This is a genomic window from Nocardiopsis sp. NPDC101807 (assembly GCF_044766605.1).
In the GTDB taxonomy this organism is placed as follows: domain Bacteria; phylum Actinomycetota; class Actinomycetes; order Streptosporangiales; family Streptosporangiaceae; genus Nocardiopsis; species Nocardiopsis tropica.
In genome coordinates, this window is record NZ_JBIWMK010000002.1 from 1 (window position 1) to 57,671 (window position 57,671).

At 74.3% G+C, this 57,671-nt stretch carries 42 protein-coding genes, 1 pseudogene and 1 CRISPR repeat array (1 of these 44 running past the window's edge); of the genes and pseudogenes, 17 read left to right on the forward strand and 26 right to left on the reverse strand.

What is annotated here, in order from left to right; genetic code table 11:
• Window positions 1-47 precede the first annotated feature (47 nt).
• Window positions 48-695 (forward strand): AMP-binding protein, encoded by a 648-nt coding sequence (locus tag ACIRPH_RS05220; protein ID WP_402909557.1) that lies wholly within the window; start codon window positions 48-50, stop codon window positions 693-695.
• A 188-nt stretch (window positions 696-883) separates the two neighbouring features.
• On the opposite strand, the gene ACIRPH_RS05225 is transcribed toward ACIRPH_RS05220, so the two are convergent.
• Window positions 884-1,078, reverse strand: coding sequence for a hypothetical protein (locus tag ACIRPH_RS05225; protein WP_402909559.1), 195 nt, complete (start codon window positions 1,076-1,078; stop codon window positions 884-886).
• 45 nt (window positions 1,079-1,123) lie between these two features.
• Here ACIRPH_RS05225 and ACIRPH_RS05230 point away from each other — a divergent pair, with 45 nt between their 5' ends.
• The 4 genes from ACIRPH_RS05230 to ACIRPH_RS05245 all read left to right on the forward strand — a co-directional run bounded on the left by ACIRPH_RS05230 (window position 1,124) and on the right by ACIRPH_RS05245 (window position 3,272).
• Window positions 1,124-1,735 (forward strand): hypothetical protein, encoded by a 612-nt coding sequence (locus tag ACIRPH_RS05230; RefSeq protein WP_402909561.1) that lies wholly within the window; start codon window positions 1,124-1,126, stop codon window positions 1,733-1,735.
• Between the two features lie 179 nt (window positions 1,736-1,914).
• Window positions 1,915-2,307: a hypothetical protein gene (locus ACIRPH_RS05235; RefSeq protein WP_402909564.1), complete on the forward strand. Its 393-nt coding sequence runs from the start codon at window positions 1,915-1,917 to the stop codon at window positions 2,305-2,307.
• Between the two features lie 129 nt (window positions 2,308-2,436).
• Entirely contained in the window at window positions 2,437-2,724 is a 288-nt protein-coding gene (locus ACIRPH_RS05240) for a hypothetical protein (RefSeq protein WP_402909567.1), read from the forward strand.
• A gap of 17 nt (window positions 2,725-2,741) precedes the next feature.
• Window positions 2,742-3,272, forward strand: coding sequence for a hypothetical protein (locus ACIRPH_RS05245; protein WP_402909570.1), 531 nt, complete (start codon window positions 2,742-2,744; stop codon window positions 3,270-3,272).
• Window positions 3,273-3,332: 60 nt separating this feature from the next.
• Here ACIRPH_RS05245 and ACIRPH_RS05250 read toward each other — a convergent pair whose 3' ends face one another.
• Entirely contained in the window at window positions 3,333-3,491 is a 159-nt protein-coding gene (locus tag ACIRPH_RS05250) for a hypothetical protein (RefSeq protein ID WP_402909573.1), read from the reverse strand.
• A gap of 120 nt (window positions 3,492-3,611) precedes the next feature.
• On the opposite strand from ACIRPH_RS05250, the gene ACIRPH_RS05255 reads away from it, so the two are divergent.
• The gene (locus tag ACIRPH_RS05255) at window positions 3,612-4,106 is read left to right on the forward strand and encodes a hypothetical protein (RefSeq protein WP_402909576.1); all 495 of its coding nucleotides are present in this window, start codon (window positions 3,612-3,614) and stop codon (window positions 4,104-4,106) included.
• A gap of 215 nt (window positions 4,107-4,321) precedes the next feature.
• Here ACIRPH_RS05255 and ACIRPH_RS05260 read toward each other — a convergent pair whose 3' ends face one another.
• Window positions 4,322-4,489: a hypothetical protein gene (locus ACIRPH_RS05260; RefSeq protein WP_402909579.1), complete on the reverse strand. Its 168-nt coding sequence runs from the start codon at window positions 4,487-4,489 to the stop codon at window positions 4,322-4,324.
• A gap of 350 nt (window positions 4,490-4,839) precedes the next feature.
• Here ACIRPH_RS05260 and ACIRPH_RS05265 point away from each other — a divergent pair, with 350 nt between their 5' ends.
• Both ACIRPH_RS05265 and ACIRPH_RS05270 read left to right on the forward strand, forming a co-directional pair.
• Window positions 4,840-5,145 carry a hypothetical protein gene (locus ACIRPH_RS05265; protein ID WP_402909582.1) on the forward strand — a complete coding sequence of 102 codons (306 nt, stop codon included), beginning with the start codon at window positions 4,840-4,842 and terminating at the stop codon, window positions 5,143-5,145.
• Between the two features lie 76 nt (window positions 5,146-5,221).
• The gene (locus ACIRPH_RS05270) at window positions 5,222-5,443 is read left to right on the forward strand and encodes a DUF397 domain-containing protein (protein ID WP_402909585.1); all 222 of its coding nucleotides are present in this window, start codon (window positions 5,222-5,224) and stop codon (window positions 5,441-5,443) included.
• A gap of 45 nt (window positions 5,444-5,488) precedes the next feature.
• Here the strand turns inward: ACIRPH_RS05270 and ACIRPH_RS05275 are convergent, their stop codons facing one another.
• Window positions 5,489-5,842, reverse strand: coding sequence for a hypothetical protein (locus ACIRPH_RS05275; protein ID WP_402909588.1), 354 nt, complete (start codon window positions 5,840-5,842; stop codon window positions 5,489-5,491).
• A 309-nt stretch (window positions 5,843-6,151) separates the two neighbouring features.
• Window positions 6,152-6,274 carry a hypothetical protein gene (locus tag ACIRPH_RS05280; protein ID WP_402909590.1) on the reverse strand — a complete coding sequence of 41 codons (123 nt, stop codon included), beginning with the start codon at window positions 6,272-6,274 and terminating at the stop codon, window positions 6,152-6,154.
• Window positions 6,275-6,571: 297 nt separating this feature from the next.
• Here ACIRPH_RS05280 and ACIRPH_RS05285 point away from each other — a divergent pair.
• Window positions 6,572-6,736 (forward strand): annotated as a pseudogene (locus tag ACIRPH_RS05285) (acyl-CoA synthetase); the annotation flags it as partial.
• Window positions 6,737-6,886: 150 nt separating this feature from the next.
• Here ACIRPH_RS05285 and ACIRPH_RS05290 read toward each other — a convergent pair.
• From ACIRPH_RS05290 to ACIRPH_RS05300, 3 genes are all read right to left on the reverse strand, one after another.
• On the reverse strand, window positions 6,887-8,119 hold the full coding sequence (locus ACIRPH_RS05290; protein ID WP_402909593.1) for a methyltransferase domain-containing protein: 1,233 nt from the start codon (window positions 8,117-8,119) through the stop codon (window positions 6,887-6,889).
• A gap of 309 nt (window positions 8,120-8,428) precedes the next feature.
• Window positions 8,429-9,280 (reverse strand): phosphotransferase, encoded by an 852-nt coding sequence (locus tag ACIRPH_RS05295; protein ID WP_402909596.1) that lies wholly within the window; start codon window positions 9,278-9,280, stop codon window positions 8,429-8,431.
• Between the two features lie 350 nt (window positions 9,281-9,630).
• Window positions 9,631-19,083: an amino acid adenylation domain-containing protein gene (locus ACIRPH_RS05300; RefSeq protein WP_402909599.1), complete on the reverse strand. Its 9,453-nt coding sequence runs from the start codon at window positions 19,081-19,083 to the stop codon at window positions 9,631-9,633.
• Window positions 19,084-20,248: 1,165 nt separating this feature from the next.
• Between ACIRPH_RS05300 and ACIRPH_RS05305 the strand changes: the two genes are divergently transcribed.
• From ACIRPH_RS05305 to ACIRPH_RS05315, 3 genes are read left to right on the forward strand one after another with little or no spacing between them, the layout of a single operon-like run.
• Window positions 20,249-21,598: a serine hydrolase domain-containing protein gene (locus tag ACIRPH_RS05305; protein ID WP_402909601.1), complete on the forward strand. Its 1,350-nt coding sequence runs from the start codon at window positions 20,249-20,251 to the stop codon at window positions 21,596-21,598.
• 39 nt (window positions 21,599-21,637) lie between these two features.
• On the forward strand, window positions 21,638-29,365 hold the full coding sequence (locus ACIRPH_RS05310; RefSeq protein ID WP_402909604.1) for an amino acid adenylation domain-containing protein: 7,728 nt from the start codon (window positions 21,638-21,640) through the stop codon (window positions 29,363-29,365).
• Between the two features lie 54 nt (window positions 29,366-29,419).
• Window positions 29,420-29,629, forward strand: coding sequence for an MbtH family protein (locus ACIRPH_RS05315; RefSeq protein ID WP_267949778.1), 210 nt, complete (start codon window positions 29,420-29,422; stop codon window positions 29,627-29,629).
• Window positions 29,630-30,060: 431 nt separating this feature from the next.
• A CRISPR array of direct repeats spans window positions 30,061-31,006; the repeat unit is 29 nt; unit sequence GTGAGCCCCACGCACGTGGGGATGGACCG.
• 207 nt (window positions 31,007-31,213) lie between these two features.
• Here the strand turns inward: ACIRPH_RS05315 and ACIRPH_RS05320 are convergent.
• The 12 genes from ACIRPH_RS05320 to ACIRPH_RS05375 form a co-directional block, all read right to left on the reverse strand.
• Entirely contained in the window at window positions 31,214-31,372 is a 159-nt protein-coding gene (locus ACIRPH_RS05320; protein WP_402909606.1) for a hypothetical protein, read from the reverse strand.
• Between the two features lie 122 nt (window positions 31,373-31,494).
• Window positions 31,495-32,898, reverse strand: coding sequence for a nucleotide pyrophosphatase/phosphodiesterase family protein (locus ACIRPH_RS05325; RefSeq protein WP_402909608.1), 1,404 nt, complete (start codon window positions 32,896-32,898; stop codon window positions 31,495-31,497).
• Between the two features lie 26 nt (window positions 32,899-32,924).
• Window positions 32,925-34,091 carry a metabolite traffic protein EboE gene (eboE, locus tag ACIRPH_RS05330; RefSeq protein WP_402909610.1) on the reverse strand — a complete coding sequence of 389 codons (1,167 nt, stop codon included), beginning with the start codon at window positions 34,089-34,091 and terminating at the stop codon, window positions 32,925-32,927.
• Window positions 34,088-34,963: a TatD family hydrolase gene (locus ACIRPH_RS05335; protein WP_402909612.1), complete on the reverse strand. Its 876-nt coding sequence runs from the start codon at window positions 34,961-34,963 to the stop codon at window positions 34,088-34,090. Before ACIRPH_RS05335 ends, eboE begins: the two co-directional genes overlap by 4 nt.
• The gene (locus ACIRPH_RS05340; protein ID WP_402909614.1) at window positions 34,963-35,631 is read right to left on the reverse strand and encodes an EboA domain-containing protein; all 669 of its coding nucleotides are present in this window, start codon (window positions 35,629-35,631) and stop codon (window positions 34,963-34,965) included. The genes ACIRPH_RS05335 and ACIRPH_RS05340 overlap by 1 nt, the downstream gene beginning before the upstream one ends.
• Window positions 35,628-36,482, reverse strand: coding sequence for a sugar phosphate isomerase/epimerase family protein (locus ACIRPH_RS05345; RefSeq protein WP_402909616.1), 855 nt, complete (start codon window positions 36,480-36,482; stop codon window positions 35,628-35,630). Before ACIRPH_RS05345 ends, ACIRPH_RS05340 begins: the two co-directional genes overlap by 4 nt.
• Window positions 36,479-37,357 carry an SCO3242 family prenyltransferase gene (locus ACIRPH_RS05350; RefSeq protein WP_402909619.1) on the reverse strand — a complete coding sequence of 293 codons (879 nt, stop codon included), beginning with the start codon at window positions 37,355-37,357 and terminating at the stop codon, window positions 36,479-36,481. Before ACIRPH_RS05350 ends, ACIRPH_RS05345 begins: the two co-directional genes overlap by 4 nt.
• A complete protein-coding gene (locus ACIRPH_RS05355) occupies window positions 37,354-38,511 on the reverse strand; it encodes an inositol-3-phosphate synthase (protein WP_402909621.1) in 1,158 nt (385 codons plus the stop codon). Before ACIRPH_RS05355 ends, ACIRPH_RS05350 begins: the two co-directional genes overlap by 4 nt.
• A 46-nt stretch (window positions 38,512-38,557) precedes the next feature.
• Window positions 38,558-39,298, reverse strand: coding sequence for a hypothetical protein (locus ACIRPH_RS05360; RefSeq protein ID WP_402909624.1), 741 nt, complete (start codon window positions 39,296-39,298; stop codon window positions 38,558-38,560).
• Between the two features lie 173 nt (window positions 39,299-39,471).
• Window positions 39,472-43,812 (reverse strand): ThuA domain-containing protein, encoded by a 4,341-nt coding sequence (locus ACIRPH_RS05365; protein WP_402909627.1) that lies wholly within the window; start codon window positions 43,810-43,812, stop codon window positions 39,472-39,474.
• A gap of 988 nt (window positions 43,813-44,800) precedes the next feature.
• Window positions 44,801-45,604: an alpha/beta fold hydrolase gene (locus ACIRPH_RS05370; RefSeq protein WP_402909629.1), complete on the reverse strand. Its 804-nt coding sequence runs from the start codon at window positions 45,602-45,604 to the stop codon at window positions 44,801-44,803.
• A gap of 225 nt (window positions 45,605-45,829) precedes the next feature.
• Window positions 45,830-46,207 carry a MerR family transcriptional regulator gene (locus ACIRPH_RS05375; protein ID WP_402911578.1) on the reverse strand — a complete coding sequence of 126 codons (378 nt, stop codon included), beginning with the start codon at window positions 46,205-46,207 and terminating at the stop codon, window positions 45,830-45,832.
• Window positions 46,208-46,317: 110 nt separating this feature from the next.
• On the opposite strand from ACIRPH_RS05375, the gene ACIRPH_RS05380 reads away from it, so the two are divergent.
• Window positions 46,318-47,391: an alkene reductase gene (locus ACIRPH_RS05380; protein ID WP_402909632.1), complete on the forward strand. Its 1,074-nt coding sequence runs from the start codon at window positions 46,318-46,320 to the stop codon at window positions 47,389-47,391.
• Between the two features lie 141 nt (window positions 47,392-47,532).
• Here the strand turns inward: ACIRPH_RS05380 and ACIRPH_RS05385 are convergent, their stop codons facing one another.
• Window positions 47,533-48,195, reverse strand: coding sequence for a dioxygenase (locus ACIRPH_RS05385; RefSeq protein ID WP_402909635.1), 663 nt, complete (start codon window positions 48,193-48,195; stop codon window positions 47,533-47,535).
• 63 nt (window positions 48,196-48,258) lie between these two features.
• Window positions 48,259-49,167 carry a helix-turn-helix domain-containing protein gene (locus ACIRPH_RS05390; RefSeq protein ID WP_402909638.1) on the reverse strand — a complete coding sequence of 303 codons (909 nt, stop codon included), beginning with the start codon at window positions 49,165-49,167 and terminating at the stop codon, window positions 48,259-48,261.
• 133 nt (window positions 49,168-49,300) lie between these two features.
• On the opposite strand from ACIRPH_RS05390, the gene ACIRPH_RS05395 reads away from it, so the two are divergent.
• A complete protein-coding gene (locus ACIRPH_RS05395; protein WP_402909640.1) occupies window positions 49,301-49,816 on the forward strand; it encodes a SixA phosphatase family protein in 516 nt (171 codons plus the stop codon).
• 91 nt (window positions 49,817-49,907) lie between these two features.
• Here the strand turns inward: ACIRPH_RS05395 and ACIRPH_RS05400 are convergent, their stop codons facing one another.
• Window positions 49,908-51,863, reverse strand: coding sequence for a type II CAAX prenyl endopeptidase Rce1 family protein (locus ACIRPH_RS05400; protein ID WP_402909642.1), 1,956 nt, complete (start codon window positions 51,861-51,863; stop codon window positions 49,908-49,910).
• Between the two features lie 77 nt (window positions 51,864-51,940).
• Between ACIRPH_RS05400 and ACIRPH_RS05405 the strand changes: the two genes are divergently transcribed.
• Entirely contained in the window at window positions 51,941-52,672 is a 732-nt protein-coding gene (locus ACIRPH_RS05405; protein WP_402909644.1) for a TetR/AcrR family transcriptional regulator, read from the forward strand.
• Here the strand turns inward: ACIRPH_RS05405 and ACIRPH_RS05410 are convergent.
• The 3 genes from ACIRPH_RS05410 to ACIRPH_RS05420 form a co-directional block, all read right to left on the reverse strand.
• On the reverse strand, window positions 52,650-53,840 hold the full coding sequence (locus tag ACIRPH_RS05410; protein ID WP_402909646.1) for an ARPP-2 domain-containing protein: 1,191 nt from the start codon (window positions 53,838-53,840) through the stop codon (window positions 52,650-52,652). The two genes, ACIRPH_RS05405 and ACIRPH_RS05410, sit on opposite strands and share 23 nt — an antisense overlap.
• Window positions 53,837-55,264, reverse strand: a complete 1,428-nt coding sequence (locus tag ACIRPH_RS05415) for a hypothetical protein (protein WP_402909648.1) — start codon at window positions 55,262-55,264, stop codon at window positions 53,837-53,839. The genes ACIRPH_RS05410 and ACIRPH_RS05415 overlap by 4 nt, the downstream gene beginning before the upstream one ends.
• A gap of 175 nt (window positions 55,265-55,439) precedes the next feature.
• Window positions 55,440-56,447: an alpha/beta fold hydrolase gene (locus ACIRPH_RS05420; protein ID WP_402909650.1), complete on the reverse strand. Its 1,008-nt coding sequence runs from the start codon at window positions 56,445-56,447 to the stop codon at window positions 55,440-55,442.
• Window positions 56,448-56,538: 91 nt separating this feature from the next.
• On the opposite strand from ACIRPH_RS05420, the gene ACIRPH_RS05425 reads away from it, so the two are divergent.
• Complete coding sequence (locus ACIRPH_RS05425; protein ID WP_402909652.1) at window positions 56,539-57,105, forward strand: TetR/AcrR family transcriptional regulator; 567 nt, start codon at window positions 56,539-56,541, stop codon at window positions 57,103-57,105.
• 429 nt (window positions 57,106-57,534) lie between these two features.
• Window positions 57,535-57,671: the beginning of a hypothetical protein gene (locus tag ACIRPH_RS05430; protein WP_402909654.1), read on the forward strand. 145 nt of this gene lie beyond the right edge of the window; only the first 137 of its 282 coding nucleotides appear in the window; it begins with the start codon at window positions 57,535-57,537; the stop codon falls past the right edge of the window.

Sequence of the window (57,671 nt, forward strand, 5' to 3'; positions counted from 1 at the left end):
TTCTACTGCCAGCTGCTGACCGCTACCGATAGCTCTGAACTGGGGTTTTGCAGATCAACCAGGTCGCCGAGGTCGTTCGTGACTGTTTCGGGCAGAGCGAGATCGGCCCGCTGGCCACGGTGCTGCGCCCGGAGGAGCACGCCGGGCGGCCCGCGTCGGCGGGGCGGGCGGCGCTGTTCGTGGAGCTGAGGGTGGTGGACGAGCGGGGCCGGGACGTGGCGCCGGGGGAGCTGGGCGAGGTGGTGTACCGGTCGCCCCAGCTGTGCCAGGGGTACTGGGACAAGCCGGAGGAGACGGCGGAGGCGTTCCGGGACGGGTGGTTCCACTCCGGCGACCTGGTCCGCGCGGACGCCGGGGGCTACATCGAGGTCGTGGACCGGATCAAGGACGTGATCAACACGGGCGGCGTGCTGGTGGCCTCCCGGGAGATCGAGGACGTGCTGTTCGCGCACCCGGGGGTGGCCGAGGCCGCGGTGGTGGGGGTGGCCGACGACAAGTGGATCGAGGCGGTGACGGCCTACGTGGTCCCCGCGCCGGGGGCGGACGCGGACGCGCTGCCGGGTCTGCTGGCGGAGCACGTGCGGGAGCGCCTGGCGCCGTTCAAGGCGCCCAAGGCGGTGCGGCTGGTGGAGGAGCTGCCGCGCAACGCCTCGGGCAAGATCCTCAAGCGCGAGCTCCGCGACCGCCCCGTCTGAGCGGGGCCGCGTACGTGGGGATGGAGCGCGGTGCGGGGTTGCTGGGAACCCCCGCCCACTTGGATCAGTGGGTGGGGGCCGGGCCCGCTCAGTCTCTTCCCCGCGGGCCCTCCCCGGGGAGCCACCCCGGGGTCTCCGCGCACTATGCCACATGGAGTCCGCGGGAGGTCTCAGCGGGCCTTCGGCCCTCATCGGACGCCGTCCATGGCGTCGGGAACCTTGTGGCCGGCCGCGCGGAGGGAGTCCTCCCAGCGCAGCTCCATGGCGATCAGCTCCTCCTGTTCCGCGACGAGGACGGCTACGGACCACAGGGCCCGCAGTGCATCGCCGCCAGCGACGGCCAGAAGCGGCGATGCAGGTACACAGTTCAGACCGGAGAGCACTACGGCGGCTGGCAGAGCCCCTACGTCCCCGAGTACGGCGGTCAGGTGTCCGCCCTCGACCCCGGAACGGCACCGGATCGCGTCTTGATCGAGCAGCGTTGCCGCAAGCATCTCGGCAGTGACAAACCAGACGTGATCGCCCCCACCTGGGAGCTCTTCGATCCCGAGGCGCACCGGGGACTCGTGGACATCCACCCCATCTATGTCAGGACAGCCCAGGGCGTGAGCATGCGCCTTCTCGGACTACCCGAAGAGGATTCTCCGAAAGACGCGGCATCCGTCAAAGGGAGCGCGACTCGCGAGCTCCTGGAGGTCGCCCTTGCCGAGCGGGTGGACCCGTCAGCAATCACCAAGTTGTACACCGCGCACGACAGAGACGGACGCCTGCTCTACCTCGGTATCAGCGACAAGATGAGCGACCGTCTTCAGAGCCACATCGAAAGGTCCTCATGGATGGAGTTCGCGGCGAACATCAGCATTGACGAGTTCCCCACTCGCCGTGCCGCAGGACAAGCAGAGCGCGAGCGGGTGAAAGCGGGCAAGCCGCTGTTCAACGTCATCTTCAACGACCACCCCAGCCGAGACATGGACCTGATCCAGTACCTCATCGAGAAGGGGCGGACGGACCTGCTCGCCCTGAACGTCTCGCGCGGCTGACCTCGCGGGGCGCTCTCGTTGTGGAGCGCCGCATCGGCTCACTCCGCTCCCAATCTCGGACGACGAGTTCTGGAAGAACGCCCCCGACGATCAAGAGAGTCTGCGCAAAATGCTGTTTAGCTGAACCGACACGGGCTCCGGCAGTTCGTGTCGGCGCCCCGTTCCGGAGGAGATGACCCATGGTCGACAGCCCTATCCACCAGCACATCCGCGCTGTCCTCCAGTACGAGGAGGACTACAAGAAGCGCGAGGAAGCCCTCCTCGCCGACTACGAAGCGAAGGGTCACACCGTCATCGATGGGAGCCTGGTCCTCGACGGCGACTGGGAGGTCACGGACTACCGCACGGGCGACATCATCGCCGCTGGAGGTGACGGAGTGGCCGGGTACGCCGAAGTCGCGGATGACCACGGTGAGATGTGGGTGCACATCGACCTGATCACGGACCAGCTGACGGAGATACCGCTCCCGATCACGCCGGGCGTGCCGGAGGCTCTATGCGAGGTGTTGACAGAGTGGGCGCGCACCAGCGCTTCCGACGAGGACATCGCGCTGGTTCTAGGCGAGGACTGATTCTGCTTCGGGGTGTTCTCGCCGTGGGAGCGCCCCGCACAGCCGTGGGCGGCTCTGCTGATTCACGCCGCATTCGTGCGCCACCCGCGCAACAATGCGGGAGTACGACCCCCAAGAGGAAGGCTCCCCATGCAGTTCGTTCCCGGCGCCCCCATGAACATCTCCGCCGCCCCTCCCGGATGGCAGGTCACCTTCACCACAGGAACCAAGGCCTGGACCGAACCCATCATCGGGTGGGCTGTCGTTGCAACCGCGACCGACGGTGGCGCCATCGACAGCGACCTGGCCCCAGTCGTTCTCGACAGCGAGGGCGGGTACATCGAGCCGCTCAGCAGCTACCTCGACAGTAAGCGCGCAAGCGTGTCCCAGCCGGTCAACATCAAGTACTCAATCGAGTACCGCAACCCCAACGCCTGAACAGGACAGGACCCCCCATGAAACTCGCCGACCCCGACTGTCAGGCGTGCAAGCACCGCGGCCTCTACTTCCCCGGCCACTTCCGTGCCTGCTGGAAGCACACCATCCCGGAGTGGCACGAACGACTCAACGACGTCGAGGAGCGCTCCAAGAAGTTCCTCCCCAACGGTCGCTGGCCATACGGACCCGACGGTGCAGCACAGGCCCGCACCGATCTCACCGAGTGGGTGGAACCCCTCGGGCTGAAACTGTCCACGACCCGATGCAACAGCCTGCACTGGCTCCGCAAGGGCATGTGCTCGAACCCGCCGTACTGCACCCCGCATGGGTGGATGGACCACACCACCCAGTGGCACCTGAACGGCGCGCCCGCCCTGGTGCTCACTCAGCCGTACAGGACCGCTGAGGAGCAGCGGGAAGCCATGGGTGACCTCGTGGATGACCCAGAACTCCGGGTGGAGATCAAGCCGGGTTGGTATGGGCATGGCACGATCGGCGCGTTCGTGTGGCGCGCGGACGTGCACGAGAAGCTGTTCATTCAGTTCTGACGTGGAGCGCCCGTCCCGCTCGGGCGCCCCTCAGATTTCCCTGTACCCCGTGGCAGAACATCACGGACCTGCGTTTTTGAGCCGGTCGTTAACCACCTCGTATACCTTCGGCGCCAAACGCTCGCTGGAAACAAGGCCGTGCTCGGCCCGAAACGCCTCTTCGTGGCTTTCGTTCATGTAGATGTCGATCTCAATCCGGATCCGCTTGCGTGAGTTCACCTGTGGCTCCTCGGTGGTGGTTGCGGAGACAGCGTAGGGATGGCTCTGGGGCGCCTCGCGCACTTGGCCGGAAGCGGCCACTCACCTTCACCGCTACCCCTATAGCCCTACGCTCCCCGCGTGGACCTCACCCTCACCGAAGCCTGGACCCTCTGGTGGTCCGGGCAGCAACTCACCGAACACAGCATCCACGGCATGTCCGTGCTCTGGGCAGCGCGCGTCGGGAAGTTCATGGCGTTCCTCGCGGGAACCACGATCGTGCTTGACCTCATCGGTGGAGAACGATTGATCGAGTGGGGAAGGCAGATCAGGGGGCCGAAGCACGCGGCGCTATCCGGAAGGACGGCCTATCTATTCGCCGGGCTAGTGGGAGCCCCTCTGGTGTACGTGGCGCACACCGCAGAGCAACCCAATGACCCGTTCTTCATAGTTGGATTTCGACTGTTGTCCATACTATTAATCATCGGTGCCTTTATCGCCACTGTGTGGGCAGGGCCACGCCTTGTCACCCTCGTGGGGAATGCTTTTTCCAACCAGAAATTAGAAAGACTGATCCGCGGCATCGCCGTCCCGCTGTTCTTCCTCGGATTCGCCCTGGACTACCTGGCGTCGTGATGTGCAAACAGAACGGAGAAACTTTTGTCGCCCAAGTCATGGCCTGAGGTACGTGCCGCCGCTGCACGAACCCTGAGAGCCGGGCGCATCGCTCGCGACTCCATGTCGCCACGTGACGCAGCCACCGCCGCGTACTCGCCGGGAGGCCCCTCAGTTGAGGAGCTTGAGGCTACGATCATCCGCCACCGGGAAGAGGCGCGGGCTGCCCTTGAGGCTCAGCTGAAGGACTGAGCCCACCGCCCCATCGCGGGCCCCTCCTCGCCAGGGTCGTTGACCGCCTCGAACCCGGCCTGCTCGAAGAACCGGACACGTCCCTCCACGCCCTCACCCTCGTCCGGGAACCGGAACACCCACGACCGGCCCGTGTCCCGAGCCTCGTTCACGAACGCGTCCAGCAACCCTGTACCGACACCCTGCCGCCTCCATCCGGCGGTCCAGCACCAGGGGGCAGGACGTACCCGTGCGGAGGTGGCATCGCGGTGCCAGGGCCCATGTACGCACCATCGAGGACACCCCCGATCCAGCCCACGAGCACGCCGGCGTCAACGGCGACCAGGGCGACTTCCTCGGAGTACCCCTTCGCGCCGAAGCTCGGAGCCGCGGCGGCGACCAAGCGGGCGATGTCCGGGCCGTCCTCAGGCAGAGCGCGAAGGAACAGCATGACGGCACCGTACCCAGCAGCCGAACTCGGATACTGCCCCCGCCCCGACCAGCGGCCTGCTAGCGTCCCCGCATGGAACAGCCCTCCACCCTCACGGCCTGCGCTGCAGGCCACTCCGTCCACTACCCCGCCGCACTCGACACCCTTGCCCAGGCCGGAACCGACCTGGCTTTCTGTGTCGCCTGCGAATGCCAGCAGGTCCACGTGATCACCATCTTCGCCGGCGACCTGCCGCTCGTCGTCGCAAGCGGAGGCCCCGACCTGTTCGACCGGTTCAAGAGCCAGGGATGGCCCGAGCACGTCCACGTGGATGAAGCGGGCAAGTTTTCCTACCGGGTGATGGAGCCCTTGGACTTGGCCGGGTTCCTCGTGGAGTAGGCGGAGTCGAATCACGGCAGCAAAGCCTGACCGCATCCGGCCAGCTGTCCCGTGCCCCAGCGGGTACATCACAGGGGTGAACGAACTCGGTTTCTTCAAGTCCTCCTACAGCAGCGGCAGCGGCAACTGTGTCGAGGTCGCGTTCCGCAAGAGCAGTTACAGCGCCTTTTCCCACGAATGCGTCGAGGTCGCCGACCTGCCCGCCGGCACCGCCATCCGCGACTCCAAGCACCCCCACGAAGGGCACTTGGACATCCCGCGCGGCGAGTGGGCGGCGTTCCTGCGCACCGCCACCTGACATGAGAAAGGCCGCACTCGCAGGTGGGGCCTTCCGCGGCTGGGACTACTCCTCGCGCAGTATCTCCTGCGCATTCCCAGTGAGCGCCTGGACGAAGTCCAACATTCCAGCCACAGACTCCCATTCAGGTCGCGTGGCAGGGTCGAACCCGTTCGCCTTGCCCTGCTCCCAGTACGTGAGCACGTGCTTCCACAACAGCGCCCGCGCGTCTGCCTGCTCCTGGAGTTCCTCCTCGGACAGCTTCGACAGGGCGATCTTGTCGTGCTGGAGGAACTCCTCGCCGATGTGCACGAAGTCCATCTGGACGTCTAGGGCGGAGTGGTTCACGTGCAGCTCGATCTTCGGAGGGGTCGCGCCGGGCTCGGGTTCGCACGGGAGGTTGCCGTAAACGCTGATCATCGGGGGCCTTTCCTCTGGAGGCATGGGCGCAGCTAGCCTACGCAGGGAAGTGTTCCCTTGTGGGGAGATTGAGGGACCCACCCAACGAAGAAGGCCCCCGCTAAAACAGGGGCCGAGGTGTGCGGTCACACGTGGAATTCGGGGAGCGGATCCGGGCCCACGTACTGCTGGCACCGGCAATCCCGAGGCGGGGTGTCCGGCGTCTCGATCTCAGCGGCGCACGCGCCGCCCCCGCCTCAGCAGGCGAGTGGTAGGCGCGGCCGTGCCCGCACTGACAGACCGCCGGGGGGTTGAGCTGTCGCGCTTCTTCTACTCCAGCGCGGTACGGCGGTCCATCTGTGAGGTGATGAATTCCCTGATCTGGGTCCAGCTGAGCAGGGTCGCCAGAACGAGGAGTCCAAAGGTTCCCGTGATGGCGGTGAGGGCGTCCATACATCAATGGTAGACGCGAAACCCGCTTTTCATAGGGCTCTCAGGCCACGGGAACTGAAGGAAGTCCGAGAAGAAGCGCGAGGCCCGATACGTCCAGAGACCCCCACATAATGACCAATTCCATTGGGGGCTTGTCGGTATGGAATGGCATAGGTGTTTTGAACATCCACCACCGTTTACCGCGAACGAGGAACGGCCACGCGAGCGGCGCCCCGGAGCGGGTGAGCCAGTATCCGAGGATGTGCGTCAGCGACTCAACGGCGACTGTGGCGCCGATCAGCCACGAGGCGCCGCCGTCTGCACACGGGCGGCGTGCTGGTGTCCTCCCAGGAGATTGAGGACGTCCTGTTCGCGCATCCGGGGGTGGCCGAGGCTGCGGTGGTGGGGGTGGCCGACGAGAAGTGGATCGAGGCGGTGACGGCCTACGTGGTCCCCGCGCCGGGGGCGGACCCGGACGGGCTGTGCGGACCGCACACCACCCGTGCCGCACGGCACCCCCGGGTCGCGGTCGTGGACGGTGCCCCGCCCTCCCACCGGAGCGTGTCCCGGGCCGGTACTCTCCCCTTGGACACCGCAGCGGTGGCCGGCTCCCCAGGGGCGCTCCGGGTTCCGTCAAGACCAGCACGTGACATGAGGACGCGCACCGCCTGTTCCCGGACCACCCGGCACGCCCGGGAGCAGGTTGCCCGGCTCCTCGACCCACAACCGCCGCTCGCCGGTGGCGGTCACCGAGATCCCCAGGTGCTCGCGGGCTGGAGACCCCGCCGCTTCCCACGCGCGGCGGGCGTGGTCGATCTCCGCGCACAGGTCGCGGGGGCCGAACCGGTGCGCCTCGAGGTCCGCGTCCCCGGGGACGTATTCCACCAGGGCCCACGATCCCCGCCGGTCGAACAGGTAGACGGTCGCCTCACCACTGTCATCCGCAGCACGGTAGAGGGCCGTGTTCAGGTGCGGCACCAACGCCCCCACCGTCAAGGCCAGACCGCCGGAGGGGTCGGCGTCGCACACCGGCATCGGGTCGACGGTGGTGCGGTACCCGACCGCGCCGGGGGCCTGTTCGTCGACGAAGTCCCTCCACTGTCCGGAGGGCACCCGCTGGTCGCGCAGCCACATGAACGGTGCGTCGCCGACCACGCGTCCGTGCGCCACACCCCCCTCCGCCACGACCAGCCGGAGCAGGGCCGTGGTGGCGAACCCGGTCGCCCACGGGGTCACGACGACCCCGCCGGGTCGGGTCTGGGAGATCCACGCCCCGGGGATGTCGCGTGCCGCGACCGTGGCGAGCACCCGGTCGAACGGCGCCCGGCCGGGAACTCCCTCGGTGCCGTCCCCGACCACCAACCACGGCTCGTACCCGGCGGCGGCCAGGTTGGATTGCGCCTGGCGGGCCAGGGTCGGGTCGATCTCGACGGAGGTGACGTGCTCCGGTCCCAGGCGTTCGCACAGCAGTGCGCAGTTGTACCCGGTCGCGGTACCGATCTCCAGGACGTCCATTCCGTCGGTGGCGTCCAGGGCCTGGAGCATGGCCACGACCAGGGAGGGCTGGGACGCCGAGGACGTGGCCCGCTCTCCACGCCCGTCCGGGAGTGCGGGGGCGCCGTCGTCGACCTGGGTGATGACCGAGACGTCGTCGTAGGCCCACTGGGACCGGTCCGGATGGGAGCGGGGGACAGGGGCGAGCGTGCCGTCCCCGGCGTCGACGTCCAGGCTCCAGACGGTGTCGGGCAGGAACGCGTGCCGGGGCACCGACTCCACGACCCGGCGCCAGGCCGGATCGGTCAGAACGCCCCGGTCCGCCAACCGGGCGGCCAGGGCGACCCTGCGTTCACTGTGCGGGACGATCACTTGCCCTGCTTCTCCCCGCCGCCGCCGTGCGGGCTGGGGTACTGGGAGTCGTTGTCCTTGGGGTCGCCGCGCTGGTCCTGCGGCTTGTCGGGGTTCGAGTGCTTGCCCATGGCCCGGCCTTCCCTCGGGGATTCCACTGCGAGGCGACTGTAACTGTGCGTACAGAGCCTGTCATGGCAGTGGCCGGATGTGGACGGGATACGCCAGAGACGATTCGTCGATCGAGCGGCGGGAACCGGTTTCGTTCGAGTGGGACCCATCCCTGTGCAACCGGGACGGACCTCCACCTGCCAGGTCACGAAGGCCGGGTCAATCCGCCAACAGGCTCAGGGCGAAGCGGCGCGCGTACGGGGCCAGTCTTCGGTGGAGCGGGTCCCGTTCACCGGCCTGGACGATCTCGGCGCAGATGATCAGGTGCGCCAGCCGCCCCTCCTCGGTGTCCAGCACGTCGGCGAAGACCTCACGAACCACGGCGGCCGCGCCGGGTTCGGCCAGGGCGTAGGCGTGCAGGACCGCGGCGTCGTACCCCGCCGGGGCCGCAGCCCACCCCTCCCAGTCCATGAGCACCAGCGGGTGGTGGGTGAGGTTGGCCCAGTGCAGGTCCGCGTGCGAGGTCACCCACGTCCCCACATCCAGGCCCACCCCGGCCTCTCCCACCTCGGGCAGGTGGGTGGGGATGCGTTCGAGGAAGCCCGGGGTGTGGCTCCGGCGCCCTTCGGGTACGGGCACCTGGCCGAGCCGGTGAAGCGTCGTGCGCAACTCCTCCCACCAGCCGGCGTCGACACTGGGGGAGAGCGGTGCGCGCAGGTCGGCTGTGGCGGACACCGGGGACGCCTCGACGAAGGAGAACAGCAGGGCCTGGAACACCGGGCCCTGACCCCAGGTGTGTTCGGCCAACAGCCGGGGCCGGGGGATGTACGGGGGCAGAAGCCTCTCGGCCGACGGGTTGCCCTCCCACAACCGGCCCCCCGGTGCCGGCGCGGACATGACACGCAGCCACGCCCGGCCTTCATCGGGGTGGACGACGGGGCCGCTCACGGTTCGCCCGCCCACACCATGACGAAGGTCGTCCTCGCCCTGGACGTCGAGGCCCAGGGCGGTGGCCGCCTCGTACCACGCCTCGATCATGTGTGGCCTGGCCTCGGTCGGTGGAGTCGCCACAGCGTCCTTCCGGTGTTCTGGTCCGCCGTCACACGGGAAGAGGCAGGCACAACCACCGGGCTGAGGTAGGTGGCCTGCTCACCCATGCGCGGGACTTCCGTATGTTCTGAGGGCTCGGCGTGGCAGCGTCGGCACTCAGTGATCGGGTGGCTGACACCCGTAGAGTTCGAGAAGAGACAGTCGAGCACCGTGGCCTGGGAATCCGCAAACACGGCTCCACGAGACCCGGTACATGCCAGGGCAGAGCTGTTTCCCCTGATCGACCCCGACGACTGCCCCGGGACGAGCTGAACCGGGCGCCGACCGTGGGCGGGCGCCGCCGGGAAGGGCCCGGCGGCGCCCGCGCCGTGTCACATCTGTTCCAGCAGCACGTCCTCCACCGCCTCGGCGTAGGCGCGCACCGTCTGGTGGTCGAACAGCAGGCGGGTGGGCACCGTGACGGCCAGCAGGCTCTCGACCTCGCGCACCACCTGGAGGCTGCGCACTGAGTCCCCGCCGATCTCGAAGAAGTTGTCGTCGCGTCCGATGCGCTCCAGGCCCAGGGTGCGGGCCCACACCTGGGCCACGGCCTCCTCGGTGGGGGTCTGCGGCTCGACGTGGACGGGTGCGGCGGCGCGCGTCCAGGCGGGTTCGGGCAGCAGGGCCCGGTCCACCTTGCCGTTGCTGTTGAGCGGCAGGGACTCCAGCACGGTGACGGCCGCGGGCACCGTGTAGGCGGGCAGTTCGCGGGTCAGCCGCTCCCGCGTCGCCTCGGGGTCCACGCCGTGCCCGGTGACGTAGGCGACGAGCCTGCGCCCCCCGGTGGGGGCCTCGGCCACCAGCACCACGGCCTGGGCGACGTCCGGTCCGCGCAGCAGGGCGGCCTCCACCTCCCCGGTCTCGACGCGGAACCCGTTGAGCTTGACCTGGCCGTCGACGCGGCCGACGAACACCAGGCGTCCGTCGGCGGCCCGGCGCACCAGGTCGCCCGTGCGGTAGAGCCTGCCCCCGTCGCCGAAGGGGTCGGCCACGAAGCGCTCGGCGGTCAGGCCGGGGCGACCGTCGTAACCGCGCGCGGTCCCGGGCCCGGACAGGTACAGCTCCCCCACCGCCCCCGGCGGCGTCGGCCGCAGGGCGCCGTCCAGCACGTGGGCGCCGGTGGCGTCCATGGGGCGGCCGATGGGGCAGTGCCCGGCACGGGCCTCCTCCTCGTCCACCGCGGCGCACGTGGCGAACGTGGTGGTCTCGGTGGGCCCGTACACGTGGACCAGGGAGGTGTCGGGGCAGGCGCGGCGCACCCGCGCCAGGGAGGCGGGGTCGGCGGCCTCCCCGCCGGTCCACAGTTCGCGCAGTCCCGCGAAGCACTCCGGGTCCTGCTGGGCGAAGAGGTTGAACAGGGCGGTGGTGAGGAAGACCGCGCTCACCCCGTGCCGGTCGGTGTGCTGGCGCAGGGCGTCGGCGGAGAGCGGACCGTCCGCCACCACGACGGTGCCGCCGTTGAGCAGCGGGACCCAGATCTCGTAGGTGGCGGCGTCGAAGGCGTGCGAGGAGTGGAAGAGCACCCTGTCGTGGCCGTGGTTCCAGCGGTGGTCGGCGCTGAGGGCGACCACGGCCCGGTGGTCGATCACCACGCCCTTGGGGACGCCGGTGGAGCCCGAGGTGAACATGACGTAGGCGGCGGTGTGCTCGTGCGCCGGACCCCGCCCGGCCGGGTCCCCGGCGCCCCCGCCCCCGGTCCCCTCTCCCTCGGCGCCGGTCAGGGCGCCGTCGGCGGCGTAGCCGACGACGGCCTCCAGGTCCGCGCAGCGCCCGGCCATGGCGGGATCGGCGACGGCCACGCGCGCGCCCAGGGCCCCGGCCAGGGACCGGACCCGCGCGGTCGGCACGGTCTCGTGCACCGGGACGTAGGCGGCCCCGGTGCGCAGGACGCCGAGCGCGGCCGCGACCACGCGCGGCGACCGGGGCATGAGCAGCAGCACCCGGGACTCCGCGCCCACGCCGAGGGAGCGCAGGCGGTCGGCGACCCGCTCGGCCTCGGCGTCCAGGTCGGCGTAGGTCCACGCGCCGTCGGCCCCGATCAGGGCGGTGGCCCCGGGGTGGCGGGCGGCGCGTTCGGCGAACAGGGCGGTGACGGTGGTGCGGGGCGGCTGTTTCCCGCCGCCCTCGGCCAGGGCCAGGGAGCGGGCCGGGTCGGCGCCGGCCACGCGGCCCAGGGGGCGTTCGGGGTCCTCGGTGAGCGAGACCAGGATGCGCTCCAGGTCGGCTAGGAGGCGCTCGGCGGTCGCGGTGTCGAAGCAGGCGGGGTCGTGGCCCAGGACCAGGCGCAGCCCCTCGGAGGCGTAGGCGCTCAGGGCCAGCGGGTAGTTGGTGGCCTCCAGCGCGGTGACGATCTCGGCGCGCGGGCCGTCCCCGGGCGGCGCCCCGACCACCGGGTAGTTCTCGAACACCACGGCGCTGTCGAAGAGCGGGGTGTCGCCGGGCAGGCCCGCCTCCGCCTGCACCCGGGCCAGGGACACGTGGTCCCGGGTGCGCGAGAGCGCCTGGTCCTCCTGGAGCCGGCGCAGCCACCGGACCACGGGCACGGCGGGGTCCACGGCGACGCGTACCGGCAGGGTGTTGATGAACAGCCCCACCGCGGCCTCCACGCCGGGCATGTCGTCGGGACGGCCGGAGGTGGTGGCGCCGAAGACCACGTCGGTGTGGCCCGAGTACGCGGACAGCAGCAGGGCCCAGGCCCCCTGCACCAGGGCGTTGACGGTCAGCCCGTGGGCGCGCGCGAAGGCGTGCACGGCCTCGGCCCGCGCGGGGGCCGGACAGGCCTGGACGCGGGCGGAGGAGCGCGCGGTGCGCAGCGCGGCCGGGGGCCGGTCGTAGGGCAGCGGGGTGGGTTCGGCCACCCCCTCCAGCGCCTTCCGCCAGAAGGCGTGCGCCTCCTCGGCGTCCCGCCCGGCCAGGCGGCGCAGGTGTTCGCGGAAGTCGGGGCGCTTTGCCGGGGCGTGGCCCCGGTGGGCGGTGAGGAGGTCCTCCAGGACCAGGGGCAGGCTCCACCCGTCGAGGACGATGTGGTGGAAGGTCCACACCATGCGCACGGAGGTGTCGCCGGTGCGCAGCAGGGCCACGCGCAGGAGCGGGTCGCGGGCGGGGTCCACGCCCCGGGAGGCGTCCCGGGCCAGGTGGTCGGCCAGGGCCCGTTCGCGCTCCTGCGCCCCCGCACCGCGCAGGTCGCGGTGGACCACCTCGACGGGGACGCCGCGGTGCACCAGCAGGACCGGTTCGCCGAGCCCCTCCCAGGCCACCCGGGCGCGCAGGACGGGGGTGGCCGCGACCACCTCACGCCAGGCGCGCTCCAGGGAGCCGGGGTCCCCGACCCCGGTCAGGTCGACGACGACCTGCTCCAGGTAGGAGCCGGAGTCGGGTTCCAGGACGGAGTGGAAGAACATGCCCTGCTGCATGGGGGTGAGCGGCCACACGTCCTGGACGTCGCGGCCGTCGCCGACGAGGCGGTCCACCTGGGCCTGGTCCAGGCGCACCAGGGGGAAGTCGGAGGGGGTGGCCCCTCCCTGGGAGGGGTCGAGGCAGAAGCCGACCAGGTCGGCGAGTTCGGCGGCCAGGCGGTCGGCGAGGCGGCGCACGGTGGCCGTGTCGTGGACGGTGGTGGCGTGGTACCAGTCGAAGACCAGGCGTTCGCCCTCGAAACGGCCCACCACCTCGACCAGGTGGGCGCGTTCCTCGTCCGGGGAGTGCTCGCCGCCGGGGTTGAGCCGCAGGCCGGTGTGCAGGGCGTCCCGGCCCGGCGCGGTGTCGAAGCGGCCCAGGTAGTTGAAGCTCACGCCGGGCGCGGGCTCCCGTTCCAGGCGGGCGCGTTGCCGGGGCGTGCCCAGGTGGCGCAGGGCCCCGTAGCCCAGGCCGTTGCCGGGGACCGCGCGCAGCGTCTCCTTGGCGGTGCGGATCTGGTCGGCCCAGCGGGGGGCCGAGGTGAGCACGACGGGGAAGACGGTGGTGAACCAGCCCACGGTGCGGGAGGTGTCCACGTCCTCGAACAGGTCCTCGCGGCCGTGGCCCTCCAGGTCCACGGGGACGCTCCGGGCCCCGGTCCAGTCGCACAGCACGCGGCCCAGGGCGGCCAGCAGCAGGTCGTTGACCCGGGTGCGGAAGGCCGAGGGGGCCTCGCGCAGCAGGCGGCGGGTGTCCTCCTCGGTCAGCCCGGCGGTGACCACCCGCTGGTCCCCCACCAGGCCGTTGCCCCGGCCGGGGCGGTCGCGGGGCAGTTCGACGCGGGTGGCGGCGACGGCGGCCCAGGTGTCGAGTTCGGCGTCGAAGGCCCCCTCCGCGGTGTGCCGGGCCAGGCGGTCCGCCCACACGGGGAAGGGCGTGGTGCGCGGCCCCGGGTCCACCGGCTCCCCCCGGAGCGCCTGGTGGTAGGCGGTGGCCAGGTCCTCCAGCAGCACGCGCCAGGACACCCCGTCCACGACGAGGTGGTGGGCGGTCAGCAGCAGCCGGGAGCCTGCGGCGCCGGAGTCGAGCAGGACGGCGGCGAAGACCGGCCCGTGGGCCAGGTCGAGGCCGGCGTGGGCGGCGCGGACGCTCTCCGAGGCCAGGTCGTGCGCCCTCTCGGGCGGGTGCCCGGTCAGGTCGACCACGTCCAGGGGCGGGGCCGCGGAGCCGGGTTCGGCCACACGCGGGCCGTCGCCGTCGCGGCGCAGGCGGAGCATGTCGTGGTGGTCGGCCAGCGCCGCCAGGGCGGTGCGCAGGGCGCGCGGTCGCAGGGGCCGGGCCAGGTCCAGGAGCACGGACATGGCGAAGTGGTCGGGCGCCACCGGGTGCGTGCGGTCGAACCAGCCCATGACGGGTGTGGGGGTGACCGGGCCGCTCACCGGTCCCGTCCCGGCCGGCCCGGCCGTCCGCACGCGCGCCACCTCGGCCAGGGCGGCGACGCTGGGGCGGGAGAAGACGTCGCGGCTGGTCAGCTCCACCCCGGCCGCGCGGGCGCGGGAGACCGCCTGGATGCTGAGGATGGAGTCGCCGCCCAGGGCGAAGAAGTCGTCGTGGACCCCCACCCGCTCCACGGCCAGGACGGAGGCGAACACCTCGGCCAGGAGGCGTTCGGCCTCGGTCCGGGGGGCGGCGTGTTCCCGGTCGTTCCCGGGTTCGGGCAGGGCGCGGTGGTCGAGCTTGCCGTTGGCGGTCAGGGGCAGCGCCTCGACGACCACGACGGCGGAGGGGACCATGTAGCCGGGCAGGCGGGCGGCCAGGGCGCGGCGCCACCCCTCGGCCTCCTCCTGCCCCGTGCCCGGCTCGGAGGCGACGACGTAGGCGAGGAGCCGTCGCCCGCCGCCGGGGGCGGCCCGGACCAGGGCGACGGCCTCGGCGACCCCCTCCTGGGCGAGGAGGGCGGCCTCGACCTCCCCGGGTTCGATCCGAAAGCCCCGGATCTTGACCTGGGAGTCGGCGCGGCCGGTGTACTCCAGCTCCCCGGAGTTGTTCCAGCGGACCAGGTCGCCGGTGCGGTAGAGCCGTCCGCCCTCGCGGAGGGGGTCGGCCACGAAGCGCTCGGCGGTCAGGGCCGGGCGCCCGTGGTAGCCGCGCGCGACCCCGGCGCCGCCGATGTAGAGCTCTCCCACCGCGCCCGGGGGGACGGGGCGCAGGAGGCTGTCGAGCACCCGCAGGCGCATGCCGTCCAGGGGCGTGCCGATGGGGACGGCGCGCACCGGTTCGCGGGTGCGCGCGGCGGGGTGGTGGGTGGCGAAGGTGGTGGTCTCGGTGGGCCCGTACCCGTTGGCCACGACCGTGTCGGGGCAGGCCTGCAGGACACGGTGGACGCTCGTGGGGTTGGCGGCCTCGCCCCCGGTGATCACCTCGCGCAGCGGGGCGAAGCAGGAGGGGTCCTGGGCCGCGTAGAGGTTGAAGAGGGCGGCGGTGACGAAGGTGGAGGTGACCCCGTGCCGGCGCGCCAGCGCGCCGAACTCCTCCGCGTCCGTGCGCCCGGGGGGCGCGACGACCACGGCCCCGCCGCGCAGCAGCGGCACCCAGACCTCGTAGGTGGCGGCGTCGAAGGCGTGGGAGGAGTGGAAGAGCACGCGGCGGTCGCGGCCTCCGCCCCAGCGGGAGTCCCGGGCCAGGGCCACCACGTCGGCGTGGGTCACTGCCACCCCCTTGGGGACGCCCGTCGACCCGGAGGTGTGCATGACGTAGGCGACCGCGCGCGCGTCGACCACGGGCAGGGGGCCCTCGACACGGCCGGGCGGGTGCGGGTCGGTCCCGTCCAGGACCAGCACGTGGGCGCCGACGCCCTCGGGCAGGCGGGGGCGTGAGGCGGTGTCGGTGACGACGACGCGGGCCCCGGTGTGTTCGACCGTCCAGGCCACGCGTTCGGCGGGGTCGTCGGGGTGCACGGGGACGTAGGCGCCGCCGGCGCGCAGCACGGCGAGCATCGCGGTGACCACGTGCGGGCCCCGCTCCAGCAGCAGCGGGACCGCCTCCTCGGCGCCCACCCCCCGGGCGCGCAGGAGGCGGGCCAGCTCGGCGGAACGGGCGTCGAGCTCGGCGTAGGACACCTCGGGGAAGTCGCCGAGCAGGGCCGGGGCGTCGGGGGTGCGCGCCGCCTGCGCGGCGAACGCCGCGGTCACGGAGACGGGCCCGGCCTGGGCGCGGCCCCGTTCCCAGGTCTCCAGGAGGGCACGTTCGGACGCGGGGCGCAGGTCCAGGGCGCTCAGGTCCAGACCGGGGTCGGCGACGACGGCCTCGGCCAGGCGGGACAGGGCGTCGGCCAGGGCCTCCACGCGCCCCGCGTCGTACAGGTCGGTGTTGTACTCGACGGCCAGGCGCAGGACGCCCTCGCGCTCGGCGTACTCGAAGACCAGGTCGGCCAGGGCGGCGGTGCGCGGCAGGTCGATCTCCTCGGTGCGCAGCCCCTCCAGCTCCAGCCCGCCGGTGTGGGCGTTCTGCAGGACCATCAGCGCCTGGAACAGGGGGCCGCGGGAGGGGTCGCGTTCGGTGACCAGGGCGTCGACGACGCGGTCGAAGGGCATCTCGTGGGCGAGGGCGGCGTCGGTCTCGGCGCGCACCTGCTCGACGAACGCGGCCGCGGTGGTGCCCGGGCGCAGGCGTGAGCGGAGCACGACCGGGTTGACGAAGAAGCCGACCACGTCCTCCAGCCCGGGGTGGCCGCGCCCGGCGGAGGCGGCCCCCAGGGCGACGTCGGCGGAGCCGGAGGCCGCGGAGAGCACCGCCTGGGTCAGGGCCGCCAGGGTCGCGAAGAGCGTGGCGCCGCGTTCTGCGCCCAGGGCCCGCAGCCCCCGGAGCAGGCCGGCGTCCAGGGTGGTGCGGTGCACGGCCCCGGCCGTGGTGCGCCGGGCGGGCCGGGGCCGGTCGGTGGGCACGGCCAGCGGGGGGACGTCCTCCAGGGTGCGCGCCCAGTACTCCAGGCGGCGCCGGGCCTCGGGGCCCTCCCAGCGGCCCTGCTCCCAGACGGCGAAGTCGGCGTAGTCGAGTTCCGCGCCGGTGTCGGCGTCCTCCCCGCGCACGACGGCCCGGTGGAAGGCGGCGAGGTCGCGGTGCAGGAGGTCGACCGACCAGCCGTCGCAGGCGATGTGGTGGGTGCTCAGGACCAGGACGTGGTCCTCGGCGCCCAGGCGTAGCAGCAGGGCACGGGTGGGCGGCCCCGTGACCAGGTCGAAGGGGGTGTCGACCTCGCGCCGCAGGTGTGCGTGCAGCTCCTCCCGGAGGTCGGTCCGGTCCCCGGCGGCGACCTCGCGCACCGTGAGCGGGGCGCGTCCGGGGGAGCCCACGTACTGGACGGGCTCGCCGTCGACGGTGTCGTAGGTGGTGCGCAGGGACTCGTGGCGCTCCTGGAGCAGTTCCAGGGCGCGGCCGAGCGCGGACACGTCGAGCGTGCCGCGCAGGCGGAAGGCGCTGCCGGTGTGGTACTCGGCGCTGTCCCCGTCGAGCTGGTGCAGGAACCACAGGCGGCGCTGGGCCGCCGACAGCGGCAGCGGGCGCCCGCGTCGCACGCGGGCGATGGGCTCCTCGCGGGGTCCGGCGCCGCCCGCGGCGGCGATGCCCTCCGGGGTGGGGTGGCGGAACAGGGCGCGTGGGTCGAGGGCGGTCCCCAGGCGTTCGCCCAGGCGCCAGGCCACGCGGGCGGCGAGGATGGAGTCGCCGCCCAGGGCGAAGAAGTCGTCGCGCGCGCCCACGCGTTCCAGCCCCAGGGCCGCGGCGAACTCCTCGGCGGCGGCGTGTTCGGCGCCCCCGCGCGGCCGGACGTAGTCGACGGTGCGGGTGGGCGGCGCGGGCAGGGCGCGGTGGTCGAGCTTGCCGTTGGCGGTCAGGGGCAGCGCCTCCAGGACCACGACGGCGGAGGGGACCATGTAGCCGGGCAGGCGGGCGGAGAGCCGGTCGCGCAGGACCGCGGTGTCCGGGACCGGGCCGACCACGTAGCCCACCAGGGTGCGCGCGCCCGGCGCGTCCTCGCGGACGGTGACCAGGGCCTGGGCGACCCCCTCCTGGGCGAGGAGGGCGGCCTCGACCTCCCCGGGTTCGATCCGAAAGCCCCGGATCTTGACCTGGGAGTCGGCGCGGCCCACGTACTCCAGCATCCCGTCGGCGTCCTCGCGCACGAGGTCGCCGGTGCGGTAGAGCCGTGCGCCGTCGCCGAGGGGGTCGGCCACGAAGCGCTCGGCGGTCAGGGCCGGGCGCCCGTGGTAGCCGCGCGCGACCCCGGCGCCGCCGATGTAGAGCTCTCCCACCGCGCCCCGGGGCACGGGGCGCAGTCGGGCGTCGAGCACCCGCAGGCGCATGCCGTCCAGGGGCGTGCCGACGGGGACCGACAGGTGCGGGGGCCGGGCCCGGTCCACGGCGAAGTGGGTGGCGAAGGTGGTGGTCTCGGTGGGCCCGTACCCGTTGGCCACGACCGTGTCGGGGCAGGCCTCCAGCACGGCGCGGACCGCTGCCGGCGGGACGGCCTCGCCCCCGGAGATCACCTCGCGCAGCGGGGCGAAGCAGGAGGGGTCCTGGGCGGCGAACAGGTCGAAGAGGGCGGCGGTGACGAAGGTGGAGGTGACCCCGTGCCGGCGCGCCAGCGCGCCGAAGCCGGGGGCGGTGAGCCGTTCGGGGGGCGCGACGACCACGGCCCCGCCGCGCAGCAGCGGCACCCAGACCTCGTAGGTGGCGGCGTCGAAGGCGTGCGAGGAGTGGAAGAGCACGCGGCGGTCGCGGCCTCCGCCCCAGCGGGAGTCCCGGGCCAGGGCCACCACGTCGGCGTGGGTCACCGTCACCCCCTTGGCGACCCCTGTCGACCCGGAGGTGTGCATGACGTAGGCCGCCGCACGCGCGTCGACCACGGGCGGTGCCGTGTCCGCGCCCCGGCCCGCCACGGGGGCGTCCGTCCCGTCCAGGTCGACGACCCGGGCGGTTTCCGTCAGGCGTTCGGGCAGGCGGTGGCCGAACGAGCGGTCGGTGAGGACCAGGCGGGCGCCGGTGCGCTCAGCGACGGCCAGCACCCGTTCGGCGGGGTCGTCGGGGTGCACGGGGACGTAGGCGCCCCCGGCGCGCAGCACGGCGAGCATCGCGGTGACCACGTGCGGGCCCCGCTCCAGGGCGAGCAGCACGGCGCCCTCACGGGGCAGCCCCCGGGCGCGCAGGAGGCGGGCCAGCTCGGCGGAACGGGCGTCGAGCTCGGCGTAGGACACCTCGGGGAAGTCGCCGAGCAGGGCCGGGGCGCCGGGGGTGCGCGCCGCCTGCGCGGCGAAGACCTCCGGTACCGAGGCGTGCGGGACCGCGTCCACGGGGACGGGCTCGGGGCGGTTCGACTCCTGGGAGGACAGCACGTGGTGGCTCCTGGTGCGCGTTCGGGAGGGAGGACGGCGGACGGGCGGACGGGTGCGGGGCGGCCGTGATCCGTCGCCGCGACGGTGTGGCCGTCCGGCGGCGGGGCGGGCGGACGCCGATCGATCCGCTATTCCCCCATGGCCGCCGTACGACAACAGAGCGTGCCACATCGCCTTATCCAACCGGGCACATTACCAAAATCATCTTCGTCCTGAAATTCCCTCCACGGGCAGAAAATCACACTCGGAACAACTTGTGTCACATGCAATACTTAACGCAACAAACCAGACAAAACAACGCAAAATATATTATAATCCATAAAGGCCAAGAACAAAGACCTTCCATGTGCACAAAGGGCGTGCGCGGCCATGGGTTGCAAGTACCCTACGGAGTCGTTCAAGTACCCAGAGTAATGAGAATTCAACGTTTGACCGGATGCGGCTACGAGGGCTCCCTCGCGCTCCCCGCGCCCCTTCCGCGGGGCGGGGGTCGCCACGCGCCCCACCTGGGGGCGTCCCCTTCCGTGCCGCGACCCACCGCCGCCGGCCCTCCCTCCCGGGGTGGTGCGATCCCGGCATAACCCGTGGTCAGGGCCCATGTCCGGGCCATAGCACAGCGCCCGGTCCGGTGCATGCGTTTCGCCGCAAAACATCTTTTTTTGTGGTTTGGGCGAACTATCCGTTCCCGGTCAACGAGGAAAGCATCCGTTCCGACGTCGGTGGAGCGGAAACGCGAACCGGAACATCCCTTTCCCCTCCCACACCCTCCCAGCAGCGCAAACGAGTGAGAAGTGCCACAGGGGCACGGGTAAACCACCGGGGTTTGCGACCGCCGTCCTGAACGGCGCGTGCTGCGCCCCTCCGCGTGCCATCCCCCCGACCGCGGGGTGAACACCCTGCTAAAACCGGGGGGCATACGAAAAAACCCGACGACCACCGATGAGGGCGCAATGCCTTCACACCACGGAAATCTCCGCGTACGCCCGACCGCATTCCCCCTAGCCTGGTTCCCGCCATATCCGAATCCCTTGCCAAGATTCGAAGCGATATGTGAGTATCCGTGGCACGTGCGTCGAACCGCCATGTCCCCACCGAAGCGACCGGCCGCCCCCGTCCCGGGCGCCGGCCTTTCGGGTGCCCTCCGAGCTCCACGAGGAGAACCATCGTGCGCGAGGCCCTGTCCGACCTGCTCCTGAGGTCCGCTCTCCGGACCGGCGTCCCCGGAGCCCAACTCGCGGTCTACCACCGCGGAGAGCTGCACACCTGTGTCACCGGCGTGGAGGACTCCGCGACCGGGCGTCCCGTGGAGGACGCCTCCCTCTTCCCCCTGGGCTCGGTGACCAAGACCGTCACCGCCGCCCTGGTCATGCAACTGGTGGAGGACGGCGACGTCGACCTCGACGCCCCCGTGCTGGACCACCTGGGGGGCGGCTCCCCCGACCACCCGCTGCGGGGGGTCACCGCCCGCCACCTGCTCAGCCACACCGCCGGCCTGGTCTCGGAGCGGACCGCGCACGCCCCCGCGACCTCCCTGCGCCGCTACGTCTCCTCGCTGACCCCCGAGGACCGCATCGCCCCACCGGGGACGGTGTTCTCCTACTCCAACACCGGCTACGCCGTGGCGGGCCGACTCGTGGAGGCCGTCACCGGCCAGGACTGGTGGGAGACCGTGGAGTCGCACCTGTGCTGGTCCACCGGCATGGAACTGGCGCCGGTCCCGGCGCCGCGGCCCCCCGCCCCCGGGCTGGTCACCGGCCACGCCGTCGACGGCGCGGGCCGGGCCCACCCGGTGGGCTTCCACATCGAGCCCGCCCTCGCCCCCGCCGGGGGCCTGGCCGCGAGCGCCGCCACCCTGGCGGCCTTCGGCAGGGCCTTCCTCGACCCCGGGCACGCGGCCCTGGACGGCGAGGTCGCCGCACCGGAGGTGCTGGGCGAGATGGGGCGCCCGGTGAGCGTCGCCGACCCCTTCGGCCTGGCCGACGGCTGGGGCGCCGGCTGGTCCCTGCACCTGGCGGGCGACCGCCTGTGGCACGGCCACGACGGAACCCTGGACGGGGCCACCTGCAACCTGCGCGTGGACCCCGAGGGCGGGACGGTGGTCGCCCTGACCACCAACTCCACCACCGGTGTGACCACCTGGGAGCACCTGGTCCGCGGTCTGCGCGAGCTGGGGGTGGACGTGGGCCACTACCGCCAGCCCGACGCCGCGGCCGAGGGCTCCGCCGCCACCGCGACCGCCCCCGACCGGGTCACCGGGCACTACGGCAACGGCGGCCTGAGCGCCGAGGTCGTCCAGGACCGCGGCGGCCACCGGCTGGTCATGTCCAACGGCTTCGAGGGAGAGCTGACCACCGGGCCGGGCGGAGCCTTCCGGGTGGTCTCCGAGCGCCACGGCGGGATCGCCCTCAGCGGGCGCTTCCTCACCGACCCCGCAGCCCCCGCACGTGCCACGGCCCTGCAGTACAACGGGCGCACCCTGCGTCTGAGCGGGCTCGCCGTGGGCCCCAACGCCTGATCCACCACCCCTGCGCACACGAGGACCGACACACCGACCATGAGCGACGCCCCCGTTGACCACACTTCCGAGCTCGACCGCGCCAGGGCCCGCGAGGAGGTCCTGCGCCGCCTGCGCGAGCGCGGCGGGGGCGGCCAGGACATCCCCCGCGTCCCCCGCGACCGCCCGGTCGCGCTGTCCTTCGCCCAGCAGCGGCTCTGGGTCCTGGACCAGATGCGGCCGGGGCGCACCGACTACAACTCCGCCCTGGTCCTGCGACTGACCGGTGACCTCGACGCCGGGGCGCTGAGACGAGCCCTGACCGCGCTGGTGCACCGGCACGAGTCCCTGCGCACCACCTTCACCGAGGTCGACGGCGAGGGGATGCAGGTCGTCGGCGCACCCTACGAGGTGGACCTCCCCCCGACCGTGACCGGCGGACGCGAGGAGTCCGCCGAGAGGGCGGCCCACGAGTACGCCCTGCCCTTCGACCTGGAGCGCGGCCCCCTGATGCGGAGCCGGCTCCTGGTGGAGGGACCCGACAGCCACGTGCTGGTGCTGTGCCTGCACCACATCGTCACCGACGGCTGGTCCCTGGACCTGCTGCGCGGCGAGCTGGACACCCTCTACCGCGCCGCCACCGCCGACCCCGGCCGCGCCCCGGACGCCCTGGCCGCCGACCTGGACCCGCTGCCCGCCCAGTACGCCGACTACGCCTCCTGGCAGCGCTCGCGCCTGGCCGGGCCCGCCCTGGCCCGCTCGCTGGACCACTGGCGCCGCAGACTCGCCGACCCCCCCGTGCTGGAGCTGCCCACCGACCGGCCGCGGCCGGCCGTGCGCGACGGCGCGGGCGACACCCTGCCCTTCTCCCTGCCCGCTCCGCTGGTGCAACGCCTGGAACGCCTGGCCTCCGGACGCGGCGCCCACCTGTCCACGGTGCTGCTGGCCGCGGCCCAGGTGACCGCGGCCCGCTGGAGCCGCAACCCCGACGTGGTGCTGGGCACCGTCGCCTCCGGGCGCGAGGACCGACGGCTGCACGGGATGACGGGCTTCTTCGTCAACACCCTGGCCGTGCGCCAACAGGTGGACGAGGAGCTGTCCTTCGCGGAGCTGCTCGACCGGACGCGTGCCGGGTTCCTCGCCGACCTCGACCACGGCGAGGTCCCCTTCGACACGGTCGTGGACGCCGTCCTGACCGAACGCGACCCCGCGGTGCCGCCGCTGGTGCAGGCCGCGGTGGTCTTCCAGAGCGCCCGGACCCCCGGGGAGGCGGGCCTGGGCGACCTGGACGTGGAACCGGTGCAGGTGCGGCGCGGCCAGTCGGTCTTCGACCTGACCCTGGAGTTCCGCCCCGGCCCCGACGGCGTCGCGGGGTCGGCCGAGTTCGACACCGCCCTGTTCGACCGTGCCACCGTGGAGGGTCTGGTCGCGGACCTGGTGCGGGTGCTGGAGGACACCGAGGACCCCCGCCCCCTGCGGGCCCTGCCCCTGAGGGGCCGCGGGCGGTCCCGGGAGCCGGAACGCTCCCGGACCGGTGCGCCCGGTCCGCGTCCGCGCCCCCTGCCCGACCTGTTCGCGGAGCAGGCCCGGTTGCGCCCCGCGGACCCCGCGTTGGTCGACGCCGACCGCACCGTCTCCTTCGCCGAGGCCGACGACCGGGCCGCGCGCACGGCCCGTCGCCTGCGGGAGCTGGGCGTGCGCCGGGGCGACCGCGTCGGGGTGTGCGTGGAGCGGGGCACGGCCCTGGGCGAGGCGCTGCTGGGCGTGGTGTACGCGGGAGGGGTCTACGTGCCCCTGGACCCGGAGTACCCGGCCGAGCGGTTGGCCACCGTCCTGGAGGACGCCGCGCCACGCGCCGTGATCGTCGACGCCGCGTCCGCCCCCCGGCTGCCCGCGGGCCTCCCGTCGCTGGACGCGGCGGACCCCGCCGTGGCCCGGGCCGAGCCGCTGCGCGAGGCGCTGCACCCCGAGGACCCCGCCTACCTCATCCACACCTCCGGCTCCACCGGCAGACCCAAGGGCGTGCTGGTGGCGCACCGCGGCCTGGCCGCCCTGGCCGCCACCCAGGGCGAGCGCATGCGTGTGGGCCCCGGCTGCCGGGTGCTCCAGTTCGCCTCCCCCAGTTTCGACGCGGCCATCGCCGAGATGACGGTCGCCCTGCTCAACGGGGCCGCGGCGGTACTGCTGCCACGCCCCTCCCTGATGGGGGAGGGGCTGCCCCGCGCCCTGCGCGAGCACCGCGTCACCCACGTGACGCTGCCCCCGGCGCTCCTGCCCGGCCTGTCCCCCGGGGAACTGGGACCGGTGGAACACCTGCTCGTGGCGGGCGAGGCCTGCCCCGGCGAGCAGATCGCCCGCTTCTGCGACGACCGCGCCGTGTACAACGGCTACGGGCCCACCGAGTCCACCGTGTGCGCCACCATCAGCGCCCCGCTCTCGGGAGCGGGAACCCCCGCCCTGGGCGACCCGGTGGCGGGCACCCGTGTCCGGGTCCTGGACCGGTGGCTGCGCCCGGTGCCCGACGGCGTCCCCGGCGAGCTCTACATCAGCGGCGACGGGCTCGCCCACGGTTACCTCGGGCTCCCCGGCACCACCGCGGAGCGCTTCGTCGCCGACCCGGACGCCGAGGGCGGGCGCATGTACCGCTCCGGCGACCTGGTCGTGCGCCGCCGCGGACGGCTGGAGTTCCTGGGCCGCACCGACGCCCAGGTCAAGATCCGCGGCCACCGCGTCGAACCGGGCGAGGTCGAGCACGTGCTCACCCGCCTCCCCGAGGTGGAACGGGCCGTGGTGGTGGTCGACGGCACCGGCTCCTCGCGCCGCCTGGTCGCCTACGCCGTCCCCGCCCCCGGACGCGCCACGAGCCCCGAGGCCCTGGAGCGGGCCGCCCGGTCGCTGCCCTCCTACCTGGTCCCGGCGGCCTTCGTCGTCCTGGACGACATCCCGGTGACCGCCAACGGCAAGACCGACCGGCGCGCGCTGCCCGCCGTGGACTGGACCGGGCGCTCCGGGAACGGGTACACGGCCCCGCGCACCGCCGTGGAGCGGGAGCTGGCCGCGGTGTGGTGCTCCCTGCTCGGCCTGGAGCGTGTCGGCGTGCACGACGACTTCTTCCGTGCGGGCGGCGACTCCGTCAGCGGGGTGCGCATGCTCGCCCGCGCCGCCGACCGGCTCGGCGCCCGCCCCCCGCTGCGCGCGCTGTTCGAGCGGCCGACCGTCGCCGCGCTGGCCGAGCTCTACGAGGGCCCCGGCGAGCACCGCTCCGCACCCGTGCGCGTGGAGCACGGGGGAGCGGCGCCCCTGTCCGCCGCGCAGCGCCGGATGTGGTTCCTGGACCAGTACTCGCCGGGAGGGGCCGGGTACAACTCCGGCGGCGCGCTGCGCCTGTCCGGGGCGTTGGACGTCCCGGCGCTGGAGCGCGCACTGGACGCCCTGGCCGCGCGCCACGAGGCGCTGCGCACGGTCTTCCCCTCCCGGGACGGCGCGCCCTGCCAGGTCGTGCTCGACGCCTGCGGCCTGCCCCTGGCCACGGTCGACCCGGGCGGCGCCCCCGGGGGCGGGCGCGAGGAACGGCTGGACGCGCTGCTGGAGGAGTTCGCCTCCCGGCCCTTCGACCTGGCCCGAGGCCCCCTGACCCGGGTGATGCTGGTGCGCGTGGACGAGGGCGACCACGTCCTGGCGATCACCATGCACCACATCGTCACCGACGCCTGGTCCATGTCGGTGCTCGTCGGGGAGCTGGGGGAGCTCTACCGGGCCGCCCGGGAACGGCCCGGCGCCCCGGCCGGGGAACTGCCCGGGGCCGCGGGCCTGCATCCGGTGCTCCTGCGCTCCACCGACGTGGCCGTGTGGCAGGAGGAACGGGCGCGCTCGGGGGCCTTCGAGGAGCACCTGCGGTACTGGCGCGACCACCTGGCCGGGGTCGAGCCCCTGGAACTGCCCACCGACCGGCCCCGGCCCGCCCAACGGCGCGGCCGCGGCGCCGCGCGCTCCTTCGAGGTCCCCGCGCGGGTGCGCGAGCGCGTGCGCGAACTGGAGTCCGAACACGGCCTGACGCTGTTCATGGTGCTGGTCGCGGCCACCGCGCTGACGCTCGCGCGCCACAGCGGCCGGCACGACGTGGTGATGGGCACGGTGACCTCCGGACGCGACGGCGCCGACCTGGAGAACGTGGTCGGGTTCTTCGTCGACACCCTGGCCCTGCGCCTGCGGGTGGACCCCGACGCGTCCGCCTCCGCGCTGCTGGCCGACGTGCGCGCGACCGTCCTGGCCGCGTTCGAGCACGGCGAGGCGCCCTTCGACGCCGTCGTGGACGCGACCGGGCAGGAGCGCGACCCCTCCCGCCCCACCCTGGTCCAGGCCCTGGTCACGCTGCGGAACACACCGGGCTCCCCCTGGAAGGCGGACGGCCTCGACGCGCGCCCCCACGCCGTCGCCCACCGGCACACCCAGTTCGACCTGACGGTGGAGTTCGCCGAGGAGGACGGGCGGCTGCTGGGCGCGGTGGAGTACGACACCGACCTGTTCGACGCCCGCACGGCCGACCGGATCGCCCACCACCTCGCCGCCACCCTGGACCTGCTCTCCCGTGCCCCGCACGCGCGCGTGCGGGAGCTGGACCCCCCACCCGCGCCGGACGAGGCCGAGGCCCTGCGCTCCTGGAGCACGGGCGCCCCCGGGCACCCGCCGGCGTCGGTGCCCGAGGTGTTCGGCGAGCGGGCGCGCGCCCTGCCCGACGCGCCCGCCCTGGCGGGACCCGGCGTGACGACGACCTACGCCGAACTCGACCGGGCCTCGGCGGCCCTGGCCGGACGGCTGCGCTCGCTGGGGGTGGGGCCCGAGACCCCCGTGCCCCTGCTCCTGGAGCGGGGCCCGCACGTGGTCACCGCGATGCTCGCCGTGCTGCGCGCCGGGGGCGCCTACGTCCCCGTGCACCCCGACGACCCCGCCGAACGCGTCCGCCTCCTGGTCTCCGAGACCGGGGCCCCGTGCGTGGTCACCGACGCGGCCTGCGCCTCCCGGGCGCCCTCCGCGGTCCCGGCGGTGCGGGTCGACGCCCTCGACCCCGTGCCGGACGCCGGCGCCCCCGTCGAGGGCCTGGACCGGGCCCACCCCGACCAGCTCGCCTACGTCATGTACACCTCGGGTTCCACCGGGACGCCCAAGGGCGTGGCGGTGACCCACGCCGACGTGGTGCGCCTGGCGGCGGACCGGCGCTGGTCGGGCGGGCACGCCCGGCGCACGCTCTTCCACTCCTCGCACGCCTTCGACGCCGCCACCTACGAGATCTGGGCGCCCCTGCTGACCGGCGGCGCCGTCGTGGTGGCCCCGCCGGGCCGACTGGACGCGGACGGCTTCGCCGCGCTGGTCTCCGGGCACGGGGTCAGCGCCACCTTCGTCACCGCGGCGCTGTTCAACCTCTACGCCGCCCAGGACCCGTCCTGCTTCGCGGGGATGGAGCAGGTCGTCACCGGTGGCGAGGCGGCGAGCCCGCACGCGGTGGAACTGGTGCGGCGCGCCTGCCCGGACACGACGGTGGCCAACGGGTACGGGCCCACCGAGACCACCACCTTCGCCGCCCACCACGCGCTGCCCCGCGAGGGCGCCACCCCCGACCCGGTGCCGATCGGCCGACCCCTGGACGGCACGCGGCTGCACGTGCTGGACGAGCGGCTGCGGCCGGTGCCGGTGGGCGCGATCGGCGAGCTGTACGTGGGCGGGCGGGCCACGCGCGGCTACCACGGCCGACCGGCCCTGACCGCCGAACGCTACGTGGCCGACCCCTTCGGCGACGGCGGTCGGCTCTACCGCACCGGCGACCTGGTCCGCTGGAACAACTCCGGGGAGCTGGAGTACACCGGCCGCGCCGACTCCCAGGTCAAACTGCGCGGGTTCCGCATCGAGCCGGGCGAGGTGGAGGCGGCCCTGCTGCGCCTGCCCGACGTGGAGCAGGCCACCGTCCAGGTCCGTCGCGCCGCCTCGGGTGCGCGCGGCCTGGTCGCCTACGTGGTTCCCCGCGAGGAGGGCGGGACCGGCCTGCCGGACGTGCGCGAGCGGTTGCGCGAGACCCTGCCCGACTACATGGTCCCGGGGGCCGTGGTGCCCCTGCGGGCCATCCCCCTCAACGCCAACGGCAAGGTGGACCGGGCGGCGCTGCCCGAACCGGACGAGTCCGGCGACCGGGAGCGGGAGGACACGGCGCCGCGCGGCGCCACCGAAGGGGCGCTGGCGCGGATCTGGTCGGAGCTGCTGCACGTGGCGGACGTGGGCCGCCACGACAACTTCTTCGCCCTGGGCGGCGACTCGATCCTGAGCATCCAGATGGTCTCGCGCGTGCGCGAGGCGGGGTGGAACGTCACCACCCGCGACGCCTTCCTGCATCAGACGGTCGCCGACCTGGCCGCCGCGGCCGACCGGAGCGGGACCGTCGGCGGCGCCGGCGTGCGGGCCCCGGTCACCGGCCCCGTCCCGCCCACCCCCGTGGACCGCTGGTTCTTCCGCACCCGCCCCCGCCGCCCCGAGCACTTCGACATGTCGCTGCTGTTCGAGGTCGCCGAGGGCACCGACCCCGACCTGTGGGCGCGGGCCGCCGACAGCCTGCCCGCCCACCACGCCATGCTGCGCCTGAGGGTCGTCGACGACGGGGACGGCCCGCGCGGGCTCCTGGACGCCGACACGCCCCACCGTGCCCGGGTGGTGCGGGTGGACGGAGAGGAGCTGGAGCGGGCGGTGGAGCGCGAGGCGCTGCGCGCACGCCACCCCGAACGGCTCGCACGGGGGCCGTTGTTCGAGGCCGTGGTGTTCGACGCCGGTCCCGGACGCGCCCCGCGGGTGCTGCTGTCGGCGCACCACCTGGTGGTCGACGCCGTGTCCTGGCGGGTGCTGCTGGAGGACCTGGCCACCGCCTACGGACAACTGGACCGGGGCGAGAAGGTGGACCTGGGCGCGCCCACCACGCCCTTCCCGGAGTGGGCCCGCCGCCTCGGGGAGCACACCGCCCGGGGGGCCTTCGACGGGGACGCCGGCCACTGGTCCGACCTGGCGGCCCGGGCCGCGGACGCGCGCCTTCCCGTGGAGCTGGACTCCGGACCCGACGACGTGTCCTCGCAGCGGGTCCTCACGGCCTCCCTGTCGGCCGAGGAGACCGCGGTCCTGCTGCGCCGGGTGCCCGGCAGCCTGCGCAGCAGCATCGACGACGTCCTGCTCGGCGCTCTGGCGAAGGTGCTGACCGGCTGGAGCGGCTCCCCCCGCCTGCTGGTGGCCAAGGAGGGGCACGGGCGAGAGGACCTGTTCGACGACGTGGACCTGTCCCGCACGGTGGGCTGGTTCACCGCGATCCACCCGGTGCTGCTGGAGGTCCCAGCGGACGCCGACACCGCCGGGGCGATCGCCGTCGCGCGCGGGCTGCGCCGGGCCGCCCCGGACGGGATCGGCTTCGGGGCGCTGCGGGAGCTGGCCGGGGGGCGGGCCCACGCGGCACTGGCCGCGATGCCCGAGCCGCCGGTGACCTTCAACTACCTGGGGCGCTTCGGCGACCGGGGCGGGGGGCCGGTGGGGCGTCCGCTGCCCCTGCCGCCGTGCGACCACGCCCCGGACGAGGAGCGCACCAGCCTGTTCGACGTGACCGGCGCCGTGGTCGGGGAGAGGCTGGAGCTCTCCTGGACCTACTCGGCCCACCGGCACCGGACCGCGACGGTCCGGGCCCTGGTCGACGAGTACGCCGAGCGGTTGCGCGCACTCGTGCGCGATGCAGGACGCGGACGCGCGCGGGACCGCCGCGCGCGCTGACGGTGTCGCGCGAACGGCGCGCGAGACCCACGACGACAAAGGAGAACGATCGACGTGAGCAACCCCTTCGACGACGAGGACGGCCGTTTCCTGGTGCTGGTCAACGACGAGGGACAGCACTCCCTGTGGCCCGCCTTCGCCGAGGTGCCCCGGGGGTGGCGGGTGGCCCAGGGCGAGACTTCCCGGGCCGAGGCGCTGGAGTACGTGGAGCGCGAGTGGACCGACCTGCGCCCGGCGAGCCTGATCGCCGCGCAGGAGGGCTGATCGCGCCGGGACGCGCGGAACCGGCGCCCGGGCGGTGGCCCCGGGCACGCGTTCCGCGCGTCCCGCCGCGCGTCCCGCCGCACGTGCCTCGGTCTTGCGGGGCGGTGCTTCGAGGACCTGGCGACCTCACCGATCCCCGCAGGGCCCGGCCTCCGGCTGCGGCACCTGATGCACAGGCTCGGATCCACGCCCCGACTGCTGGAGCAGGCGGACACCGGCGTGGAAGCGGACCGGTCCATCGGGTACGTGCTCGGCAGCGATGGGCCCGTCGACCTGGACCACCACCCCCTCGGCACGTGGGTGGTCACCCGCCCGTTCACGGAGTCGGTGGCGTGGCCGTCCACGGGCACGGGGGAGCGCCGCCACATGGTGGAACACCGTCCGGTAGGTCTCGCGGAGATAACGCCCCGCGTTGTCGCAGGTAGTGAAGTGTGAGCCCCACGCACGTGGGGATGGACCGCCGCGCGCCGGGTGCTCCGGACCTGGAGCCGGGTGAGCCCCACGCACGTGGGGATGGACCGCCGGCCCGGAGCGGCCCGGTCCCCGGGGTGCCGTGAGCCCCACGCACGTGGGGATGGACCAGAGGGCATACGCGCACCGTACCGGTACCGCCCCGTGAGCCCCACGCACGTGGGGATGGACCGCGGATATGGGGCGCCCGCTCACCGGAGAACCAGGTGAGCCCCACGCACGTGGGGATGGACCGGAGGCCAGGAGGTGGCTGACCAGCCGCTGCGCGTGAGCCCCACGCACGTGGGGATGGACCGGTCAGGTCCTGCAGCGTCCACTCCTCGCCGCTGTGAGCCCCACGCACGTGGGGATGGACCGCCCAGGTCGACGACGGCCTCCACCGTCAGCCCGTGAGCCCCACGCACGTGGGGATGGACCGCGGCCGCCCCCGGGGCGGACACGCCGGAGCTGGTGAGCCCCACGCACGTGGGGATGGACCGTCCTGCCGCATGAACCGGCCGGTGATGACGTCGTGAGCCCCACGCACGTGGGGATGGACCGGCGGTGACGTACCGGCCCGCCCGCCGGGGTCCGTGAGCCCCACGCACGTGGGGATGGACCGGACACGGCCGTGGCTGAAGTCCACCCCCTCATGTGAGCCCCACGCACGTGGGGATGGACCGTTCACTCCCTCGATCGAGGGGCGGATCAGCGTGTGAGCCCCACGCACGTGGGGATGGACCGCTCGGCGACTGGCCCGAAGGCAAACCCAACACGTGAGCCCCACGCACGTGGGGATGGACCGCTTCATCAGCGGAACGTTCGCGAACCCGGCCAGTGAGACCCACGCACGTGGGGATGGACCGGCGGACGGGCACGAGCGCGTCGGCGAGGTCGAGTGAGCCCTACGCACGTGGGGATGGACCGTACACCGGCCGCCAGGTGTGGGCGTGCGCCGAGTGAGCCCCATACAGGTGGGGGACCGTCCCTGGCGGACGAGGGGGTCGGCCTGCCTGTGGCCGGGAGCCCGGCCGTCGCCCCCGAGCCCGGCCGTCCTCGCCGGCGGTCACGACCCCGGGGACGACGAAGGCGCCGACGAGAAGCCGTCGGCGCCCGAAGGGCGGTGACCCCGTCCTAGTGCCCCGCGTGCTCCTCGTCGGCGCTGACGATCAGCGCGTAGGCCTCGGCGAGGTCCTTCACGTCTTCGGCCTCCTCGGCCTCGGGAGCGAGCTCCACGATCTTCTTGAGGATTGCCTCGCGTGCCTGGGCCTGGATGTCCTGCGATTCGGTCATACGCCAACCCTAGACCCGGGAGCGGACATGTCCGGCCACTTCCCCCCTCCACCGGCAGGAGCCGCCCGGGCGGTGGTTCCCCCGCACGCGGAGGGACCACCGCAGCCGGCGACGGCCGGGGGTCAGGGGAGGGCGGACGGTCCCGCCGGTGCCGGCACACCGGCGAGACCGAGTATGAGGTCGCGGACCTCGGTGGCCGCGACGCGTTCCCGGGCGGAGCCGGGGTCGGTGCACAGCACCAGGGGGCCGTCGTCGGGGTCCTCGTGCGCGCGCCCGTGGGTGCCGCGCACACAGCCCGGGTCGAGCGGGACCACGTTCATGGCGTAGCGCAGACCGGCCTTCTTGCGCACGAGGTTGGCCGCCGCGCGCGCCTTGACGAACGGGTCCGCGGGATCCAGGAAGAGCTCGGCCGGGTCGTAGCCCGGCTTGCGGTGGATGTCCACGCCCCGCGCGAAGTCCGGCGCCGCCCCGTCGCGCAGCCAGTAGTAGTAGGTGAACCAGGCGCCCGGGTCGGCCACGAGGACGAGCTCGCCGGAGCGCTCGTGGTCCAGCCCGTGCTCCGCCTGCCCGTCGCGGTCCAGGACGAGGTCCACCCCCTCCACCCCGGCGAGGAGGCCGGCGACCGCTGACACGTCGCCGGGGTCGCGGACGTACACGTGGGCGCACTGGTGGTCGGCCACCGCGAAGGCGCGCGACTCCCACGGGTCCAGGTACTCCATCCCGTGCTGGGTGTGGACCTCCAGCAGCCCGGCCTCCCGCAGCACCCGGTTGACGTGCACGGGCCTGTCCGCGGGGGTGATGCCGTACTCGCTGAGGACCATCACGGCGGTCCCCGAGCGCTCGGCGTCGTCCAACAGGGGCGCCAGGGCCGCGTCCAGGTCGCCCACCGCCCGGCGGGCCTGCTCCGAGCCGGGGCCGTACCGCTGCAGGTCGTAGTCCAGGTGGGGGACGTAGCAGAGGGTCAGGTCGGCCCGCGGCATCAGCCTGCGGGTCGCGGCCACGATCCACTCGGTGGAGCGGATCGACGCGGTCGGCCCCCAGTAGTGGAAGAGCGGGAAGGGTCCCAGCTCCGCGGTCAGCTCGTCGTGGAGCGCGGGGGGACGGGCGTAGCAGTCGGGGGACTTGCGCCCGTCGGCGTGGTACACCGGCCTGGGGGTGACGGTCCAGTCGGTGGTGGCGCCCATGGCGTACCACCAGCACACGTTCGCGGTGCGAAAACCCGGCCTGTGGCGCCGGGCGGTCTCCCACACCTTCTCCCCTCGGACCAGGCGGTTGTGCTGGCGCCACAGGTACACCTCGCCCAGGTCCCGGAAGTACCAGCCGTTGCCGACGGCGCCGTGCCCGGCCGGGGTCAGGCCGGTCAGGAACGTGGACTGGACGGTGCAGGTGACAGCGGGCAGGACGGTCTCCAGCGGGGCCTGCCAGCCCTTCTCGGCCAGGGCGCGCAGTCGGGGCGCGTGTCGCAGCAGCCGGGGCGTGAGCCCGACCGCGTCGACGACGAGCAGGCGCGGTTCCTCCGTCGGCATACGGGTGTCCCTTCGTCTGGCGGGGGTCAGAGGACGGTCAGGCCGAGGCCGGTCATGCGGTCGCGGGCCCAGGCCACCTCGGCGGCGATGCCCTCGGTGAGCCCCTTCACGTCGGTGGGGCGCGACGCCTCGGGCAGCACCGACCAGGTGTAGGTCTCCACCTCCACGTGGTCGGTGCGCGCGCCGCCGGGGCCCAGGAGGCGGCGCAGGGTATCGGTGAGGTGGTCGGTGGTCCCGCGCAGCGGGGCGGCGGCGGGGGCGTGCAGGGGCACGTGGAAGTGGGTGCGCCAGGGCCTGTCCGCGGGCAGGGGGTCGGCGCCGCCCAGGGCCTCGTGCAGGTCGTCGCGGCCCTCCCGCGCACCGTCCTCGCCGCGGGCGCGCGTCTGGTGCAGGAAGCGGTCCTCGGTGAAGGCGGCGAGGGCCTCGCGGGCGGCCGGGTCGGCGGGGTCGGGGACCTCCACGGCCGCCGACGCCTGGGCCTTGACCACGGGCAGGCCCGCGGCGGAGAGCCTGTCCATGGCCGCCCCCGGTTCCTCGAAGGCCGTCGCGAGGTGGCAGGTGTCCAGGCACACGCCCAGGTGCGGCGGCGGGTCCGCCAGGAGCCGGGCCGCGTCACGGGTGGACTCGACGACGCACCCGGGCTCGGGTTCCAGCCCCACCCGCACCGGGCGCTCCCGCCGCGCCAGGTCCTCCAGCGCGGCGGAGAGCTCGTCCAGGTGCGCGCGGGCGGCGGCGAGGCGGCCGGGGTCCCACGGCGCGCGCCAGGCCAGGGGGAGGGTGGAGACGCTGCCCCGCGCGGCGTCGTCGGGGAGCAGCCGTGCCAGCACCCGGGCGCAGTCCACCGTGTAGTCCAGCCTGGCCCGGTCGGTCCAGTCGGGGCCGTACACGGCGTGCTTGACCACGGGCGCGTGGAACCCGGTGTAGGGGAAGGCGTTGAGGGTCACCGTCTCCAGCCCCGCGGCCCCCAGCTCCGCCCGCAGCCGGTCGGTCAGCCCCGGGTCCGCCGCCAGCTCCCGGGCCAGCGGGGCGGGCAGCCACAGTCCCAGGCCGAGCCGGTCCGCGCCCAGGGCCTCGCGCACGCCGCCGCCGTGGACGCGGATCTGGCGCAGGACGCCGTCCAGGTCCTCGGCCGGGTGCACGTTGGTGCAGTAGGCGAGGTGGACGACCGTGCCGTCGGGGTGGCGCAACCTCACGAGGCGCCCCCGTCCGCGCGCTCGCCGCGCAGGACGGAGTTGCCGGAGTAGGTCGCGGCGCGGTCGGTCCCGGGCACGTCGTCCAGCAGCAGGCGTCCGCTGCGTCCGTAGAACTCGACGGGGTTGTCCCACAGGACCCGTTCGACGTCCCGGCCGGTGAAGCCCGCGGCGAGCATGGCCTCGCCGGTGCGCAGGGTGGCGAGCGGGTCGCTGCGGCCCCAGTCGGCGGCCGAGTTGACCACCATCCGCTCCGGGCCCCACTCGGACAGGACGCGGACCATGCGCTCCGGGCTCATCTTGGTGTCGGGGTAGATGGAGAAGCCCAGCGTGCACCCCGACTCGTGCACCATCGCCACGGTGGCCTCGTTGAGGTGGTCCACCAGCACCCGCTCGGCCGGGATGCCGGACTCGGCGACCAGTCGCAGGGTGCGGCGGGTCCCGGCCACCTTGTCGCGGTGCGGGGTGTGCACCAGGACGGGCAGCCCGAACTCCGCGGCCAGCTCCAGCTGGTGGCGGAAGGCCTTCTCCTCCTCCGAGGTCAGGGAGTCGAAGCCCACCTCCCCGACCGCCACCACGCCGTCCTTGGCCAGGTAGCGGGGGAGGAGGTCCAGCACCCCTCGCAGGCGGGGGTCGTTGGCCTCCTTGGGGTTGAGCGCGATCGCGCAGTGGTGGCGGATCCCGAACCGCTCGGCCCGGAAGCGCTCCCAGCCCACGAGGCCGTCGAAGTAGTCGCGGAAGGAGCTCACCCCGGTCCGGGGCTGGCCCAGCCAGAACGCCGGCTCGACCAGGGCGCGAACCCCTGCGGCGTGCATCGCCTCGTAGTCGTCGGTGGTCCGTGAGGTCATGTGGACGTGCGGGTCGAAGATACGCATCACGCCTCCGTTCGTCGGGTGTCCGGGCGGGCGGCCCGGTCGGGGAAGTGGCGCAGCACGAGGTGGACGTCGGCGGGGACCTCCCGGCCCGCCAGGGCCCGCTCCTCGGCGTGGTCGGCGCACATGCGCGCCAGCTCGGCGTCGGCCCGCTCGGGCACCCCGGCCGCCGTCCCCAGCGGAACCCCGGTGAACAGGCACTTGAGGACGCCCTGGCGCCAGGAGTCCGCGTCGAGCAGGGCCGTCGCCGCGCTGGAGGCCGCCGCCGCGATCAGCCGGGTGTCGTTGGTGCGCATCGCGTCGGCCAGCAGTTCGCGCGCCGCGCCGGCCAGCTCCTCCCGGCCGGTGTCGAGCACGTCCAGGCCCCGCAGGACGGCGCGCCGCTCACCCGCGTCACCGTGGTGGTACAGGTCGCGGACCTCCTGGGCCAGCTCCGCCGGGGCCAGGGCCCCGGCCAGCGCGGCCAGCAGCTCCACGCGCACCATGTCCTCCAGGGTCGGCCCGGCCACCCCGTCGGGGTCGCCGGACGGGCCCGGCCCCCGCGCCACGCTCCTGGCCGCCGCGGGGAAGAGCACGGCGATCCGGGCGGGCCGCTCCCGTACCTGCGCGACCCGGGCGGCGAGGGCCTCGCGCGCCTCGGCCGTGCCCAGGAAGGCGTACCGCCCGCTCACACCTCCGCCCTCCGGGCCCGGGAGGCGGCCAGCGCCCGGGTGAGCGCGCGGATCGACCGCTCGGCCACCACGGGGGCGGCGTGCCCGTGGCGGGGCAGCTCCACCGACGCCAGGCCCCGGTAGCCGACCGCCTCCAGGGCTCCCAGGACGCCGGGCAGGTCGATCTCCCCGTCGCCGAACTCCAGGTGCTCGTGGACGCCCGGCCGCATGTCGTCCAGCTGGACGTTGGCGATCAGGGCCCCGGCGCGCCGGACGGCGCCCTCGGGGCCGTCCGGTTCGTTGCACACGCCGTGCCCGACGTCGACGGTCAGCCGCAGGCGCGGCGGGTCGCCGAGCCGGCCGCGCAGCTCCAGCGCGTCGGCCACCCGTTCGGCGAACATGCCGGGCTCGGGCTCGAACGCGCAGTCCACACCGTGGTCGTCGGCGGCGGCCAGGACCCGTTCCACGCCCGAGGTCAGCCGCGCCCAGCCCTGCGCCCGGCCCACCCCCGCGGGCAGGACGCCCGACCAGAAGGAGACGGCCTCGGCCCCCAGGTCCTCGGCGATGCGCACGGCGCGGCACAGCAGGTCCACGCGCCGCCCGGCGCCCTCGTCGGAGACCAGGGTGGGTTCGTGCTTGCGGCGCGGGTCCATCAGGTAGCGGGCGCCGGTCTCCACGACCACCGCCAGGCCCAGCTCCGACAGCCGTCGGCCGATCCGGGCCGTGCGCGTGAAGGCGTCCGGGGCGAAGGGGTCCAGGTGCGGGTGGTCCAGCGTCAGCCCCACCCCCTCGTAGCCGAGGTCGGCGAGGAGGGCGAGCGCGTCGTCCAGCCGGTGGTCCCCGAAGCCGTTGGTGCCGTATCCGAACCTCACGTGAACGACACCGCCTCGGACGCCCGCGCCGCCACGGGCGCGCCGAGGACCAGCGCGCACGCGGTGCCCGGCGCGCCGTGCCCGGCCAGCAGGGCCGCCTGGAGCGGGATCATGCCCCGGATCCCCTCACCCGTCGCCGCGCGGGCGTTGTGCGCCTCGGGTTCGACCAGCGCCCGGACCTGGGCGGAGCCCACCCTCACCGCGAAGAGCCCCGCGAGCGCCCCCGCCAGGACCCTCTCCGGGGTACCGCCCGCCGCACGTCCGCGGGCGGGCCGGGCGGGCGCGGCTGCGAGCGCGGCGCCGGCCAGGGTGCACAGCAGCGCCCCCGCCGCGACGGCGGGCCGTGTCCCGTGCACCTCGCCCCGGCTCAGGGCGGTCACCCCGAGCGTGTGGACGGCCAGCGCCAGCGCGGGCCCGGCCGCGTCGGCGGGGCGCGCGCCCGCGCCCAGCAGCACGTCCAGCCCCCGGGCCGCCGCCATGCCCAGCGGGGCCAGCGGGGTCCGCTTGAGGAGGAGGTCGTAGCCCCACACGGTGGCGGCCAGGGCCGTGGCCACCCCCGCGGCCCGGCGGCCGCCCGCCGCCGCGGCCAGGCCCATGCCCGTGACGGTCAGCCCCGAGGCGACGGCCAGGGCCTCGCCGGGGAGCACGGCCCCGGAGGGGATGGGGCGTTCTGGGCGCTCGACCGCGTCCACCTCCCGGTCCGCGTAGTCGTTGAGGGCCATGCCCGCCCAGTACAGGCAGACCGAGGCCGCGGGCAGCGCCCAGGCCCCGGGGCCGCGCAGGCCCCCCGCCGCCGCGGCGCCGGCCAGGGTGTCGCCGGGAACGCTCAGCGCCGCGGGCAGGCGTACCAGCCTCGCCAGGTCGCGTGCTCTCATTCGGCCTCCTCCACCGGTGCCGCGCACCAGGACGTCAGGGCCCGCCACTGTTCGGCGAGGCCGTGTTCGCGGGTGCCCACGGGGTCCTTGAAGAAGAACGCCAGCTCCGGCAGGGGGCCGGACCGGCCCTGCCGGTGGGCGTGGGCGGCCAGCCGCGCCAGGTCCAGCACCAGGGGCGCCGCCAGCGCGGAGTCGTAGCCCGACCAGGTGAACTGCAGGGACATCCGCGCCCCCAGGAACCCCTCGAACGAGACGTGGTCCCAGGCGACCTTGGCGTCCCCCAGGTCGGGGACGTAGTCGATATGCAGGGGCCCGTCCGGCCCGTGGCCGAGCATGTGCTCCAGCCCCCGGGCCTTGGAGGCGAGCTTGCTCTCGGCGTTGGCCGGGTCGGCCAGGGTGGCGCCGTCGCCGCCGCCGAGCAGGTTGACCGACGACCACGAGCGCACGTGCAGCGCCCGGGAGGCGAACATCGGCGCGAGCGCGCTCTTGACCAGGGTCTCCCCGGTCTTGCCGTCGGAGCCGGCCCACGGAACGCCCGAGCGGTCGGCGAGCCGCGCCAGGGCGGGCAGCCGGGGGCCGGTGTTGGGCGTGAACTCCACGAACGCGCAGCCCGCGCGCAGGGCCGCGTACGCGTACGCGGAGCTGGCCGGGATCCGCGCGGTCCCGGCGTCCAGTGCCGCCTCCAGCGCGTCGGCGTCGGTGTGCTCGGGGTACGCGCCGGGCCGTGGCTCGGTGCTGGACAGGTCCACCACCACGACGCGTTCGAGCGCCTCCCGCTCGGAGAACCCGCGCAGGTCCGCCTCCAGGCGGTCCACGTCCCCGCGCCGGACGCCGCCGGAGACGTCGTCCAGGCCCCGGAGCAGACCGCGCTCGGTCCGGTCCAGCCCGTCGGCGAGGGCCGACGGCAGGTGCGCGGGCAGCACCCCGGCACGGGCCAGCCGCTCGGCGCGCTCGCGCAGGCTGACCTCGGACACGTCGTGGCCGCCGAAGACCAGGTCACCGATCCCGGGCAGGCGCGCCCCGGCGAATTCGGGCCGCTCGGTCACGCACCCCGTCCGCCCGGCGGCGCCGGACCGCACCGCGAGGGCGCCCAGGACGGCGGTGGTCGCCACCGACCCCCGGGCCCCGATCAGCCATACTCCGACTCGCGTCAACGCATGCTCCCTTCTCCGTGCCTTCGGGCGTTCCGGGACGGCGCGGTCACCGGTCGCCGCTGTCGGCGCCGTCGCCCCCGGGATCGCCGCCCTCGCCGGGCTGCGCGCCGTCGGGGCCGAGCGCGCCGCTGCCGGGCGCCGCGGGCAGGTACAGGTGGACGTGGCCGTGGCCGGACTCCACGCTGACCGTGTCCAGCTGGGTGGCCGCCACCGACCAGCCGCGGACCGCCTGGGTGCGCAGGTCCCCGGCCAGCTCCAGCAGCTCCGCCTGCTGCGCGTCCTGCGCGCGCTCCGCGTTGGAGTAGGCCACGACCGCGGAACCCAGCAGGTCCACGGCGTTGGCCAGCCCCGCGTACGCGACGTTGTGGCCGGTGTTCCCGGAGGGGGCGTCCTCGAAGTGCCCGGCGGCCTCGTGGACGGTGGTCAGCCAGGAGTCGACCTCCCCGTCCCCGGGGGCGTCCCCGGCGGGGGTGGAACCGTCGGGCGGGACGGCCGCGTCCAGGCTCTCCACCACGGGCACCAGCGCCTCGTGCGCGGCCGCGGCGCGCTCGACGAGCCGGTCGACCTGCGCGCGGTCGCGCTCCTGCGCGGAGGCCTGGAGCTCGGCGACGCGCGCCGGGTCGGGGGCGGTGCGGTCCTCCCCGGTGAAGGAGAGGACGAGGACGGCGACCAGGGCGGCGACCACCAGGACGGATCCGGCGGTCAGCCCCCAGGTGAGCTTGGGCGAGGGGGCCCCGGCCGCCTCGCGGCGCGTGTCGGGGGAGGAGCGGTCCTTCTTGGCGGACACCGTGACACCTTCTTCTCGTCGTACGTGGGGGGCCGGCGCCGCGACGTCGCTCTCGTCTTCGTCGGGGCGCCGCCGAGGGGGCGGGGCCGGCCGGAACCGGCCCCGCCGTGGTCACGGGGCCTCCGGCGGACGCCCGTCCCCGGGGAGGGGCGTCGTCCGCCGGAGGCTTCCCGTCACTCGTCGTCGATGAGGGGACGCAGCCTGTCGGCCAGCTCCAGCAGCTCCTCTCTTGCGGCGTCGTCGGCGACCGCCTCGGCCACCTCGACGAACCGGTTCAGGGCGTGTGTGGCCTGCCCGGTACGGCCGACGTTCAGGTGGTGTTCGGCCAGCTGCAGCTGCGGGACCAGCCGGCGCGCCTCGGACCTGGTCAGCGCGCCTTCGCCCTCCAGGGCGTCGATGCGCTCGTGGACCTCGGCGAACGTGACCGGCTCGACCGCGTCCAGTTCCTGGACGAGGACGTCGCGGAAGAGCACCCGGTCGGCCTCGCCGTGGTTCTGCAACCCGATGTGGCCCGAGGCCAGGTCGCGTGCCGGGTCGGTGCTCTCGAACTCGTTCACCAGCTCCCCGTTGATCCACACGCGGATCACCGGGTCGGCCACCTCGATCTCCATCTCGTTCCACTCGCCGACCCGCGCGGGGTGGGAGTCGGCCGCCCGGAAGCCGTAGACGGCGCCGGTCCGGTGGACCGGGTCTCCGTCGGGCGCGCCGTAGCCGTCGATCTGGATCTCGTAGCCCTCCTCGACGGCGACCCAGGGGTCGTCCCCGGGGTCGGGGAAGCCGACGAAGACACCGGAGTTGTCCGTCTCCTCGGGGGCGAGGAAGTCCAGCTTCAGCCGGTAGGACCCCCACTCCGTCTCGTGCCGGAGCAGCCCCATGCCGCCCCGGGTCTCCAGGGCGCAGCCGTCGCCGTCGCCGTCGTCGACGACGCCGAAGCCGCCCGGGCCCGCCATGGTCCACCCGTCGAGCGACGAGCCGTCCCACAGGGGGGTGTAGCCGTCCTCGGCCTCGGGCGGGGCGCACTCCGGCGGCTCGGCGCCGCCCGCCTCGACCGTGACGGTGGCGGTACCCGAGGCGCCGGTGGCGCCGTCGCCGTCCGTGGCCACGGCGCCGACCTCGTACTCTCCCTCGGCGGCCCCCTGCCAGACGGCCTCGTAGGGGGCCTCGTCCACCGTGGCGACGACCTCGCCGTCCACGAGGAACTCCACCTTCTCGACACCGGCCCCGGAGTGGTCGGCGACCTCGGCGGAGAGGGGGACGTCCTCGCCCTCCTCGAAGACCGCGCCGTCCTGCGGGCTGGTCAGCTCGGTCCGGGGACCGTGCCCCCCGTGGCCGTCCAGGACCGCCTCGAAGTAGTTGAGGTTGAACAGACCGTCCTCGGCGGAGGTGTCCTCACCGGTGAAGACCAGGTACAGCGTGAAGGTCTCGCCGGGGTCGGCGACGTCCATGGCCACGTCGGTCCACTCCTGCCAGCCGCCGGTGGAGGGCACGTCGACGCTGCCGAGGAGTTCACCGTCGGGGGCGTCCACGCGCGCCTCGATCGTTCCGCCCGCCCCCGCGGAGGCGACCCGGAACTCCATCTGCTCGACCCCGACGAGGTTGGTGGTCCCGTAGGAGGTCCAGTCGCCGTGGCCGATGTGGCTGACGTTGACCAGGCCGCCCTCGGCGTCCTCGGTGGGCTCGGTCCGGACCCCCTGGCTGTCGGTGAAGTACTGGGCCTGCGTCCGGGCGGGCTTGAGGGTGACCCCGTCGCTCCCGGTGAGGGCGGGCGCCCCGTCCCCGCCGGAGTCGGCGTACTCGGCCTGCAGCACCCAGAAGATGTTCATGTCGTGCCCGTGGCCGCCGTCGACCTCGGTGAGGCTGACGTCCTCGCAGCTGTCGTACTGGGTCCACGGGTGGGCGTGCCGGTCGTGGCCGAGCGAGGCCGTGACCGCGACGTCGCCGCAGTCGACGCCCTCGCCGACCGAACCGTCCTCGGCGTCCTCCACGTCCACGGTGAAGGGGATCTCGTCGCCCCAGTGGAAGTACTGGCCGTCCCGCGGGGTCCGGAAGGAGACGTCGGGCGCGGTGTTGCCCGCGGTGACCGTCGTGGTGGCCGTTCCGGTGCGCCCCTCGCCGTCGGTCGCGGTCAGCACGACCGTGTACTGGCCCGCCTCCTCGAAGGTGTGGGCGGGCGAGACCTCGGACGAGGTCCCGCCGTCGCCGAACGACCACGCGTATTCCATGGGCAGGCCGCCGGGGTGGTGGGAGCCCTCCGCGGAGAACTCCACCTCCAGCGGGGCCGGTCCCGAGGTCGCGGAGGCGCTGATGTCGGCGACCGGGGTGGTCCCGCCGCCGGTGTAGTCGATGCGCGACAGCGCCGAGTCGGCGGCCCCGCCGAAGTAGCCGGACCCGTACTCCAGCACGTACAGGGAGCCGTCCGGGCCGAACTCCATGTCCATGGGGTTGGCCAGACCGATGTCGGGGACGGTCTCGGTGATGTCCAGGACGTCGCCGTCGTCGCCCAGGTGCACCTGTTTGATCCAGTCGCGGTCCCACTCGTAGAACAGCGGGATGCCGTCGTAGTACTCGGGCCACTTGGTGTCCGACTCCAGTTCGGGGTCGAACCGGTAGGCCGGGCCGCCCATCGGGGCGCCGCCGCCGGTGCCCAGCTGCGGGAACTCCTCCGACTCCTCGTAGCTGTACCAGATCGAGGCGGGCGTGACCGGGGGGAGCTCCTCCAGCCCGGTGTTGCGCGGGGAGTCGTTCACCGGCGCGGCGCAGTCGAACGCCTCCCCGGAGGTCCCCGACGTGAAGTCGTAGTCCACGAACGCGCTGTTGTCGCCGATGCAGTAGGGCCAGCCGATGTTGGCGGGCTCGTCGATGGCGTGCCAGGAGACCGTGTTCTGCGGTCCCCGCTCCGGGTCGGGCTCGTTGGCGTCGGGCCCGTAGTCGCCCAGGTAGACGGTGCCGTCCTCCTCGTCCACCGTGAACCGGAACGGGTTGCGCAGGCCCATGGCGTAGATCTCGGGCCGGGTCCGCCCGTCGCTGTACTCCTCCGGCGGGAAGAGGTTGCCCTCGGGGATCTCGTAGCCGCCGTCGTCGGTGGGGGTGATCCGCAGCAGCTTGCCCCGCAGGTCGGCGGTGTTGGCCGAACTGCGCTGGGCGTCGAAGGCGGGGTTGCGCGACTCGCGCTCGTCGATGGGCGTGTAGCCGTCCGACCCGAACGCGCTGGTGTCGTCGCCGGTGGCCAGGTAGAGGTTGCCCTCGGAGTCGAAGTCGATGTGGCCGCCGACGTGGCAGCACATGCCCCGGTCGGTCCCGACCTCCAGCAGGACCTGCTCGCTGTCCAGGTCCAGGGCGGGGGAGTCCCCGTCCGTGAACTGGAAGCGGGAGAGGTTGTTGTGGCCCTCGTAGGGCTCGAAGTCCTCCGGAGAGCCGTCCGCGGGCGCCTCACCCGGCGGGATGCCCTCGATCACGGGCGCGTAGTACAGGTACACCCACCCGTTCTCCTCGAAGTCCGGGTCCAGGGCGATGCCCTGCAGCCCGTCCTCGTCGTGGTTGTACACCGGCACCCGGGCGATCGGCTCGGTGGTGTAGGTGTCCGGGGACCACAGCCGCACATCGCCGTCGCGGGTGATGTGCATCACGCGGCCGTCGGGCAGGACCGCCAGGCCCATGGGCTCGCCCACGGCGCCCTCGCCCTGCGCGAGGGTGACCTTCTCGAAGTTGTCCCACTGCGTGGCGCCGCAGTCGCCCTCGGCGGTCCCGGCCGCCCACCGCAGTCCGCCGAGCAGGTGCTCGGTGAACTCCGGCTCGGAGTAGGACTCGACGGTGTGGCCGCCGCCGGTGTACCAGGACCTGCCGCCGTCGTAGGCGTGGCACCAGGCGATCGGGTGGTCCCACCCCATCTGGCCCCCGGGGTCGACCTGGTCCGCGTAGGAGTCCTCGTCGAGTCCGGCCAGGACGTGCACGTCGCCGCGGGGGGACAGGTCGAAGTCGTACCACTCGTCGTGGCGTTCCCAGCTGGCCGGGAGGTGCTCGGTGGAGGGGTGGACCCTGTCGTTGACCACCACCTCGGCGTCCTGTGTGCCCGGCGGGTGGCTGGAGAAGTAGCCGCCGACGAGGTCGCCGTACCACTCCCAGTCGTAGTGGGTGTCGGAGGCGGAGTGGACGCCGACGAAGCCGCCCCCACCCTGGACGTAGCGCTCGAAGGCGGCCTGCTCGTCCTCGTCGAGCACGTCGCCCGTGGTGGAGAGCCAGATCACCGCGTCGTAGGCGGCCAGGTCCTCGTCGTTGAACACCGAGGAGTCCTCGGTGTGCTCGGTCCGGAAGCCGTGTTCGTCGCCGAGCGCCTCGACGAGCGCGACGCCGTGGGGGATCGAGTCGTGCCGGAAGCCGGTGGTCTTGGAGAAGATCAGCGTGGAGAACGCGTCCTCGCCGGTCTCGTCCGCGTGCGCGACCGGTGCGGTCGTGGTCAGCGCCATGGTGACGCCGAGCGCGAGTGCGCCCAGTGTCGGCAGGGGTCTCTTCTTCATACGGAACCTCACCTGGGGGTGGGAGCGAATCGATGAGTCCGTGCGGCGTGCCGGCGCCGACGGCAGGGGCGGCCCGGCGGTCGCGCGGCCCGGCGGGGGCCGTGTGGCGGTGACCGGTGGGCTGACGGGGAGTTCCTGCTATCAGGTGCGGGAAGCGGGGGTGTGCCGCCTCATCGGCCTCAGCCCATACCGGCTCCTTTCCTCACCGCCCCGTCGCGGGCGGGAGGCGCGGTGGCCGGGCGCCGGGCCCGGTCCGTCGACGCCCCGCCCACGTCGGGGAGGGGAGTTCCGGCGGGCGGTCCCCGCCGGACTTCGCTTGGTGCAGGGGGTACAGCTCTTCGTGACCGGTGAAGGCCATGCCGACGGTCCGGAGGCACAGCATCACCCGGTCCTGTGATCTGCCTCACCTGGCTGCCTCGAACCGTACGTCGGTCTTATGTCGATCGTCAAGCAGAAGTTGTCAGTGCAGGTCTCAATAGGTAGGGCCCGGGCATCCAATAGAGGCGGCGTCCGGGGGCCGGGGGCATGCGCGGCCACGCCGCCGTGAACGCGCCCGCGGTCCGCCCCGGACGCCGGAGTCCACCCGGCGGACCCGGCCCCTCGCGTTTCGCTCCGAGGGCGCCGGTGTGGGCGCCGGCGGCCCCGCGCCGGTGGCGGAACGGATCGACGCGCCCGTGCCCGCCCGGACGGCGGCGGCGACGGCGGACGGGCCGCGGCCCGGAGCGGGGCGCGCCGCCCCACGCCCGGACGGGCCCGGGACGGCGGACCCTCCCGGCACCGCCGGAGCGCGCCGCGCGGCGGCACGATCCGCTGCGCGTACCGGAGGCGGCACCGCACGACGCCCGGCACGAGCGCGACCGCTGCGCGCCGCGGCGCCGCCACGCGGACCGGTCCCCCGGCGGTGGGGGGCGGAGGGGCGTGCCGTCCGGCGCCGCCCCGCCGCCGTCGCCCCGCCGCCGGGTCCGGTCACCGGGACCGGACGCGGGGGTCAGGCGGCGGGGACCGCGCGCAAAAAGTCCCGCACGGCCAGGGCGTGGCCCGACGGGTCGTCGCGGTGCACCCAGTGCCCGCACCCCGGCAGCACCCGCAGCCGGGTACCGGGCCGGCGCTCGGCCATCTCCCCGGCCTGCCGGGCCGACAGCAGCGGGCTCAGGCCGCCGCGAAGGAGCAGGGCCGGGTGGTCCGAGCCCAGCCAGTCGGCCCGGAAGTCCCCGGTGTTGCCGTGCTGGGCCGCCAGCATGTCCCGGTGGTCGAACCGCAGGCGCCAGGTCCCGTCGTGCTCGTAGGCGCTGTCCGTGAAGTACCCGAGCGCGGGCACGCCCTGGCGGGTGAGGAACTCCGCCAGCGCCTCCCGGCTCGGAAAGGCCGTCGGCCACGAGGTGGTGTCGAACACCGGGTTCTCGACCTCGGAGGCGTCCGTGACGGCCCCGATGTCCTCCACCACCAGGGCGCGCACCAGCTCGGGGCGGCGTGCCGCCAGCTGGTAGGCGGTCACCCCGCCGAGGGAGTGGCCGAGGACGAACGCCGGGCCGGCGCCGAGGTGTTCCAGGAACGCGGCCGCGTCCCCGACGAAGGCGTCGCGGCCGAAGTCGCCGCCGTGCTCGGAGAGCCCGTGGCCGCGCTGGTCGAGGGCGATGACCCGGAAGTCCGGGGCCAGGTGCGGCGCGAGGCCGGCGAAGGAGGCGGCGCGGCCGAACGTCCCGTGCAGGGCGATCAGCGGGACGCCGCCCCCGCCGAAGTCGAGGTAGCTGAAGGCGCGTCCTCGCAGCGTGACGGGGGTCTGGGCGATCATGGGGCGTCCGGTTCCTCGGGTCGGGGGCGTGCGGCCTCGGCGGAGGGAGCGGCCGGTCCGGCCGGGACCCGGCGCGGCGGTCGGGGCGGAGCGGTGGCCGCCGCCGGGACTCCACGCTACAGGGCTGCCGCGGACCTCCGCCGCGTTCCGGGGCCGGGGCGGCGCCGGGGCGGTCGCGCGCACCGGCGTCCCGGTGCGGTCCGGGGTGCGGCGGGTGCCGACGGTTCAGACCGGACCGCTCGCGACGAGCCGCCTCCGGTACTCGTGCGCCTCGACCACCAGTGCGTCGAGCGCCTCCCGCCTGCGCACCAGGTCGTCGATCTCCCCGGTGATCCGGGCTCGCTCGCGCTCCATGCGCCGCATCGCACGGTCGAAGGTCTCCTCGCCGGGGGTCTCGGCGCAGGGCAGCACCTCGGCGATCACCCGGCTGGACACCCCGGCGGCCAGCAGCCTGCGGATGAACGCCACGCGCTCGACGGCGTCGTCGGTGTAGTGCCGCTGCCCGCCGGCGCTGCGCGTGCTCCTGAGCAGCCCCTGCTCCTCGTAGTAGCGCAGCAGCCGGACGCTCACACCGCTCCGTGCGGCGAGCTCGCCGATCCTCATGGCGTCCCTCGTCGTGACCTGTGGCACAGCACTTGCCCCTCACATAGATGTCAGGTTTTAGCGTAGCCACCGTACCCACCGCGCCTCACCGAACGCGAAGGAGTCCTCCCGTGACCGCACTTCTCCAGCCCTACCGGCTCGGCGGCCTGACCCTGCCCAACCGGGTGGTGATGGCCCCGATGAGCCGCGTGCGCGCCGCCACCGACGGGACGGCCACCCCGTCCATGGCCGCGTACTACGCCCAGCGGGCCACCGCCGGCCTCATCGTCGGGGAGGGGGCGCACCCCAACGCGGTCGGCCGGTCCAACCCCGGCACGCCGGGACTCCACACCGAGGAGCAGGCGGCCTCCTGGAGGCCGGTGACCGACGCGGTCCACGCCAACGGAGGGCGGATCTTCGCCCAGATCATGCACGGCGGACGGGTCTCGCACCCCGACACCACCGGTATGCGGCCGGTCGGCCCCTCTGCCGTCGCCGCCGTCGGTGACGTGTTCACCCCGGCCGGCCCGCGGCCGGCGCCGGTGCCGCGCGCGCTGGAGACGGAGGAGGTGCCACCGCAGGCGCACTCCTACGCCGATGCAGCGCGGCGGGCCGTGCGGGCCGGGTTCGACGGCGTCGAGCTGCACGGGGCCAACGGCTACCTCATCTCGCAGTTCCTCTCCTCGGAGGCCAACCTGCGCACGGACGTCTACGGGGGTTCGGTGGCCAACCGGATCCGGTTCGCCGTCGAGGCGGCGGCCGCCACCGTCGACGCCGTGGGCGCGGACCGGACCGGCGTCCGGCTCTCCCCGGGCGCGGCCTTCTGGGGGGCCTCCGAGACCGACGTGCCCGAGCTCTACACCGCCCTCCTGCGGGAGCTGGCCCGGCTCGGCGTGGCCTACGTCCACCTGGAGGCCACCGCCCCCGACGAGCTCCTGTTGGACCTGCGCCGTGCCTGGCCCTCGACCCTGATCATGAACCCGTCCGTGCCCATGGGGCCCGTGCAGGTCGACCGGGCCGCGGCCGACCGCTGGCTCGGGCTGGGCGCCGACCTGATCAGCTTCGGCCGCGCCTTCATCTCCAACCCCGACCTGGTCGAACGCCTCCGTGCCGGGCTGCCCGTCGCACCGGTCGACGAGGCCGTCTACTACCAGGGCGGCGACCAGGGGTACCTGACCTACCCGGCCTACCGGTACAGCGCGTGACACGGGGCCGGGGCGGCGCCCGCCGCCCCGGCTTCGGGAGACCGGTCCCGCCCGCCGCCCCGCCCGGCGGGGCGGCGCGGTGGAGGGGGCCGGGCCCCGGCCCGCAGGGCGGGGTCCGGCCGCGCCCGCCGCAGGGCCGGGTCAGGCGGTGAAGTCCAGGACGAAGTCGAACTCGGCGGCCCTGCCCGCTCCGCCGTCCCCGACCTCCATCAGCAGCCGGGGGTCGAACAGCAGGTCGGTGCCGTTGCGCGGCTCTCCCGGGAAGTACAGCTGCGTCGTCAGCACCGGTCTGCCCGGGGCCTGCACCTTGACGTGCAGGTGGCGGGTGCGGCCGGGGTAGAGCCCGGGGACGACGCTGGTCAGCCGGAAGGCCCCGTCCGCGCCGGTGTACTGGTGGCCGCGGTAGTCGTAGCCGGTGTTGTCGTAGACCCCGCCGTCGTCGGCCTGCCAGAAGTCGAGCAGGGCCCCGGCCACCGGGCGGCAGTCCCGGGTGAAGACGTATCCGGCCACCGCCAGCGGGACGCCGGGGTCGCCCGGGACCACCAGGTCGGAGCGGTTCGGCGAGCCCGGCGTGAAGTAGGGGCCCTCCATCTGCGGGGGAGTGGGTTCGTCGCCGTCGTCGCACTGCGGGGTGGGCGCCAGGAGCCCGCCGTGCGCGGCGCGGTCGCGCGCGAGGGCGGGGACGGAGCCGGCGGCGGACAGCAGCGCTGCCGCGGGGGCCGCGACGAGGGCGGCCCTGAGCAGGGTCTTGCGGGTCGGTCCTTCCTGCTCCGGGCGGTCGGGACGGTCGGTGCTCTCGGCCATGGGGGCGCTCCTCGGGGAGGTGGGGAGGTGCCCGGTCGGGTCTTCCTCCGGGTGAGCACGACGCTACGCTTCGTCCCCGGGGCGGGCGATGGACGCATCCCGGAGGACGTGGTGCTTCTCCGGGCCGGTGCGGGCCCGGCGGCGGAACTCCCCGGCGCTCGACCCCGTCTCGCGGCGGAAGAACCTGCAGAAGTAGGCGGGGTCGGTGAAGCCGACCGCGCGGGCCACCGCGGCCACGGTGAGCCCGGTCCCGGCCAGGAGCCTCTTGGCCTCCAGGGCGCGGGCACCGCGGAGCAGCTCGCCCGGCGTCCTGCCGGTGGCCTCCTTCACCGCGTCGGCCAGGTGGCCGGGGGTGACGCCGAGCCCGGCGGCGGCCTCGGCGACCGACATCCCCGAAGCCGCCGCGGGACCGTCCAGGAGGCGCAGGAAGCGCTCGGCCGGGCCGGGGCGCGGGGGCGCGGGCGCACGGTCGGCCGAGCGCGCCGCCCGGGTCAGCAGGATGTGCAGGTAGGCGCGGAGCACCGAGGCCATGCCCGGCCCCCGGTCACGGAACTCGCCCAGCATCTCGTCGAGCACCCCGGCGACCCCGGCGGAGGCCTCGGGCGACAGCGCCCGCCACGGTCGTTCGGCCGCCAGGCGGCGCAGCAGGCGGCGGTCCTCCGGCCGGTCCAGCAGGAAGGCGTCCTCCAGCAGCACCACGTGGCCGTCCACACCCCGGGCCCCCGCCCAGTGGTGCATCTGGCCGGCGGTGAGGATCCCCAGGTTGGGCGGGGTGATCGGCCACCGCCGCAGGTCGATGACGTGCTCGCCGTCACCGGCCGTCACGTGCACGATCTCGTGGAAGGTGTGCCGGTGCGGGAACGGGGCGCGCGACAGCGGGCCGATCGCGTCGAAGGTCCCGATGGCGAACGGGAAGAGCTGCGGGGCGGGGACCTCCAGCCGGTGCAGCTCCAGGGGGGAGGCGGTCTGCATGCGCGCTCTCCTACCCGGTGCGCGGGCCCGTACGCGGGCGCGGCCCGGAAGCCGCCGCACCGGGTCCGTCGCGCCGGGGACCGCTTTCCCCGAAGACCCGTCACGCGACTACGCACCGTGACAGCATCGGGGCATGAGTGAAACCGCACGCACCATCACGCTCCTCCGTCACGGCAAGGCCGAGTGGAACGACGGGGACGACCACGAACGCCCGCTCGCGGAGCGGGGCAGGAAGGACGCCCCGGCCGCCGGGAGGTGGCTGGCCGGCTCGGGGCTGCTGCCCGACCTCGCCTTGTGCTCGACGGCCGCGCGCTGCCGGGAGACCTGGAAGCTCGCCGCCGCCGAACTCCCGCAGCGCCCCAGGACGGTCTACGAGGACCGGCTCTACGAGGCGTCGGCGGGCGAGCTGATCGCCCTGCTCAACGAGGTCGACGACGAGGTCGCCCACCTGGTGGTCGTCGGCCACAACCCGGGCGTGCACGCCCTCGCCGACGCGCTCGCCGGAGAGGCCGAGGGCGACCTGCTCCCCAGGTTGAACCGGTCCGGGTTCCCGACGTCCGCGATCGCGGTGCTGGGCTTCGCCGGGAGCTGGAAGGGCGTGGAGCACGGCGCCGCGCGGCTGTCCGCCTTCTGGGCCCCGCACGCCTGAGGGCCCGGCCCGCCGGGACCCCGCGCGCCCGCACGCCGGGTCCCGGCCGCCCGGTCGGCCCGGGCGGGCGCGGGGTCCCGCGCCGGAGGGCTCAGGGGCCCTCGGCCGGGACCGTCGCGGCGTAGCGGGCGGCGAGGGTGCGGAAGGCCTCCTTCGGCTCCCAGTGGCCGTCGTCGGGGGACAGCCCCGACTCCAGCGGCGGCGGGCGCACGATCCCGAAGCTCGCCATGTCCAGGTCGCGGGCGGGGTCGGGGGAGTAGCGGCAGTCGCCCTCGACGAACATGCACACGAACGCGCCCATCACGTCCTCGGTCTCGTACACGTCCAGCAGCTCGCCGATCACCTCGGCCTGGACGCGTTCGTCCCGGACGTGGCCGCCCGTGACCCGGCGGTCGTCCAGGTCGTCCCAGTCCATGATGTCGCCGCCCGACCCGCCCTGGTACCGCGCCGCCTCGTAGGAGCAGCAGCCGAACTCGGTGACCAGGACCGGTTTGCCCGTCGCCCGCAGCCGCCGCAGCCCCTGCCGGTAGGTGGCGCGGGTCAGGACGTCCAGGTAGTAGTCCACCCCGATGACGTCGAACGGGGTCCAGTCCACGCTCTCCCAGGTCCCCGAGCCGTAGGTGAGCGGTCCGCCGAACCGGGCCCGGGCGGTGGCGGCCAGCTCGCCCAGGAAGCGGTTGAGGCGGTGGTTGAACAGCGGGAACAGCGGGGACAGCAGACCGAGCGCCCTGGTGCGCGCGTCGAAGTCGCGGCCGGGGACGATGCCCCGCACGAACATGCTGAGCTCGCAGCCCACGTTGACGCCGACCCGCTCCGGGTGCTTCCCGCGCAGCCGCTCGGAGAACTCCGCCGCCCGTGCCAGGCGGGCGACGGCCTCCTCCCGGCCGCCGTCGACCAGCCGGGGCTGGACCCACACGTACAGCCCGCGGGCCAGGGCGAGACGGGCGGCCTCCTCCAGCCGCCCCAGGTCCTCCCCGAAGACGGTCACCGCCGTGCAGTGCAGGTCCTCGCGGATCACCCGCATCTCCTCGTCCACCACGTCGGGACGCCACCGGGGGCGTGAGTGCTGCCCCGGCCGGTAACTGGAGCCGACGTCGTACAGGACGCCCTTCTGCCCGAGCTCGCGGCGGGGTCCTGGCACGGAGCCCGGTGTGGCCGCGGCGAGGTCGGGGCGCCGGCTCCGGAACGAGGTCACGGCCCAGACGGCGGCCAGCGCCGGCCCGAACACCAGCAGCACCTCCCACAGCCCGGCCGCCTGGAGCAGGCGCAGGTCGAGCGCGGTGTACGCGAGTCCCCCGGCGGCCAGGGCCGTGCGCGTGGCGAGCACCGTCCACACCTCGCCGGTGGTCATGCGCAGGACCCCGGTGAACACCCCCAGGAGGAACAGGTGGAACGCGTTCGCGTACGCGCCGGCGACCAGCGCGGCCGACACGGCGAACAGCGCGGCCTGGAGCAGGAGGGCGGCCCAGGGGGAGAACCGCTCGCCCAGGACCCCCTGCGCGTAACCGCGGAACACCAGTTCCTCGGGGAGGAGCTGTGCCAGCACGAGCAGCGGGAGCACGGCGGCCAGGGCCGGGACGGCGGCGGCCGCGGCGCCGGGGTCGACGGAGGCCGCGCCCACCGCCACCGCGGTGGCCAGGAACAGCGCGGTGGAGAGCAGCGTCGCCAGCAGGGCGACCAGGGGCATGGCCCAGCCCCTCGGGTAGCGGCCCAGACCGAACGCGGCCAGGGGCCGGCGGTCCAGGAAGCGGGCGGCGGCCCACAGCAGGGGCACGGTCCCGGCCACGGTGAAGGCGGCGCGCACGGCCAGGGCGAGCGGGTCCTCCGCGGTGGCGCCCGGGCCCGGGAGGAGCGCGGTGGAGGCGGCGGCGAGGGCCCCGATCCCGGTCGCGGCCGCCGCGACGACGGCCGTCCGCAGCAGGGGCGCCGTCCGCCGCGGGGGCGCAGGCGGGGCGGAGGCCGGCGGTGAGAGGGCCGCGTCCCCCTCCGCCGAAGGCTCCCGGCCGGGCCGGGGCCCCCGCTCCGGCGGGGGCGTCTGTTCGGGCATGGGGGCCTCCCCGAGATAAACTCCGTACACCGTTCGACTCATCGAACAGTGTACGGAGTTCTCGGGAGGAGACAACGGTGGCGACCGCCGACGACCCCACGACCACCCTCGGTCTGCTGTGGGAAGGGCCGGGCCGGCCCCGGCGCGGGCCCCGGCACCACCTCACCGTCGACGCCCTCGTCGGAGCCGCCCTGGAGATCGCCGAGCAGGAGGGCGTCGACGCCCTGTCCATGCGCGGTCTCGCGGCCAGGCTCGGCGTGGGGGCGGCCACCCTGTACACCTACGTCCCCGACAAGTCGGCCCTGGTCGCCCTGATGGTGGACACGATGATCGGCGAGGCGCCGCTGCCGCACACCCGCCCGGGGGGCTGGCGGGAGCGCGTCGAGGCGTGGGCGCGCGAGAATCTGCGCTCGTACCGCGAACACCCCTGGCTCGTCCGCCTGATGGGCGCCGCGCAACCCGTCGGCCCCCACGCCTTCGCCTGGACCGACTCCGCGCTCCGCGTCTTCGACGGCACCGGCCTGACCGGCCACGAGGCGCTCACGGTCGTCGAGGCCGTCGACGGCTACACCCGCGGCCACGTCGCGAAGGCGGTCGAGGCCGACCGGGCCGCGCGGTGGACCACCCCCGACGGCCGCACGTGGGACACCGTGCAGGACGCCTTCCTGGAGGCGCACGCGGAGCCCGGCCGCTACCCGGCGATCGAGCGCCTCACCGGCGCCCCCGGTATCGAGGAGGTGTTCGAGGCGGGGCTCGCCTGGCTCCTGGACGGCGTCGCGCAGAGGATCAGGGAGCGCGCCGCCGGCTAGCCGCGCGGTGCTCGGCCAGCAGGCCGGGGGAGAGCAGGTGGGACAGGCGCGCCCGTTCCAGCCGGTCGACCAGGCCCGAGCGCGTGGTACCCAGTGAGAGGGCCGCCCGGTCCAGCTCCCAGTCGGCCTCCCCGAGCACCCGGAGCAGCCGGCCGCGGCGGCTCTGGGCGGGGGAGAGCCGGAGCGACTTGAGGTAGGCGACGCGGCCGTGCCGGTCCGCGACGACCTCCCCGACATGGTCGACGCCCCCGCGGGCGAAGGCCGGGACGAGCCGCCTCACCGTGAACGGGCGCTCCCGGGGGTCCGGCGCTCCGGCGCCGCCGAAGCCGCGCGAGCCGCCCGACGCGTGCAGGCCGCCCGTCAGCGAGGACAGCATCAGGTCGTCGTGGGCGCGCAGCGTGTCGCTCCGGCTCCGCTCCACCCGCTCGCGCAGGTCCGCCAGGGTGCGGACACCGCGTTCCCGGATCGGCGTGTACAGCGGCCGGGCCTCGCCCGCCAGCAGGCCGTACATGTACAGGCCCTCCCCGAACATGTCCATGAGCAGGCCGGCGTGCAGGGCCCGGTAGTCCTCCGGGTGCGGGTACAGGTGCGCCGACGCCAGGACGTCGGCCAGGTGGACCACGACGCCGCACTGGTCCGGATGGATCTCGAAGACCCGCAGCGCCTCGGCCAGGCCCTCGATCTCCCCGCCCAGGTACGTGGTCAGCGCGGGGGAGGACAGGCCGCGGTGGACGGTGGCACGGGACCACTCCGCCCAGGCGACGGAGGGACCGCCCGCGTGCAGGGACAGCAGCCCGTCCACCGCCAGGTCCAGAGGCAGGAACCGGGCCCTGCCGCGGACGGCCGTGCGTGCCCTGCGCGAGCGCAGGTCCAGGTACGCGCGGCGCGGGGCCGGGGAACCGGGCGGGACGAGCTGGGTCCCGTAGGAGGCGCTGGGCGCGGTGTCGCCCTCCCAGGTCAGCACGTACGCGTGGGGGACGAGGCCGCACGTCCCGTCGTCCTGGGGGGCGGAGGCGTCCACCAGGTCGCCGGCCACCTGGGGGTGCAGCCGCAGCCGCGGGACCGGCGCGGACCGGAGCAGCGGGACCAGCCGCACGTTCCCCCACTGCTGGGCCGGGCCGGTGCGCACGCCCTCTCCCAGGGTGAGCCCCGGGAATCCCTCGCTCACGGGGCCTCCAGATAGGCGTCGGCGGTGGAACGCAGGTGTTCGCGCAGGTCGGACAGGCCGAGGCGGCCCTCGCCGAACCGCGCCAGCTCCACCAGGGACGGCAGCGTACGCGGATCGCGCAGGCCGATCGTGGGCACGGCGGGGGAGAGGGGACGCATCCCCAGCCCGTCGGCGTCGAACACCGGGTTGAGGTGCACCATCGCGGTGGCGCGGTCCGGGTCCACGTGCCGCCGCCACAGCGTGAGGGTGTCGGCGAGCAGGGGCGGGGTGCTGTCGTGCCCGTCGGACACCACGACCACCCGCGCGGGGCCCGTGTCGAGCGCGTCCAGGATCCGCTCCGCCAGGAGGGTGGGCCCCGCCGGGCGCACCGTCAGGGAATCGGTGTGCCCCGACACCCAGTGGGAGGAGCTGTCCGGGGCCAGGGCCCGGATCAGGTGGTGGCAGGCCAGGGCCGCCGCCAGCGGGTGGTGGCGCCGCACCGGCGAGCCGATCGAGGAGTAGCTGTCGTCCAGCACCGCGGCCGTGCGGGGCCACGTCCCCGCCGCCGGACCGGCGGCGCGGAGCGCCGACGCGGCCAGCGCTCCCTCCAGTTCCGCGCGGCGGTCGCGGCGCTCGGCCGTCGGAAGGGACAGCACGTACACGCACAGGCGCAGCAGCGGGGCGGCGGCCGGGTCCGGACCCGCGCCGACGCCGTGGCGCCGCACGGTTCCCGCCAGCCGCAGCCGCTCCGCACGGGTGGCGCGCTCGCGCACGCCCTCCAGGAACACGCCCCGGGGCACCCGGTGGCGGGCCGCGAACCCCTCGGCCACCGTGTACGGCAGGTCGTACAGGTCCGACGCCGAGTAGTGGGCCCTCCCGTGCGCCCGCAGCAGCGGGGAGCCGTAGCGGTGCCGCCTGCGCTCCTCGGGCGGCGAGAACAGGAACACGCCCACCTCCTCGGGCAGGGCGACACGGGCGTGCCGGGCCGCCGCGCGCAGCCCCGGCCGGTACTTGACCGCGTCCAGGTCCAGGTTCGGGCGCGCGGCGATCCACGCGCGCATCGTGGCCCGGGTGCGCCGGTTGTTGACCCGCTCCCGGGCCAGACGGGCGAACAGGCGGTACACGCGCTGGGGCGGCATCTCCGCGAGGCGGCGCCGGATCAGGGCGTTCTCCCGCGCCCGCTCCCCGGCGGACGCGCCGGTGCGCGGGTTCGACAGCAGCCGGTGGACGATGGCGGCGGCGTTGTGGTCGTTGACGTGCAGCGCCAGCGCGAGCGCGTACAGGTCCGGGTGGGTCCCGTGGACGTACTCGTGCAGGAACTCCAGGGACAGCCGCTGCTCCGCCGCGCCCGAGTGGAACTCGCGCTGCCCCGTCGAGGAGATTGCCGCGCTCGTGAACAGCAGCAGGTCCTCGCAGGCGAGCAGGTCGGCGTAGGTGTCGGTCATCGGGGCTCCAGCGGGGCAGGGGGAGGGCGGGCCGGGGAGCGGCGGCGCGATCGGCGTGAAGGGTGCTTGGAAGGCAGTTCTCGGAAGTCGCGGTCGAGTCCCACGGCCCGCCCGCGCCGACGGTAGCAAACCCGCCCGCCCCGCCGGTACCGGGTTTCGCGGCGCGGACCTCCCCTCACCGGTCGTGGGCGGCCCAGTACCCCTCCAGCTCCGTGCCGAGCCGCTCGGCGGCCTGCATGGGGAGGGAGTGGGTGGTGTCCGGCCAGACGGTGACCGGTTCCAGGCCCAGGGCCCGGGCGCGGTCCGCGGCCTCCCCACCGCCCGCCAGGGACTTGTCGGCGGCCAGGTCGACCCGCACCGGCACGGACAGCGACCGCCACTCCCCGTCGGTGAGCGTCCGGGGCGTCACGGAGACGGCGGAGTAGTGCCGCGACCCCTCGTCGATCATCACCGACATCGGCGTGCGCTCGCGGACCTCCTCGACCGAGACGCCCCCGATCCCCGCCATCGCGCGGTCCTTCCACGACTGCGGCCCCGGCAGGAGGAGCAGGACCGACCACAGGTAGGTCGAGGCGGGCAGCCCGTGCAGGACCATCACCGGTTCGAGCAGGGTCAGGGAGGCCACGCGGCCGGGATGGGCGAGCGCGTGGTCGGCCGCGATCGCCCCGCCGAAGGAGTGCCCGACCACGTGCGCCCGTTCGAGGGCCAGACCCGCGAGGGCCTGCTCCACCCAGGCGGCCTGGTCGTCGAAGGAGGACAAGGGCACCGACTGGGTCGACATGCCCGCGTCGCCGACCGCGTCCATGGCGTAGACGGTGCGCCGGCCGATCCAGTGGGTGAGGTTCTCGCCCCACATCGGCGCGCCGGAGCGGGTCCCCGGCAGGAGCACCACCGGCAGCCCGCCCTGCGCCCCGTCGCCCGGGGCGGCCCACTCGTACACCCGCACGGAGCCGTACCCGGTGGCGACGTCGTGGGTGCGGGTCGGCGCGGGCAGGCCCGCCATCACGTCGTCGTAGGCGGCCCGGTAGGACTCGAACCCCTCCCGGCCGCGCCAGTGGCCCACCTCCGGTTCGGGCGCCGCGACCGAGACGGCCTTGTCCACCACCAGCCATGCCACGACCAGCGCCGCCAGGACCCGCAGCACGCGGCGGCGCCGGGTCCGGCGCTCGGGCCTGTCACTCATGGGAACCCCCGGAAATACAGTCGTATTGGACCGCGTTCCGAGTGTACACCCCTGGCAATACGTTCGTATTGTCCTTGGTTATGATGGCGGCATGGACAGCTCCGGGCCGGACGAACGAAGAACCGCCATCATCCGGGCGGTCTGGCGGGTGATCGCCGAGGACGGCATGGGCGCGGTGTCCATCCGCAACGTGGCCTCGGCGGCCGGGGCGTCGGTCGGGCGGATCCAGTACTGGTTCCCGAGCAAGGACGAGCTCCTGCGGGCCGGTCTGGAGGAGATGCTGTCGGAGGCCGCGCGGCTCCACGCCGAGGCCGCGCGCGGCGCCGACGACCGCGAGGTGCTGTGGCGGCTGGTCGGCCATGCCGTGCCCCGGGCGGAGTCGGACCGGGCCGGGGTCTCGGTGTTCCACCAGTACGTCGCCGCCGGTTTCCACCACCCGGAGCTGGCCCGCCTGCTGGCCGGGGCCAAGGACGGGGCGGAGGCCGAGGCGGCCCGGCTGCTCGCCGGGATCGCCCCCCGCCTCGCCGACCCCCGGGCGGCGGCCCGGTCGCTGATCGCCGCCGCCGACGGCCTGTCCATGCGCGTGCTGATCGGCGGCCTCTCCGCCGGGGAGGCCGAGGAGGCCCTGCGGTCCCAGCTCGACCGGGTCCTGTCCTGAGTGCGGAGGGGTCCCGGGGCGGCGCCGGTCGCACCGCTTCACGCGCGGCGCGCCGGGCGGTCCGCGGGGTTTCCCCGCCGGGCGGCGATGGTCCCTGTCGTCCACATTTATCTTATATGGGAAAAAAGTGACACGGGCTCCGGGAATGGCGTTCGCGGGTGTCGGTGGGGCATTTTCCGATTGAAGGTGTGTTCGTTGAATTCCAGGACATCCTGCCTGATCAGCGCCTCTCTGTTGGTTTCGGTCGCCTTGTACTCGGTCCGGAAACACCATTGTGTTGACAAAGTCGACGATGGCGGAAGATGATCGCTCGACAAGGGATGCGCAGCTGATATCCGTCCGTCCGGGACCCTCTTCTTCCGGATTTCCGGTACGTCCTCCATTGCGATCCCTCGTCCCTTTCGTATCGTCTGGAGATGGGGGAGCACCGTGGCGCACACCGGTGACGGCGGGCGGACCCGGGACGTGGGCGAGCCGCTGCTCGTCGCGGCCGGGGTGGCCGACCTCGCGCTCGACCGCATGGGCGCGGCCCTGCGGCAGGCGAAATCGCTGCTGGGCCGGTCCGA

Coding starts and splice junctions, on each gene's coding strand:
- ACIRPH_RS05375 (WP_402911578.1), bottom strand. CDS start 46,207: ATGAGGATCGGCGAGCTCGCCGCACGGAGCGGTGTGAGCGTCCGGCTG.
- ACIRPH_RS05325 (WP_402909608.1), bottom strand. CDS start 32,898: ATGCCGACGGAGGAACCGCGCCTGCTCGTCGTCGACGCGGTCGGGCTC.
- ACIRPH_RS05335 (WP_402909612.1), bottom strand. CDS start 34,963: ATGCGTATCTTCGACCCGCACGTCCACATGACCTCACGGACCACCGAC.
- ACIRPH_RS05275 (WP_402909588.1), bottom strand. CDS start 5,842: ATGATCAGCGTTTACGGCAACCTCCCGTGCGAACCCGAGCCCGGCGCG.
- ACIRPH_RS05310 (WP_402909604.1), top strand. CDS start 21,638: ATGAGCGACGCCCCCGTTGACCACACTTCCGAGCTCGACCGCGCCAGG.
- ACIRPH_RS05420 (WP_402909650.1), bottom strand. CDS start 56,447: ATGAGTGACAGGCCCGAGCGCCGGACCCGGCGCCGCCGCGTGCTGCGG.
- ACIRPH_RS05265 (WP_402909582.1), top strand. CDS start 4,840: ATGGAACAGCCCTCCACCCTCACGGCCTGCGCTGCAGGCCACTCCGTC.
- ACIRPH_RS05240 (WP_402909567.1), top strand. CDS start 2,437: ATGCAGTTCGTTCCCGGCGCCCCCATGAACATCTCCGCCGCCCCTCCC.
- ACIRPH_RS05390 (WP_402909638.1), bottom strand. CDS start 49,167: ATGCAGACCGCCTCCCCCCTGGAGCTGCACCGGCTGGAGGTCCCCGCC.
- ACIRPH_RS05395 (WP_402909640.1), top strand. CDS start 49,301: ATGAGTGAAACCGCACGCACCATCACGCTCCTCCGTCACGGCAAGGCC.
- ACIRPH_RS05400 (WP_402909642.1), bottom strand. CDS start 51,863: ATGCCCGAACAGACGCCCCCGCCGGAGCGGGGGCCCCGGCCCGGCCGG.
- ACIRPH_RS05320 (WP_402909606.1), bottom strand. CDS start 31,372: ATGACCGAATCGCAGGACATCCAGGCCCAGGCACGCGAGGCAATCCTC.
- ACIRPH_RS05280 (WP_402909590.1), bottom strand. CDS start 6,274: ATGGACGCCCTCACCGCCATCACGGGAACCTTTGGACTCCTCGTTCTG.
- ACIRPH_RS05235 (WP_402909564.1), top strand. CDS start 1,915: ATGGTCGACAGCCCTATCCACCAGCACATCCGCGCTGTCCTCCAGTAC.
- ACIRPH_RS05245 (WP_402909570.1), top strand. CDS start 2,742: ATGAAACTCGCCGACCCCGACTGTCAGGCGTGCAAGCACCGCGGCCTC.
- ACIRPH_RS05350 (WP_402909619.1), bottom strand. CDS start 37,357: ATGAGAGCACGCGACCTGGCGAGGCTGGTACGCCTGCCCGCGGCGCTG.
- ACIRPH_RS05385 (WP_402909635.1), bottom strand. CDS start 48,195: ATGGCCGAGAGCACCGACCGTCCCGACCGCCCGGAGCAGGAAGGACCG.
- ACIRPH_RS05370 (WP_402909629.1), bottom strand. CDS start 45,604: ATGATCGCCCAGACCCCCGTCACGCTGCGAGGACGCGCCTTCAGCTAC.
- ACIRPH_RS05425 (WP_402909652.1), top strand. CDS start 56,539: ATGGACAGCTCCGGGCCGGACGAACGAAGAACCGCCATCATCCGGGCG.
- ACIRPH_RS05415 (WP_402909648.1), bottom strand. CDS start 55,264: ATGACCGACACCTACGCCGACCTGCTCGCCTGCGAGGACCTGCTGCTG.
- ACIRPH_RS05365 (WP_402909627.1), bottom strand. CDS start 43,812: ATGAAGAAGAGACCCCTGCCGACACTGGGCGCACTCGCGCTCGGCGTC.